This is a genomic window from Ramlibacter sp. AN1133, from assembly GCF_037890035.1.
In the GTDB taxonomy this organism is placed as follows: Bacteria; Pseudomonadota; Gammaproteobacteria; order Burkholderiales; family Burkholderiaceae_C; genus Ramlibacter.
The window spans coordinates 111,059-165,190 of record NZ_JBBKTQ010000006.1; the positions used below are offsets into that span (position 1 = coordinate 111,059).

At 71.1% G+C, this 54,132-nt stretch carries 57 protein-coding genes (2 of these 57 only partly in view); 33 read left to right on the forward strand and 24 right to left on the reverse strand.

Features of this window, described 5'->3' with window-relative positions:
• From WG923_RS10245 to WG923_RS10300, 12 genes are all read left to right on the forward strand, one after another.
• Positions 1–296, forward strand: the 3' end of a protein-coding gene (locus tag WG923_RS10245) for a cytochrome c biogenesis protein (RefSeq protein ID WP_340350852.1). The gene continues 439 nt to the left of window position 1, outside the view; 296 of the gene's 735 nt are visible here — the last part of the coding sequence; its start codon lies beyond the left edge, outside the window; it ends in the stop codon at positions 294–296.
• The gene (locus WG923_RS10250; RefSeq protein ID WP_340350853.1) at positions 293–2,275 is read left to right on the forward strand and encodes a heme lyase CcmF/NrfE family subunit; all 1,983 of its coding nucleotides are present in this window, start codon (positions 293–295) and stop codon (positions 2,273–2,275) included. The genes WG923_RS10245 and WG923_RS10250 overlap by 4 nt, the downstream gene beginning before the upstream one ends.
• Positions 2,272–2,763 carry a cytochrome c-type biogenesis protein gene (locus WG923_RS10255; RefSeq protein ID WP_340350854.1) on the forward strand — a complete coding sequence of 164 codons (492 nt, stop codon included), beginning with the start codon at positions 2,272–2,274 and terminating at the stop codon, positions 2,761–2,763. The genes WG923_RS10250 and WG923_RS10255 overlap by 4 nt, the downstream gene beginning before the upstream one ends.
• Complete coding sequence (ccmI, locus tag WG923_RS10260) at positions 2,760–4,031, forward strand: c-type cytochrome biogenesis protein CcmI (RefSeq protein WP_340350855.1); 1,272 nt, start codon at positions 2,760–2,762, stop codon at positions 4,029–4,031. The genes WG923_RS10255 and ccmI overlap by 4 nt, the downstream gene beginning before the upstream one ends.
• 98 nt (positions 4,032–4,129) lie before the next feature.
• Positions 4,130–4,531 carry a TlpA family protein disulfide reductase gene (locus WG923_RS10265; protein WP_340350856.1) on the forward strand — a complete coding sequence of 134 codons (402 nt, stop codon included), beginning with the start codon at positions 4,130–4,132 and terminating at the stop codon, positions 4,529–4,531.
• A complete protein-coding gene (locus WG923_RS10270; RefSeq protein WP_340350857.1) occupies positions 4,528–5,865 on the forward strand; it encodes a sensor histidine kinase in 1,338 nt (445 codons plus the stop codon). The genes WG923_RS10265 and WG923_RS10270 overlap by 4 nt, the downstream gene beginning before the upstream one ends.
• 30 nt (positions 5,866–5,895) lie before the next feature.
• Complete coding sequence (locus WG923_RS10275) at positions 5,896–7,290, forward strand: sigma-54-dependent transcriptional regulator (protein WP_340350858.1); 1,395 nt, start codon at positions 5,896–5,898, stop codon at positions 7,288–7,290.
• A 213-nt stretch (positions 7,291–7,503) separates the two neighbouring features.
• Entirely contained in the window at positions 7,504–8,028 is a 525-nt protein-coding gene (locus tag WG923_RS10280) for a tetratricopeptide repeat protein (RefSeq protein ID WP_340350859.1), read from the forward strand.
• Between the two features lie 44 nt (positions 8,029–8,072).
• On the forward strand, positions 8,073–8,363 hold the full coding sequence (locus tag WG923_RS10285) for a c-type cytochrome (RefSeq protein ID WP_340350860.1): 291 nt from the start codon (positions 8,073–8,075) through the stop codon (positions 8,361–8,363).
• Positions 8,363–9,448 (forward strand): ligand-binding sensor domain-containing protein, encoded by a 1,086-nt coding sequence (locus tag WG923_RS10290; protein WP_340350861.1) that lies wholly within the window; start codon positions 8,363–8,365, stop codon positions 9,446–9,448. Before WG923_RS10285 ends, WG923_RS10290 begins: the two co-directional genes overlap by 1 nt.
• Positions 9,449–9,486: 38 nt before the next feature.
• Positions 9,487–10,752 (forward strand): ligand-binding sensor domain-containing protein, encoded by a 1,266-nt coding sequence (locus WG923_RS10295; RefSeq protein ID WP_340350862.1) that lies wholly within the window; start codon positions 9,487–9,489, stop codon positions 10,750–10,752.
• A 159-nt stretch (positions 10,753–10,911) separates the two neighbouring features.
• Positions 10,912–12,270, forward strand: a complete 1,359-nt coding sequence (locus tag WG923_RS10300) for a hypothetical protein (RefSeq protein ID WP_340350863.1) — start codon at positions 10,912–10,914, stop codon at positions 12,268–12,270.
• Positions 12,271–12,481: 211 nt separating this feature from the next.
• Here WG923_RS10300 and WG923_RS10305 read toward each other — a convergent pair whose 3' ends face one another.
• Genes WG923_RS10305 through WG923_RS10315 form a run of 3 tightly spaced genes read right to left on the reverse strand, consistent with a single transcriptional unit; the run spans position 12,482 to position 13,934 of the window.
• The gene (locus WG923_RS10305; protein ID WP_340350864.1) at positions 12,482–13,132 is read right to left on the reverse strand and encodes a 3'-5' exonuclease; all 651 of its coding nucleotides are present in this window, start codon (positions 13,130–13,132) and stop codon (positions 12,482–12,484) included.
• Positions 13,129–13,455 carry a hypothetical protein gene (locus WG923_RS10310; RefSeq protein WP_340350865.1) on the reverse strand — a complete coding sequence of 109 codons (327 nt, stop codon included), beginning with the start codon at positions 13,453–13,455 and terminating at the stop codon, positions 13,129–13,131. The genes WG923_RS10305 and WG923_RS10310 overlap by 4 nt, the downstream gene beginning before the upstream one ends.
• A 56-nt stretch (positions 13,456–13,511) precedes the next feature.
• Entirely contained in the window at positions 13,512–13,934 is a 423-nt protein-coding gene (locus tag WG923_RS10315; RefSeq protein ID WP_340350866.1) for a VanZ family protein, read from the reverse strand.
• Between the two features lie 146 nt (positions 13,935–14,080).
• Between WG923_RS10315 and WG923_RS10320 the strand changes: the two genes are divergently transcribed.
• From WG923_RS10320 to WG923_RS10340, 5 genes are all read left to right on the forward strand, one after another.
• A complete protein-coding gene (locus tag WG923_RS10320) occupies positions 14,081–14,470 on the forward strand; it encodes a TfoX/Sxy family protein (protein WP_340350867.1) in 390 nt (129 codons plus the stop codon).
• A gap of 76 nt (positions 14,471–14,546) precedes the next feature.
• Positions 14,547–14,972, forward strand: coding sequence for a CopG family transcriptional regulator (locus tag WG923_RS10325; protein ID WP_340350868.1), 426 nt, complete (start codon positions 14,547–14,549; stop codon positions 14,970–14,972).
• 19 nt (positions 14,973–14,991) lie between these two features.
• Positions 14,992–16,104 (forward strand): extracellular catalytic domain type 1 short-chain-length polyhydroxyalkanoate depolymerase, encoded by a 1,113-nt coding sequence (locus WG923_RS10330; RefSeq protein ID WP_340350869.1) that lies wholly within the window; start codon positions 14,992–14,994, stop codon positions 16,102–16,104.
• A 103-nt stretch (positions 16,105–16,207) separates the two neighbouring features.
• Positions 16,208–17,494 carry a M24 family metallopeptidase gene (locus tag WG923_RS10335; protein WP_340350870.1) on the forward strand — a complete coding sequence of 429 codons (1,287 nt, stop codon included), beginning with the start codon at positions 16,208–16,210 and terminating at the stop codon, positions 17,492–17,494.
• Between the two features lie 62 nt (positions 17,495–17,556).
• Positions 17,557–18,270 carry an RNA pseudouridine synthase gene (locus WG923_RS10340; protein ID WP_340350871.1) on the forward strand — a complete coding sequence of 238 codons (714 nt, stop codon included), beginning with the start codon at positions 17,557–17,559 and terminating at the stop codon, positions 18,268–18,270.
• Between the two features lie 4 nt (positions 18,271–18,274).
• Here WG923_RS10340 and WG923_RS10345 read toward each other — a convergent pair whose 3' ends face one another.
• Positions 18,275–18,523, reverse strand: coding sequence for a hypothetical protein (locus WG923_RS10345; protein WP_340350872.1), 249 nt, complete (start codon positions 18,521–18,523; stop codon positions 18,275–18,277).
• Between the two features lie 144 nt (positions 18,524–18,667).
• On the opposite strand from WG923_RS10345, the gene WG923_RS10350 reads away from it, so the two are divergent.
• On the forward strand, positions 18,668–20,185 hold the full coding sequence (locus WG923_RS10350; protein ID WP_340350873.1) for a protein adenylyltransferase SelO: 1,518 nt from the start codon (positions 18,668–18,670) through the stop codon (positions 20,183–20,185).
• A gap of 131 nt (positions 20,186–20,316) precedes the next feature.
• A complete protein-coding gene (locus tag WG923_RS10355; RefSeq protein ID WP_340350874.1) occupies positions 20,317–21,105 on the forward strand; it encodes a L,D-transpeptidase in 789 nt (262 codons plus the stop codon).
• A gap of 19 nt (positions 21,106–21,124) precedes the next feature.
• On the opposite strand, the gene WG923_RS10360 is transcribed toward WG923_RS10355, so the two are convergent.
• The 3 genes from WG923_RS10360 to WG923_RS10370 are packed head-to-tail and all read right to left on the reverse strand — an operon-like array spanning position 21,125 to position 23,728.
• Positions 21,125–21,484, reverse strand: a complete 360-nt coding sequence (locus WG923_RS10360; protein ID WP_340350875.1) for a hypothetical protein — start codon at positions 21,482–21,484, stop codon at positions 21,125–21,127.
• Positions 21,485–21,500: 16 nt separating this feature from the next.
• A complete protein-coding gene (locus tag WG923_RS10365) occupies positions 21,501–22,070 on the reverse strand; it encodes a hypothetical protein (RefSeq protein ID WP_340350876.1) in 570 nt (189 codons plus the stop codon).
• Complete coding sequence (locus tag WG923_RS10370; RefSeq protein WP_340350877.1) at positions 22,070–23,728, reverse strand: hypothetical protein; 1,659 nt, start codon at positions 23,726–23,728, stop codon at positions 22,070–22,072. Before WG923_RS10370 ends, WG923_RS10365 begins: the two co-directional genes overlap by 1 nt.
• A gap of 201 nt (positions 23,729–23,929) precedes the next feature.
• Here WG923_RS10370 and WG923_RS10375 point away from each other — a divergent pair, with 201 nt between their 5' ends.
• On the forward strand, positions 23,930–24,934 hold the full coding sequence (locus WG923_RS10375; RefSeq protein ID WP_340350878.1) for a serine hydrolase domain-containing protein: 1,005 nt from the start codon (positions 23,930–23,932) through the stop codon (positions 24,932–24,934).
• Between the two features lie 107 nt (positions 24,935–25,041).
• Entirely contained in the window at positions 25,042–25,212 is a 171-nt protein-coding gene (locus WG923_RS10380; RefSeq protein WP_340350879.1) for a hypothetical protein, read from the forward strand.
• A 34-nt stretch (positions 25,213–25,246) separates the two neighbouring features.
• On the opposite strand, the gene WG923_RS10385 is transcribed toward WG923_RS10380, so the two are convergent.
• The 7 genes from WG923_RS10385 to WG923_RS10415 form a co-directional block, all read right to left on the reverse strand.
• Positions 25,247–25,960, reverse strand: a complete 714-nt coding sequence (locus WG923_RS10385) for an SOS response-associated peptidase (RefSeq protein WP_340350880.1) — start codon at positions 25,958–25,960, stop codon at positions 25,247–25,249.
• A gap of 112 nt (positions 25,961–26,072) precedes the next feature.
• Positions 26,073–27,536, reverse strand: a complete 1,464-nt coding sequence (locus WG923_RS10390; RefSeq protein ID WP_340350881.1) for a serine hydrolase domain-containing protein — start codon at positions 27,534–27,536, stop codon at positions 26,073–26,075.
• A 279-nt stretch (positions 27,537–27,815) separates the two neighbouring features.
• A complete protein-coding gene (locus WG923_RS10395; protein WP_340350882.1) occupies positions 27,816–28,739 on the reverse strand; it encodes an SMP-30/gluconolactonase/LRE family protein in 924 nt (307 codons plus the stop codon).
• 7 nt (positions 28,740–28,746) lie between these two features.
• Positions 28,747–29,724: a Bug family tripartite tricarboxylate transporter substrate binding protein gene (locus tag WG923_RS10400; RefSeq protein WP_340350883.1), complete on the reverse strand. Its 978-nt coding sequence runs from the start codon at positions 29,722–29,724 to the stop codon at positions 28,747–28,749.
• A 14-nt stretch (positions 29,725–29,738) separates the two neighbouring features.
• Positions 29,739–30,674 carry an NAD(P)-dependent oxidoreductase gene (locus tag WG923_RS10405; protein ID WP_340350884.1) on the reverse strand — a complete coding sequence of 312 codons (936 nt, stop codon included), beginning with the start codon at positions 30,672–30,674 and terminating at the stop codon, positions 29,739–29,741.
• On the reverse strand, positions 30,671–31,351 hold the full coding sequence (locus WG923_RS10410; RefSeq protein ID WP_340350885.1) for an RraA family protein: 681 nt from the start codon (positions 31,349–31,351) through the stop codon (positions 30,671–30,673). Before WG923_RS10410 ends, WG923_RS10405 begins: the two co-directional genes overlap by 4 nt.
• A gap of 103 nt (positions 31,352–31,454) precedes the next feature.
• Complete coding sequence (locus WG923_RS10415; protein WP_340350886.1) at positions 31,455–32,423, reverse strand: Bug family tripartite tricarboxylate transporter substrate binding protein; 969 nt, start codon at positions 32,421–32,423, stop codon at positions 31,455–31,457.
• 103 nt (positions 32,424–32,526) lie between these two features.
• Here WG923_RS10415 and WG923_RS10420 point away from each other — a divergent pair, with 103 nt between their 5' ends.
• Positions 32,527–33,288: an IclR family transcriptional regulator gene (locus tag WG923_RS10420; RefSeq protein ID WP_340350887.1), complete on the forward strand. Its 762-nt coding sequence runs from the start codon at positions 32,527–32,529 to the stop codon at positions 33,286–33,288.
• Between the two features lie 31 nt (positions 33,289–33,319).
• Here the strand turns inward: WG923_RS10420 and WG923_RS10425 are convergent, their stop codons facing one another.
• Genes WG923_RS10425 through WG923_RS10440 form a run of 4 tightly spaced genes read right to left on the reverse strand, consistent with a single transcriptional unit; the run spans position 33,320 to position 37,395 of the window.
• On the reverse strand, positions 33,320–33,589 hold the full coding sequence (locus WG923_RS10425) for a DUF2164 domain-containing protein (protein WP_340350888.1): 270 nt from the start codon (positions 33,587–33,589) through the stop codon (positions 33,320–33,322).
• Between the two features lie 15 nt (positions 33,590–33,604).
• The gene (locus tag WG923_RS10430; RefSeq protein ID WP_340350889.1) at positions 33,605–34,576 is read right to left on the reverse strand and encodes a Bug family tripartite tricarboxylate transporter substrate binding protein; all 972 of its coding nucleotides are present in this window, start codon (positions 34,574–34,576) and stop codon (positions 33,605–33,607) included.
• 32 nt (positions 34,577–34,608) lie between these two features.
• Positions 34,609–35,814, reverse strand: a complete 1,206-nt coding sequence (locus WG923_RS10435; RefSeq protein ID WP_340350890.1) for an acyl-CoA dehydrogenase family protein — start codon at positions 35,812–35,814, stop codon at positions 34,609–34,611.
• Positions 35,815–35,826: 12 nt separating this feature from the next.
• Positions 35,827–37,395, reverse strand: a complete 1,569-nt coding sequence (locus WG923_RS10440; RefSeq protein WP_340350891.1) for an AMP-binding protein — start codon at positions 37,393–37,395, stop codon at positions 35,827–35,829.
• A 129-nt stretch (positions 37,396–37,524) separates the two neighbouring features.
• Here WG923_RS10440 and WG923_RS10445 point away from each other — a divergent pair, with 129 nt between their 5' ends.
• A complete protein-coding gene (locus WG923_RS10445; protein ID WP_340350892.1) occupies positions 37,525–38,424 on the forward strand; it encodes a LysR family transcriptional regulator in 900 nt (299 codons plus the stop codon).
• A gap of 71 nt (positions 38,425–38,495) precedes the next feature.
• On the opposite strand, the gene WG923_RS10450 is transcribed toward WG923_RS10445, so the two are convergent.
• Complete coding sequence (locus WG923_RS10450) at positions 38,496–38,912, reverse strand: DUF4345 domain-containing protein (protein WP_340350893.1); 417 nt, start codon at positions 38,910–38,912, stop codon at positions 38,496–38,498.
• 183 nt (positions 38,913–39,095) lie between these two features.
• Between WG923_RS10450 and WG923_RS10455 the strand changes: the two genes are divergently transcribed.
• Positions 39,096–40,220, forward strand: a complete 1,125-nt coding sequence (locus WG923_RS10455) for a hypothetical protein (protein ID WP_340350894.1) — start codon at positions 39,096–39,098, stop codon at positions 40,218–40,220.
• Here WG923_RS10455 and WG923_RS10460 read toward each other — a convergent pair.
• From WG923_RS10460 to WG923_RS10470, 3 genes are read right to left on the reverse strand one after another with little or no spacing between them, the layout of a single operon-like run.
• Positions 40,217–40,627: a DUF3037 domain-containing protein gene (locus WG923_RS10460; RefSeq protein ID WP_340350895.1), complete on the reverse strand. Its 411-nt coding sequence runs from the start codon at positions 40,625–40,627 to the stop codon at positions 40,217–40,219. The two genes, WG923_RS10455 and WG923_RS10460, sit on opposite strands and share 4 nt — an antisense overlap.
• Positions 40,605–41,420: a HipA family kinase gene (locus WG923_RS10465; RefSeq protein ID WP_340350896.1), complete on the reverse strand. Its 816-nt coding sequence runs from the start codon at positions 41,418–41,420 to the stop codon at positions 40,605–40,607. Before WG923_RS10465 ends, WG923_RS10460 begins: the two co-directional genes overlap by 23 nt.
• A 15-nt stretch (positions 41,421–41,435) precedes the next feature.
• Entirely contained in the window at positions 41,436–42,215 is a 780-nt protein-coding gene (locus WG923_RS10470) for a FadR/GntR family transcriptional regulator (RefSeq protein WP_340350897.1), read from the reverse strand.
• A 185-nt stretch (positions 42,216–42,400) separates the two neighbouring features.
• On the opposite strand from WG923_RS10470, the gene WG923_RS10475 reads away from it, so the two are divergent.
• The 5 genes from WG923_RS10475 to WG923_RS10495 are packed head-to-tail and all read left to right on the forward strand — an operon-like array spanning position 42,401 to position 50,021.
• Positions 42,401–45,211: an FAD-binding and (Fe-S)-binding domain-containing protein gene (locus WG923_RS10475; RefSeq protein ID WP_340350898.1), complete on the forward strand. Its 2,811-nt coding sequence runs from the start codon at positions 42,401–42,403 to the stop codon at positions 45,209–45,211.
• Positions 45,212–45,248: 37 nt separating this feature from the next.
• On the forward strand, positions 45,249–47,009 hold the full coding sequence (gene lldP, locus WG923_RS10480) for an L-lactate permease (protein WP_340350899.1): 1,761 nt from the start codon (positions 45,249–45,251) through the stop codon (positions 47,007–47,009).
• 22 nt (positions 47,010–47,031) lie between these two features.
• Positions 47,032–47,823, forward strand: a complete 792-nt coding sequence (locus tag WG923_RS10485) for a (Fe-S)-binding protein (protein WP_340350900.1) — start codon at positions 47,032–47,034, stop codon at positions 47,821–47,823.
• Positions 47,824–47,835: 12 nt separating this feature from the next.
• Complete coding sequence (locus tag WG923_RS10490) at positions 47,836–48,552, forward strand: LutC/YkgG family protein (protein ID WP_340350901.1); 717 nt, start codon at positions 47,836–47,838, stop codon at positions 48,550–48,552.
• Positions 48,549–50,021 (forward strand): LutB/LldF family L-lactate oxidation iron-sulfur protein, encoded by a 1,473-nt coding sequence (locus WG923_RS10495; RefSeq protein ID WP_340350902.1) that lies wholly within the window; start codon positions 48,549–48,551, stop codon positions 50,019–50,021. Before WG923_RS10490 ends, WG923_RS10495 begins: the two co-directional genes overlap by 4 nt.
• Before the next feature lie 69 nt (positions 50,022–50,090).
• On the opposite strand, the gene WG923_RS10500 is transcribed toward WG923_RS10495, so the two are convergent.
• Positions 50,091–50,594: a hypothetical protein gene (locus WG923_RS10500; protein ID WP_340350903.1), complete on the reverse strand. Its 504-nt coding sequence runs from the start codon at positions 50,592–50,594 to the stop codon at positions 50,091–50,093.
• 105 nt (positions 50,595–50,699) lie between these two features.
• On the reverse strand, positions 50,700–51,317 hold the full coding sequence (locus tag WG923_RS10505; RefSeq protein ID WP_340350904.1) for a pyridoxamine 5'-phosphate oxidase family protein: 618 nt from the start codon (positions 51,315–51,317) through the stop codon (positions 50,700–50,702).
• A gap of 196 nt (positions 51,318–51,513) precedes the next feature.
• Between WG923_RS10505 and WG923_RS10510 the strand changes: the two genes are divergently transcribed.
• The 4 genes from WG923_RS10510 to WG923_RS10525 form a co-directional block, all read left to right on the forward strand.
• Complete coding sequence (locus WG923_RS10510) at positions 51,514–52,281, forward strand: YecA/YgfB family protein (RefSeq protein ID WP_340350905.1); 768 nt, start codon at positions 51,514–51,516, stop codon at positions 52,279–52,281.
• 109 nt (positions 52,282–52,390) lie between these two features.
• Positions 52,391–52,696, forward strand: coding sequence for a hypothetical protein (locus WG923_RS10515; RefSeq protein ID WP_340350906.1), 306 nt, complete (start codon positions 52,391–52,393; stop codon positions 52,694–52,696).
• 190 nt (positions 52,697–52,886) lie between these two features.
• On the forward strand, positions 52,887–53,099 hold the full coding sequence (locus tag WG923_RS10520; protein ID WP_340350907.1) for a hypothetical protein: 213 nt from the start codon (positions 52,887–52,889) through the stop codon (positions 53,097–53,099).
• A 314-nt stretch (positions 53,100–53,413) separates the two neighbouring features.
• On the forward strand, positions 53,414–54,132 hold the beginning of the coding sequence (locus WG923_RS10525; RefSeq protein WP_340350908.1) for a hypothetical protein. The gene runs 1,282 nt beyond the window's last position; the window shows 719 of its 2,001 coding nt (coding positions 1–719); it begins with the start codon at positions 53,414–53,416; the stop codon falls past the right edge of the window.

A 54,132-nucleotide genomic window follows, 5' to 3' on the forward strand; every position in this document is an offset into this window, starting at 1 on the left:
CGGACCGCGCGGGCGCGGTGCTCGTCCTGACCGGAGCCCTCAACATCCCCATCATCTATCTTTCGGTGGACTGGTGGCATACCCTGCACGAGCGCGCCGCCGCAACCGTCGGCCGCTCGCCTCTGGTCACCGGGGCCATGGCCCTGATGACGCTGGCGTCCTGCCTGTATGCGGGCGCCGTGGTGCTCGCGCGCCTGGAAGCCTTCATGCGAGAGCGTGAAGCGGGCACGCGGAATTTCGGATCGGCACGGGCCGAGGGCGGCAACGCCCGGACGCCGGCCAAGGAGCAACAATGATTGGTGAAATCGGCCACTTCTGCCTGATCGTCGCGCTGATGCTGGCGCTGGCGCAGGGCATCCTGCCCCTCATGGGCGCCGCCCGCGGGCGTTCCGCCTGGATGGCGGTGGCGCAACCGGCGGCGCAGGGGCAGTTCCTGTTCGTGGCCATCGCATTCGTGCTGCTGACCACGGCGTTCGTCAACAACGACTTCAGCATCCAGGTGGTGGCGCAGCACTCCAACACGCAGCTGCCCACGCCCTACCGCATCGCCGCGGTGTGGGGCGGCCACGAGGGCTCCATGCTGCTGTGGGTCTTCATGCTGGGCGTGTGGGGCGTCGCCGTCTCCGTCTTCAGCAACCGCCTGCCCACGGTGTTCGTCGCCCGCGTGCTCGGCGTGCTGGGGCTGATCGCCGCCGGCTTCCTCGGCTTCCTGCTGTTCACGTCCAACCCGTTCGAGCGGCTGCTGCCGGCCGCCGCGGAAGGCCGCGACCTCAACCCGCTGCTGCAGGACCCGGGCATGGTGATCCACCCGCCGATGCTGTACATGGGGTACGTCGGCTTCTCCGTGGCCTTCGCGTTCGCCATCTCGGCGCTGCTCTCGGGGCGGCTGGACGCCACCTGGGCGCGCTGGTCGCGCCCCTGGACCACGATCGCGTGGATGTTCCTCACGCTGGGCATCGCGATCGGCTCCGGCTGGGCCTACTACGAGCTGGGCTGGGGCGGCTGGTGGTTCTGGGACCCGGTGGAAAACGCCTCCTTCCTGCCGTGGCTGGTCGGCACCGCGCTGATCCACTCGCTGGCCGTGACCGAAAAGCGCGGCGTGTTCCGTTCGTGGACGGTGCTGCTGGCGATCTTCGCCTTCTCCTTCAGCCTGCTGGGCACCTTCCTGGTCCGCTCGGGCGTGCTGACCTCCGTGCACGCGTTCGCGACCGATCCCAAGCGCGGCATCTACATCCTGGGCTTCCTGGTGCTGGTGGTGGGCGGCTCGCTGTCGCTGTTCGCGGCGCGGGCGCCGAAGGTCGGCATGGGCGGCGGCTTCTCCGCCGTCTCGCGCGAATCCATGCTCCTGGTGAACAACGTGCTGCTCGCCGTGGCCGCCGCCAGCGTCATGCTGGGCACGCTCTATCCGCTGCTGCTCGACTCGCTGAACCTGGGCAAGATCTCCGTCGGCCCGCCCTACTTCGAAGCGGTGTTCGTGCCGCTGATGGCGCCCGCCGTCTTCCTCATGGGCATCGGTCCGCTGGCGCGCTGGCGCGAGGCCACGCTGCCGGATCTCGCCCGCCGCCTGCTGGGTGCGATCGTCGCCGCCGTCGTGGCCGCGGGCGTGTCGCTGGCTGCCGGCGGTTCGCTGCTCGCCTCCTTCGGCATCCTGCTGGCGGCCTGGGTGCTCGCCACCACCGTGACCCTGCTGCTGGAACGCACCCGCCATGCCGGCGGCAACGTGCTGCAGCGCCTGGCCCGCGCGCCGCGCCTGCTGCCGCGCGCCGAGTGGGGCATGCTCGTCGCCCACCTGGGCATCGGCGTGTTCATCTTCGGCGTGACCATGGTCAAGGCCTGGGAAGCCGAGAAGGACGTGAAGATGTCCCCCGGCACCAGCGCCACGCTGGGCGGCTACACCTTCAAGATGGAAAGCATGGGCGAGTACAACGGCCCCAACTACATCGCGCTGAAGGCCGTGATCAAGGTGACCAAGGGCGAGCGCGTGCTGGAAACGCTCTACCCCGAAAAGCGCCTGTACACCGCTTCGCAGATGCCGATGACCGAAGCCGCGATCGACCCCGGCCTCACGCGCGACCTCTATGTCTCCATCGGCGAGGCGATCGAGGACAACGCCTTCGCCGTGCGCCTGCAGGTCAAGCCCTTCATCGACTGGATCTGGGGCGGTGCGCTGCTGATGGCGCTGGGCGGCCTGCTCGCCGCGACCGATCGCCGCTACCGCATCGCCAAGGAAGAAAGCAAGCGCGCCGCCGCCGGACTCGCGGGAGCCAAGGCATGAAGTTCAAGCACCTGTTGCGCCTGGCCATCCTGCTGGTCGCCGCCGTCCTCGCCATCGCGTCCGCCCGGGCCGCCGATGCGCCCGAGGTCGCCGACGATCCGGCGCTGGAAAAGCGCGTCAACGACATCGGGCTGGAACTGCGCTGCCTCGTCTGCCAGAACCAGACCATCGCCGACTCGCACGCCGGCCTCGCCGTCGACCTGAAGAACCAGATCCGCGAACAGCTCAAGGCCGGCAAGACCGACCGCCAGATCCTCGACTTCATGGTGGAACGCTACGGCGACTTCGTGCTGTACAAGCCGCCGATGAAGGCGACCACCCTCCTGCTGTGGGTGGGCCCGTTCGCGCTGATGGCCATCGGCCTCGGCGTGGCGGCGCTGATCGTGCGCCGCCGCCGCTCGGCCGCGCACGCGACGCCCCACCTCACCGAAGACCAGCGCCGCCAGGCCACCCGCATGCTCGCCGACGAGCCGGAGATCCGTTCATGACCATCGCTTTCTGGGCCAGCGTCGCCCTGCTGCTCGGCGGCGCGCTGCTGTTCGTGCTGCCGCCGCTGCTGCGCCCCCCCACCACCCGCGCCGGCATGTCGCCGATGGCCGCCTACCGCGACCAGCGCGCGCAGATCGAGGCCGAATTCGCGCAGGGCACCCTCACCAAGGAGCAGCACGCGCAGGCGCTGGAGGAACTGCAGTCGCGCGTGATCGAGGAAGTCGGCGACGTCAGCGCCGACAAGGCCGTCACGCAGCAGCAGCCACAATCGAAGGCCTTCGTCGCCACCGTCGCCGCGCTGATCCCCGTCGGCGCGATCGCGCTCTATGCGGTGCTGGGCAGCCCCGCCGCCCTGCGCCCCGAGGCGGAGCAGGCGGCCTCGGCCAAGGACGCCCCGCACGCCATGTCGCAGGAGCAGATGGAGAGCATGGTCCAGGCCCTGGCCGACAAGCTGCAGAAGAACCCGAACGACGCCACCGGCTGGCACATGCTGGCGCGTTCGTACGTCGCGTTCCAGCGCCTGCCCGAGGCCGCGCAGGCCTACGACAAGGCCTACCAGCTCAATCGGCAGGACCCCAACCTGATGGCCGACTACGCCGACGTGCTGGCCATGGTCAACGGCCGCAGCCTCGAGGGCCGGCCGGAGCAACTCGTGAAGGAAGCGCTCAAGCTCGATCCGCAGCACCAGAAGTCGCTGTCGCTGGCCGGCACCGCCGCCTTCAACCGCGGCGACTTCAACGGCGCGGCCGACTACTGGAAGAAGCTGCTGGCCACGGTGCCCCCGGGCTCGCCGCCGGCCGCTTCCGTGCAGGCCAACATCGACCAGGCGCTGGCCGAAGCGGCCAAGGCCGGTGGCAAGCCGGTGCCCGCGACGGCCGCCGTCGCCGCCGCGCCGAGCGACAAGCCCGCCGCCGCCGCCTCCGGCGCGACGGTGGAAGGCAACGTGAGCCTCGCCGACGGCGTGAAGGCCAGCCTGCCGCCCGGCGCCACGCTGTTCGTCTACGCGCGTCCCGCCGACGGCAGCCGCATGCCGCTGGCGATCCTGCGCGCCTCGGCCGACAAGTTCCCCTTCCAGTTCAAGCTGGACGACTCGATGGCGATGTCGCCGGAGTCGCGCATCTCCCTGCGCGACCAGGTGCAGCTGGTCGCCCGCGTGTCGAAGAGCGGCAACGCCATGCCGCAGCCCGGCGACCTGACCGGCAGCTCCGGCCCGGTGAAGGTCGGCGCCCGCGACGTCAAGCTGGTGATCACCGAGGTCGTGAAGTGAATCGGCGGGCCGCGATCGCATCCGCGCTCGCTGCCTGCCTCAGCGGCTGCGGCCGCTCCCCCGTCGCCGACGCCCGGCCCCGCTGGCCGGAGCTGAGCGTGACGGAGCTGAGCGGCCAGGCCACCACCCTCCCCGCCGCCAGCGCCCAGGCCCGCATCGTGAACATGTGGGCCCTGTGGTGCGCGCCCTGCCGTGCCGAACTGCCCGCGCTCGAACGCCTGGGCGTCGCCCTGGCCGGTCGCGGCGTGCAGGTGTCCGCGATCGCGCTCGCGGACGACGTGTTCGCCGTGCGCGAGTACCTCGCCGAACGCGCCGCGCGCCTGCGCGGGGCCGTGCTCGGCCCGCACCAGCCCGTGGTGCGGCAACTGGGGCTCGATGCCCTGCCCCAGACCTTCGTCGTCGCCCGCGACGGCGGCGTGCTGGCCTGCTGGGTCGGCGCGCGCGACTGGGACGCGCCCGCGGTGCGCGCCGAGCTCGATCGCGTGCTGAAGAACGCATGAACGACCTGCCCACGGCTGCGCGCCTCCCGGAACTGGCGGGGGCGCTCCCCGCGCCGGCCGCGCAGCGCCAGCGCCGCATCTCGCTGCGCGCCACCGGCGTGCTGGCCATCCTGGCGCTGATCGCCCTGGCGACCGTCATGGTCGCCTCCGCCTTCCTGTTCCGCGGCGCGGTGCAGTCGCACCTGATGGACCTGGAAGCCGCGCACGGGCGCTACGAAGGCCTGCTGGAGCAGCGCCAGGAGGCCCTGCGCGCCGGCGCCGACCGCGCCCGCGTGGAAGCGGTGGACCTGCAGCTGCGCAGCGCCTTCGAGGAGCGGCTCGCGCTGCTGAACGCGACCCGCCACTACATCGACGGCAGCACCGTCACCATCGCCACGCTGGCCTGGATCGGCATCACCTCGATCGGCGCACTGGCGGTGCTCTTCTTCGCGCGCCTGGCCGGCGACATCAACACGGTGCGCGCGCGGGCCCTGGCCATCCTCACCGGCGACCGCAGCGCCGGCCGGCCGCTGGCGCGCAGCGACGAACTGCGCGAACTCGGCGACGCGGTCGACAGCCTCGCCGCCGCGCTCTCGAAACGGGAGCAGGCGCTGGCGGTGGAGCGCCGGCACGTGATGCACCAGGAGAAGCTGGCCACCATCGGCTCGATGGCGGCCGGCGTGATCCGCGAGATCGGCAACCCGATCGCCGCCATCGACGGCTATGCCCGCGCCCTGCTGGAGGCCCAGAAGGCCAGCCCCGCGCCGGCCCCGCAACCGGACGACGAAAGCAGCGGCGTGCGGCCCATCCTGCAGGAGACGGCGCGCCTGATCGCGATCACGCGCGAGATCAACCGGCTGGCGGCCGCGCCGGCGGCGCAGTGGCAGCTCGCCAGCCTGAACGAGGTCGTGACGCAGGGCCTCGCACTGCTGCGCTACGAGCCGCGGCTGGAAAACGTGAAGGTGCACACCGAGCTCGACCCCATGCTGCCGGCGCTGAACTGCTGTGCCGACCGGCTGGTGCAGCTGCTGCTCAACCTCGTCATCAATGCCGCCGACGCCACCTCGGGTCTGCCTGCCCACACCGCGCGCGTGGAGATCAACACCCGCGCGGCCGAAGGGGGCATCGAGCTGCGCGTGGACGACAACGGGTGCGGCCTGAGTCCCGAAGTGCAGCAGCACGCCTTCGAGCCGCTGTTCACCACCAAGCCGGCCGGCAAGGGCACCGGCCTGGGCCTGCCGCTGTGCCGCGCGATCGCGGAGGAGCACGGCGGCCGCATCAGCCTGCAGGCGCTGCCGCAGGGCGGCACGCGCGCCGCCGTCTGGCTCCCGCTGGACCACCAGCCCGCGCAGTAGGGAAACGGCCCTGCCGCTAAACTAGGCGGCATGAGTTCCTCGCTGCAGATCCTGGTCATCGACGACGAACCCGCGATCCGCCAGATCCTCGCCGCGAGCCTGACCCGCGCCGGCCACACGGTCGAGACGGCCGGCAGCGGGCGCGAAGGCCTGATGCGCCTGTCCAAGGGCGACGTCGAGGTCGCGCTGTGCGACATCAACATGCCGGACCTGACCGGCATCGAGGTGGTCCGCGAAGCGACGAAGGCGGGCTACGACACCACCTTCATCATGATGACGGCGTTCTCCTCGGTGGACACCGCCGTGGAGGCGATGAAGGCCGGCGCCACCGACTACATGATCAAGCCGCTGCGCTCCGAGGAGCTGCTGCAGCGCCTCGCGCAGATCGCGGACCTGCGCGGCCTGCGCGGCGAGAACGAGGCCCTGCGCAAGCTGGTGGTGGGCCGCAGCGACGACCGCTGCCCCTCGGTGTCGCCGGCGATGAAGCAGCTCGATCGCCTGATCGCCAAGGTGGCGCCCACCGACAGCACGGTGCTGATCACCGGCGAGAGCGGCACCGGCAAGGGCGTGACGGCCCGCTCGATCCACCAGCAGAGCCAGCGCGCGGGCGCGCCCTTCATCCCGGTCAACTGCGGCGCCATCCCCGAGAACCTGCTGGAAAGCGAATTCTTCGGCCACGTGCGCGGCGCCTTCACGGGGGCCGACCGCGCGCGCAAGGGCCTGTTCCTCGAGGCCGACCGCGGCACCATCTTCCTCGACGAGATCGGCGAACTGCCGCTGGAACTGCAGGTCAAGCTGCTGCACGTGCTGGAGGCGCGCGAGATCCGGCCGCTGGGCAGCGAGCAGGTGCGCAAGATCAACGTGCGGATCATCGCGGCCACCAACCGCGACCTGAAGCAGATGGTGGCCGAGGGACGTTTCCGCGAGGACCTGTACTTCCGCATCAGCGGCTTCCACATCACGGTGCCGCCGCTGCGCGAGCGGCGCGAGGACATCCCGGCGCTGATCCGCTACCTGCTGGCGCGCGGCGGCGAGCGCTTCGGCGTGGCCGGCAAGCTCACGCTGGACGCGGACGCCGAGGAGATCCTGGTGAGCAACGACTGGCCGGGCAACGTGCGCGAGCTGGAGAACGTGCTGCAGCGCGCCACCATCCTGGCCGAGGACGGCCGCATCACCCTGGCCGACCTGCCGCCGAACATCACGCCCGCCGCCCCGGCGGGCGCGAGCGCGCCGCTGTCGACCGGACGGGGGTCGCTGCGCGAGCAGGTGCGCGACTTCGAGCACGGCCTGATCGTGCGCGCCATCGACGAATGCGGCGGCGACCGCCGGGCGGCGGCGCAGCGGCTGGGCATCGGCCTGTCCAGCCTCTACCGCAAGCTGGAAGAACACGACCAGGCCCGCCTGGGCGCCGCGACGACCGAGTAGGGGGCGTCCGCTGGCAAGCGACGCGGAAATGACTTAGAAAACCAATGCCGGACGCAGAGGACGCGAAGGGTACGCAGAGGACGCAAAAGAAGAAAGAACCTTCCTGAAAGTTGTTCTTTGCGTCCTCTGCGTACCCTTTGCGTCCTCTGCGTCCTGCCTCCTGTCTTGTCGGCGCTCGCCACAGGCTGGTCTGGAAATTGCAGCGAAGGGGGTATGAACACGACCACCACCCGCCTCCTCACCCGGTGCACCCTGTGGATCGGTGCGCTGTTCGTGGCCACCAGCCTCCACGCCGGCCCCGCCGAAGACTACGCCAAGGCCGATGCGGCGCTGGCCAGCGGCGACCTGCCCACCGGCATGTCCCTGATGCGCAAGGCCGCCGACCAGAACCACGCCCGCGCGCAGGCGCGCCTGGGCGACCTGCTCCGTGCCGCCGATTCCGAGTCCGAAGCCGTTGCCCTGTACCGGAAATCGGCCGAACAGGGCGACGCCGCGGGCGAATTCGGCCTCGGCCGCGCCTATGCCGACGGCGCCGGCGTGAAGAAGGACACGGCCGCCGCCCTCGAGTGGTACCGCAAGGCGGAAAAGCAGAACTACGCCCCGGCGCTCGACGCCCTGGCGCGCGCCTACCGCACCGGCACGCTGGGGCTGCCCCGGGATCCGGAGCAGGCGAAGGCGTACGACGAGCGCGTGCGAGCCCTGAGCGCGCAGGCCACCGCGCAGGGAGCCGCGCGTTGATCTCGAATCTGGCGCTGCGCCGGCGGCCATTCCCGCGAACGGGAATGGCCGCGGCAGCCGCCTTCCTGGCCCTGTGCGCAGGGCCCGCGGTCGCCGCCGACATCCACCGCGGCGCCACGCTCTACACGACCCACTGCGCGATCTGCCACGGCGCCAACGGCAGCCCCGTGATGCCGGGCGCGCCCGATTTCCGCCGGATGGAGACGCTGATGCGGCCCGACATGCAGATCCTGCCGGCGATCAAGAACGGCAAGGGCAGCATGCCCGGCTTTTTCGGCATCCTCCGGGACCAGGAAATCCTGGATGTGGTGGCCTACCTGAGGACCTTGAGCTGATGACAAGAACGATCTCCCGGCGCGCGGCGCTGTCCCTCGCGCTGCTGGCCGGCACGGCCGCCTTCGCGCAGCAACCCGCCGACAACGGCAAGGCCGCCGGCAAGGGCTGGCGCGTGCTCGACTCCTTCGAGGTGGGCGAAGGCGTCTACGTGCGCGCGCTCAAGCTGGAGGAAAAGCGCAACGTGATGTGGGTCGGCACCTCCTCGGGCGTGCACGAAGTCGACCTCAAGACCCTGAAGCCGGTCAGCACCTTCACCCGCAAGGAAGGCCTGGCCAACGAATACGTGTTCTCGGTCGGCGTGGACCATGCGGGCAACAAGTGGTTCGGCACCAATGCCGGCGGCGTCTCGCGCTACAAGGACGGCCAGTGGAAGACCTTCTTCCCGATGCACGGCCTGGCCGACTACTGGGTCTACTGCTTCGCCAACCAGAAGGACGGCACGCTGTGGATCGGCACCTGGGCCGGCACGAGCAAGGTCGATCCCAAGACCGGCAAGTTCACGACCTACGTGCGCGAACTGATCAACGAATGGGTCTACGGCCTCGGCGTCGACGCCAAGGACCGCGTGTGGTTCGGCACCGAAGGCGGCGTGTCGATGTTCGACGGCAAGACCTGGAAAAGCTGGACCCACAAGGACGGCCTGGGCGCGCCCAACACCGACCAGCTGCCCTTCTCCACCAACACGGGCCTGGGTACGCGCTCGCGCCACGACCTCGCGACCATGAACGAGGGCAAGCCGACCTACAACCCGAACTACACGTTCTCGATCCACGTCGATCCGCAGGACAACGTGTGGGCCGGCACCTGGGGCGGCGGCGTCGCGAAGTTCGACGGCAAGAAGTGGACGAACATGAATTCGAAGGACGGCCTGGCGGGCAACATCGTCTATTCGATCGCGCAGACCAGGGACGGCACCATGTGGTTCGGCACGAACCGCGGCGTCTCGCGCTGGGATGGCAGGAACTGGCAGAACTTCGGCCGCAAGGAAGGCCTGCTGGAAGAGAACGTTTACGCGCTCGCCGTGACTCCGTCCGGCGAGGTCTGGGCCGGCACCCGCAAGGGCGTTGCCCGCATCGGCCGCTAGGCCCCGACCCACAGAACACAGACAGATCAGGAGCTCCCATGCAGTTCGGACACAAGACGATCGCGGTGCTGGTCATCGCCCTGGGCGGCGTGATCGCCGGCGCGTACACCCTCGGCCGCAGCGCCGGCAACCCGGGCACGGCCCAGACGGCCCCCGCCGGCGCCAAGGCCATGGGCGGTGCGCCGGAGGGCACGCCCGCCGGCAACATCCAGGCGCCCGCGGGCCATCCGCCGGTGGCCGAAGGCGGTGCCCCGCCGACGGAGGGCAAGGTCCAGATCGACCCGGCCGCGAAGTTCGTGCACTTCCGCGTCGGCAACCGCAACGTCAAGGACATCCTCACCGAGGACAACGTGGTGTGGGTCGGCACTTCCGGCGGCGTGATCCGCTACGACACCAAGACCGACCAGTACAAGCTGTTCGACACGCGCGCGGGCCTGCTGTCCAACGGCGTGTTCCACATCAGCCGCCTGGACGGCAAGCTGGCCGTGGGCACCTACGGCGGCGGCCTGTCGCTGCTGGACGAGAAGACCGGCAAGTGGGAGACCTTCAACATCCCCGACGGCCTGGGCGACGCCTTCGTCTACGACGTGCTCAAGGCCAAGAACGGCGACGTCTGGATCGCGACCTGGTCGGGCGTGAACCGCATCAAGGGGGGCAACCTGAAGGACCGCTCGAAGTGGGAACTGCACACCGTCGCCTCCACCAAGGGCGGCCTGCCCAACGACTGGGTGTACGGCCTGGCCGAAGGCAAGGACGGCATCGTGTGGCTGGCCACCGAAGGCGGCCTGGCGCGCTGGGTGGACGGCAAGTGGGACAACTGGAACCATGCCAAGGGCCAGGGCGCGCCCTACGAGCTGGTGAAGGACGACCTCGCCTTCAAGAACGATCCCTCCAAGGTCTCCAGCCACCACGCCCGCCAGAAGCAGGAAATGGGTCTGCAGGGCATCGACACCGCCTACAACCCGAACTACATCGTCTCGCTGGTGGCGGCCAAGGACGGCACGGTGTGGGCCGGCACCTGGGGCGGCGGCCTCGCCCACTTCGACGGCAAGCAGTTCCGCAACTACACGGTCAAGGACGGCTTGCCGGGCAACCACGTGTTCATGCTGCACCAGTCGAAGGACGGTGACCTGTACATCGGCACCAATGCCGGCGTGACCAAGTTCAAGGACGACAAGTTCAGCGCTCCCCTGACCACCGCCGACGGCCTGTTCTCCAACGCGGTGTTCTCGATGGACACCGGCGCGGACGGCAGCCTGTGGGTCGGCAGCTTCGGCGGCGTGGCGCACATCGGCAAGAAATAGGACGAGGAGAGGTCGTCGCGGGCAGCGCTCGAACGCTGCCCTTCAGAGTGGGAACGCCCGGCCTGTCCGGGCGTTTTCCATGGCGTTGCAGTCCGGCACGCGGCCGCCTGCTTGATGCGGCGCAAGGAGGGCGGCCGGGGCGGCCGGACAATCCTGCGCATGCCAGGACCCCGCGTCTTGCTGGCGTCGATGGCCGCGCTCGCGGTCCTGGCCGGGTGCGCCACGCCGCCCCGGCCCGGGACCGCGGTGCCGTTCGAGCCGGTCGGCGCCGCGCCTGCCGCCGACGCCGGCAGCGTGCTGGTGCTGCTGCGCCTGCACCAGACCCTGCATGGCGTGGCCGCCGCGCAGCCCAAGGCCCTTTCGACCTGGATCGCGAACGTCGACCGGGCGGAGGCCCTGCACCGCATCGACAGCGATCCCCTGGCCCCCGCGCTGGCCGCGCAAGGCTGGAGGGCCTGGCGCCTGGCACCGGGCGCGTACCACTTCGTGGTCGCGGGCTATGCGGGCCAGGGCGTGCCGCCGCGCATCCTCCTGGACCGCTACCGGTTCCAGGTGAACGCGTCCGCGCCGGCGCTCTCGCTCGGGTCCCTGTCCTATGCCTGCGAGCCGGCCTGGTGGTTCGAGGCGCTATGTCCCGAGGCGGCGACCGTGGCCGACGAACTGCCGGCGGCCGGACTCGTCCTGGCCGCATCGGGCGGGCACGGGATCGCGCGGGGCAGCCTCGCGAGAAGCCCGCCGCTTCCCCGGCTGGCCGCGTCGGAAACGCTGTTGATGGCGGGCGACGCGCCGGCGGTACGCAGCGTCCACGACTTCCTCGCCCAGGCGCGGGCCGAACGGGTGGTTCCCGTTGCGGTGGGAGCGCAGATGCTGGTCGCCCTGGCCCCCCTGGGACCCCTGGCGGTCGTCGTGGCGCTGCCCGCCACCGCCTTCGCCGGCGCCACGGTGGCGATCCATGGCAAGCACCTGGAGGACAAGGCGCAGTGCCTGCAGCGCATCTGGGACCAGCGCGCGGACACCGTCGCGCGCGACAGCCTGGCCGCCGCGCTGCGGCGCATGGCCGGTGGATCGGAGAGCGCACCGGCTGGCGCGCCGCAGCCACTCGTCGCGGCGGAGGCCGCCGTGCGTTATCGCCACCTCCTCGCCCTGGACGTGCAGCGCCTGGCCGTCGCTTCCTGCCACCCGTCGCAACCCTGGCTGCCGGATCCGCGCGGCAAGCGCTTCTGCCTGGAGGCCGCCGTGCGGGCCCGCGTCTACGCGACGCTCGCGCGGGAGCCGCTGGGCGACGAGGTCTTCGCGGTGGTCCCGGAGCATCGCGTCGGTTACGAGTTCGAGCCGAGCGGGTGGCCGATCCCGCCCGCGTATTCGTACGAAACGCTTCTGTCGAACCGGCGGGCGGTGGGGCGCAGCTACGACGACTATTGCGGCGCCGGCGGCTTCGAGCGCGTCGAGGCCGACCTGCGCGCCCTGTTCGATGCGATGGTGCCCGAGCTGCTGGCCCGGTACGGCATCGTTCGCTGACAGGGCCGAGGCGCAAAAAGTAAGGCCCCGGAGGTCCGGGGCCCGAAGCATCGAGAGATTCAAAATTGCAGGAGATTGAACCCGAGGAGTCGACGCGGAGCGAAGGTTAACTGTCGAAACCCGGCCAGGGGAGAGACAGTTCCAACTGCTTACAGCTGCGGCACCGGCGCGTCACCGGCTTCGGCACCTTGGTCGTACCCAGGCAGGCCGCTCAGTGTTGTTTCAACTCGACAGTATTGGCCGGCAAGCCATCGAACCAGCCCTGGATCGCCTTGGGCAGGGCCTTGCGCGGGCAGCGCTGCAGCTTCACCAGCAATTCGTGCGGCGCATCTTCCACGGCATAGTGCCGCTGCAGGTCGGTGCGGATGCGCGCCAGCAGCGCCGCGGCGACCTCGGCGTCGGCCAGCGCGCGGTGGGCCCGCCCTGCCGGCGGCAGCGCGTGAAAGGCCGCCAGCGCGCCGAGACGGTAGCTGCCGGCCTGCGGATACAGCCGGCGCGACAGCAGCATGGTGCACGCGAAGGGAGGATCGCTGCGCGCGTCCGCGCCCAGCCGGGCGAGCTCCGCGGCCCAGAAGCGCTGGTCGAAGGACGCGTTGTGGGCCACCAGAGGCAGGCCCTGCACGAAGCACGCCGCCTCCGCCATGACGTCCGCCGCCGGCGGCGCGGCGCGCACCATCTCGTTGCTGATCCCGGTGTACTGCTCGATGAAGGGCGGGATGCGCACGCCCGCGTTCATCAGCGACTGGAAGCGGCCGACGACCTCGGTCCCCTGCAGCAGCACGATGGCGATCTCCGTCGCCCGGTCGCCGAGCGCGGGGGACAGGCCGGTCGTCTCGAAGTCGATGACGGCGACGGGTTTCAACGCGCACCGCCCCGCGGCATGCCGCGCCTGGCGGCCTGCTCCGCCAGCACCGTCAGCGCCATGCCGGCCAGCACCAGCGCCGCGGCGATGGAATAGCCGACGGGCCCCTCCGGCACGATCCACGTGGGGTATTGCGGATACGCCTCGGCGAGGGTGCGCACGGCCGGCTGCCCGGCCGCGGCCCGTTCGGTATTGACGGCGACCAGCCCCGACCGCGCGAACACCGCGCCCACGATCAGGATGCTGCCGGCAAGGAAGATGGCCTTGCCCAGGATGAGGGCGAGCCGGGGATGGCGGTCGATGCGGGAACGCAGCCAGTGCATCGCGCGACTCTAGCGCACCGGGCCGTGTTCCCCGGCGCGACGCGGGCCGGCCACGGTCAATGGTCGGAGTTGCCGGCGTTCCACTGGGTGGAGGCCTGGTAGTCCTCCGGCAGGCTGCTGCTGCCCCACGCATAGGTCAGCACCCAGGCGATGCCGAAGCCCGCGAGACCGCCCAGCGACTCCAGGATGGCGTGGGACACGGCCGCTTGCCGGCCAGGCACCCAGATCTGCACGAATTCGACTACCACGGCGACCGTGACCACCGCGATCGCGACGTTGCGCGCGCGGGCCTTCGGCCAGCTGAAACGCGCCAGGAACCCGAGCGCACCGAAGGACAGCAGGTGGCTCACCTCCAGGCCCGGCGCCACCGTGTCGAGGAAGTCCACCGCGTTCCCGAGCCAGCCGAACCGCTTGAACAGGTCCTCCACGACCGCATAAGGCACGACGAGGGTGGCGATCACCATCGCCAACGCGGACAACAGGAGGATCCGAAGCGCGGACTTGCGACTCACAGGCATCACGCATCATAAGGCCAGCTCGACCGCAATCCCCCATTTGGAGGTCAGCCTGGACCAAGGATGGCGCGCCGGCGCGCTCCCGTGCGGCGCCGCACCTACACTGGCGCATGGCTGCCCAGGCGGGATTCGCGACTTACTGCGCCGAGTTGCTCGCGCCGCTGGGCGAGGTCCGCTGCCGGCGCATGTTCGGCGGCTGGGGCCTGTACGTGGACGACGTCTTCGTCGCGATCATTGCCGGCGAAACCCTGTACCTCAAGGTGGACGAGGAAACCCGGGCGAGCTTCCAGGCCGCCGGCTGCAGCCCCTTCGAATACACCGCGCGCGGCAGGCGGCAGGCCCTGGGCTTCCTTACCGTGCCGCCGGAAGCGATGGATTCGCCGCGCCTGATGCAGCCGTGGGCGAGGCTCGCGCTGGACGCAGCGCTGCGCGCGCGGGCCAGGACCGCGCCCTCGACCCGCCAGCGGACGCCGCCAGGCCGACGCTCCACGCAAGAGTGAGCGCGGGACCTGCGGCGCTCGGCGCGGCGACGCGATCCTCCAAGCACCATCCAAGTGGATGGTGTACGATGCACCCATGCCCCGCCCCAGCACGAAGTCCGCCACCCCGGCCGCCAAGCCGCAGGAAGAGAAGATCACCATCAACCTCGGCTGCGTCGACCTCGGCCAGATCGACCTGCTGGTGCAGGAAGGCTTCTACGCCAACCGCACCGATGTCATCCGCACCGCGATCCGCAACCAGCTCGCGCTGCACGGCGAAGCCGTGCGGCAGGCCGCCGCGCGCAAGACGCTGTCGCTCGGCGTGCTCCACCTGAGCAAGGCCGACCTCCAGGCCCTCGAGGCGGCGGGCAAGACGATCGAGGTGCGCGTGCTGGGCCTCGCGACCATCGATCCCGCCGTCACGCCCGAACTGGCGCTGGCGACCATCTCCTCCCTCCATGTCCTGGGTGCGCTGCACGCCAGCCCCGCCGTCAAGGCGGCCCTCGCCCGACGCAGCCACTGAGCTGCCCCAGAAGGAACGCATGCACCCCGAATTCGAACGCCTCATGAACGACGCCACCGCACTGGTGCGCTCGGGCGACCTGCGCGCCGCCACCGCGGCGATCCAGGCCGCCCTGAATGGAAAGACCGCAACGGCCGCAGCCGCACCGGGCATGCCGCCGGGCGCGGGCGACATCGTCATCGACGTGCAGGCGCGCGAGGTCGACGCTCCTGCGACGCCGCAGGAAAAGCTCGACGGACCCGGGTTCGAGCCGCAGCCGCAGCAGCAGTCGCAACCGCAACCGCAACCGCAGCCCGCCGATTCGTTCATCGCCGGCGAGTTCTCCGACGGCCGCATGCAGCGCCAGTACAAGCTCTATGTCCCGCCCCAGGCCGGTGACCGCCCCCTGCCGCTGGTGGTGATGCTGCATGGCTGCACGCAGGACCCCGACGACTTCGCCCGGGGCACGCGGATGAACGAGGCCGCGCGCGCGCAAGGCTTCTTCGTGCTCTATCCGGCGCAGTCGCAGCAGGCCAATCCGCAACGCTGCTGGAACTGGTTCAAGCACAGCCACCAGCAGCGCGGACGCGGCGAGCCGGCGCTGCTCGCGGCGATGACGCGCGACGTGATCGCACGCCATGGCATCGACCCGCGGCGCGTGTACGTGGCCGGCCTGTCCGCGGGGGGCGCCATGGCCGCGATCCTCGGCGAAACCTATCCGGACGTCTTCGCGGCCGTGGGCGTGCACTCCGGGCTGGCCGCGGGCTCGGCCAAGGACCTGCCTTCGGCGCTGGCCGCGATGCGCTCCGGCGCCGCTGCCGCGAACAGCACACCGGGCGCGCCCACGATCGTCTTCCACGGCGACGCCGACGCCACCGTGCACCCCGCCAACGGCGAGCACGTGATCACCGGCAGCGTCGGCGGTGCGCGCAGCGAACCGGAAGTGGACCGCCAGCGCGCCGGGAGCGGCCGGGGCTACACCCGGCGCGTGCACCGCTCGCCCGAGGGCCAGGCACTGGCCGAGCACTGGGTCGTGCACGGCAGCGGCCACGCCTGGTCGGGCGGCAGCCACCAGGGATCGTTCACGGATCCGGGCGGGCCGGACGCCACGGGACAAATGCTCCGCTTCTTCCTGCAGCATTCGCGCCGCTGAAGCGGGGCTGGAGCGGCGCTGACCCGAAAGGCTTACGCAAACAGCTCTTCCTTCCTCGGGCCGCGAGGCCTAGCATGGAGCCCGCAGCAAGGGGAGCAGAACAATGCATTCCATGTGGCCCGAGGAAGCCGGCGACGAGTTCGCGCGCCGGCGCGCCGCCGTGCAGCAAAGCCTGCATGCGCTGGGCGTGCGAAGGCTGGTCCTCACCTCGCAGGACGCGATCTACTACCTCACCGGCGCCACCTGCGAGCCCCTGGAGCGGCCGGTGTTCCTGTTCGTCGATGCCGAGTGGCCCGACTACCGGCTGCTGGTGCCGCTGCTGGAACGCACGCACCTGCACAAGGCCTGGGGCGTCAAGCCTGCCGGCATCCACGTGTACCGCGAATACCCCGCGCCCGCCGGCGAAGGCTGGGCGGACCGCGTGGCGCCCCTGCTCGATGCGCGCTTCCTGTTCGAGCCCGGCGCCCCGTTCGAGATCGCGGAACTGTTCGTGCGCTCGCGCGGCAAGGCCGCCGACGTGCTGGGGCCGATCCGCCGCGTCAAGACGCGCTGGGAAATCGAGCGCATCCGCTGCGCCGCCAAATATGCGGACTGGGCGCTGATGAAGCTGCTGGACGCCTGCTACTACGGTGCGACGGTGGCGGAAGCGTTCGCGGCCACCGGCGGGCTGCAGCGCAAGATGCTGCGGGAAGTGCCCGACCTCGACCCGCTGGCGACGAAATCGATCGTCGCGCCCTGGCCCGCGCCGCTGTCCTCCGAGCCGCATTCGGTGCCGGGCGCGCGCATGAAGCTCGAACGCGGGCCGCACGTGGCGCTGGCGCTCACGCGCGTGAACGGCTACGCGGCCGAATGCGAACGCACGTTCTTCACCGCCGCGCCGTCCTCCGAGGAACGCGAACGGTTCGAGCTGATGCGCTCGGCACGCGAGGTGGCGCTGCACCTCGCGCGCCCCGGCGCTTCCTGCCACGACATCGATGCCGCGGTGAACCACTTCCTCGCCGAGAAGGGCTGGGCGCCCGCCTTGCGCCTGCACCGCGCCGGGCACGGGTTCGGCCTGGGCAACCACGAGCCGCCGTGGATCGCCGAAGGCAGCACCGACGTGCTCGAAGCGGACATGGTGGTCTCCATCGAGCCGGGGCTGTACCAGACCGGCGTCGGCGGCTACCGGCACTCCGACACCTTCCTGGTCACGCCGCACGGCCTGCAGCGCCTGACGCACGCGCCGGACTCGCTCGCCGACCTCACCTTGTCCCGCCAGTCCCTCCGGCACCGCGTGCGGGCCGTGTTCGTCAGGAGGGCCCTGGGCATGCACGCGGGGCTCGTGCGCGGCGTGCACGTGGAGACGCGCGCCTCGGCGGCGCCGGCAGCCGACGCGCCCGCGCCAAGGTAAGGCGCTACGCCCCGCGGCTATGATGGGATTCCAGTGCAGCCCCTCGTAGCGCCCTCCCCCGCATGACCGAAGAACCGAAGCGCCTGTCCAAGGCGGTCGCGGCCCTCGTGCCCTGCTCGCGGCGCGAAGCGGAGCAGTACATCACCGAAGGCCGGGTCCGCGTCGACGGCAAGGTGGTCGAGGAGCCGCAGTTCCGCGTGGCCGACGAGAAGATCGAGATCGACGCGCGCGCGAACCTGCAGCCGCCCACGCCCGCCACGTTCCTGCTGCACAAGCCGGCCGGAATGGACGGCGCGCAAGCGCAGGCCTCGCTGGGCACCGCGACGCACTGGTCGGGCGACGCCTCGGGCGTGCGCCGCGCCAGGAGCCACGGCGTCGGCCTCGTCGTGCTGCTGCCGCTGCCCACGCCGGCCGAGGGCCTGTGCGTCTTCAGCCAGGACGGCAGGATCCAGCGCAAGCTGCGCGAGGACGCGCACCTCATCGAGCAGGAACTGGTGGCGGAAGTGAGCGGCGCGATCGCGCCGGGCGGCCTGCCGCGCCTGTGCCACGGCCTGGTGTTCGAAGGCCGCGCCCTGCCGCCGGCGCGCGTGAGCTGGCAGAGCGAGGCCCGCCTGCGCTTCGCGGTGAAGGGCATCTCGCCCGAGATCGTGCCGTGGATGTGCGCGCAGGTCGGCCTGAAGCTCACCGCGCTCAAGCGCATCCGCATCGGCCGGGTGCCGATGGCGGGCCTTCCGCCCGGCCAGTGGCGCTACCTCGCGCCCGGCGAGCGCTTCTGACGCCTCACTTCGAGGGCGTCCCCATCTTTCCCTGCAGCACCTTCACCAGGTGCTGCTTCGCCTCGGCGAGCTGCGCCTTGTCGGCGTCGTGCACCTTGCGGAAGAACGCCGCGCACTCCGGGGAGTTGGCGGCCTCGGCATCCTTGATGTACTGGTCGTAGGCCATCAGGGCCTGCGCCTTGTTCTGGACCAGGGTGATCCAGTCGTACGCGAGATCGCTCAGCGGATGCGTGTCGGAAGACTTTTCCTGCATGGCCTGCCTTTCCTTGAAGGGATGGAACAGGCAGGATAGGGCAAGGCGCCCGCGCGCGGTGGCAGCCGGGCATCGGCGCATGCCGCAGGGCGACCGTCGACTTTTGCTCACAATGCAGGACGCGCTTGTCGCCACACTCGCACCATGCACCCTTCCGGCTCCCCCCTGTTCCGCTTCGACAACAGCTACGCCCGCGACCTGCCGGGCCTCTACGTGCCGTGGAAGCCGGCCGAGGTTCCCTCGCCGCGCCTGCTGTTCCTGAACGCCCCGCTCGCCGAAGAGCTCGGACTCGACCCGGCTGCCTTGCGCAGCGACGCGGGCGCGGCCATCTTCGCCGGCAACACCGTGCCCGATGGCGCCGAGCCGCTGGCGCAGGCCTACGCGGGCCACCAGTTCGGCGGCTTCTCCCCGCAACTGGGCGATGGCCGTGCCTTGCTGCTGGGCGAAGTCGTCGACCGGCAGGGCCAGCGGCGCGACATCGCCTTCAAGGGCTCGGGCCGCACGCCGTTCTCGCGCGGCGGCGACGGCAAGGCGGCCGTGGGGCCCATGCTGCGCGAAGTGCTGATCGGCGAAGCCATGCATGCGCTGGGCATCCCGACCACGCGCGCGCTGGCCGTGGCGAGCACCGGCGAACCCGTGGTCCGCGAAAAGCTGCTGCCCGGCGCGGTACTCGCCCGCGTGGCGGCGAGCCACCTGCGCGTGGGCACCTTCCAGTTCTTCGCGGCGCGCGGCGAGCAGGCCAAGCTGCGGCAGCTGGCCGACTACGCGATCGCCCGCCACGACCCCGACCTGGCGGGGGCGCCGGGCCGCTACCTCGCCTTGCTGCAGCGGGTGGCGCAGCGCCAGGCGGCGCTGGTGGCGCAGTGGATGAACGTCGGCTTCATCCATGGCGTGATGAACACCGACAACATGACGATCTCCGGCGAGACCATCGACTACGGACCGTGCGCCTTCATGGAAGCCTACGACCCGCGGGCGGTCTTCAGCTCCATCGACCACCAGGGACGCTACGCCTACGGCAACCAGCCGCTGATCGCGCGCTGGAACCTGGCGCGGTTCGCGGAGACCTTGTTGCCGCTGGTGGTGGAAGACGAGGGCGAAGCCGCTGCCGAACGCGTGGTGGCCGAAGCCACCGCGGTGATCGACGCCTTCCCCGGGCTGTTCGAGGCCGCGCTGCTGCGCGGCCAGCGCGCCAAGCTCGGCCTGGCCGATGCGCCCGGCGAGGAGGACGCGGCCGATGCGGCTCTGGCGAACGACTGGCTGGTCCTGCTGCACGCGAACGGCGTGGACTTCACCCTGGGCTGGCGCCGGCTGGCCGACGCCGCCGCGGGCGACGAGCGCCCCCTGCAGGCGCTGATCGCGGACACGCCGGCGCTGCAACAGTGGCTGGCGCGCTGGCGGGCACGGTGCGCGAGCGAGGCGCCGCTGGCGCCGGAGCAGCGCGCGCAGCGCATGCGCGGCGTCAACCCGTGGATCATTCCGCGCAACCACCGCGTCGAGGAAGCGCTGGCCGCCGCCTCGGAAAGCGATGACCTCGCACCCTTCGAACGCCTGCTGTCCGCGCTCCGGGATCCGTACGAGGAGAAGCCGGAGCACGAGCCGTATGCGCAGCCCGCGCCGGCGGCGGTGACGGCCTGCTACCAGACCTTCTGCGGCACCTGAAGGCACGGGCCGGACGAGCCCGTGCGAGGCGCTGTCCTACCCCGAGGCACTGCACCCGGGAGGCCTGCGCGCGCGGCGCAGCGCCTAAGCTGCCACGGTCGGCCTGTTGCCGGGCCAGCCATGAAGAGAAGATGAACGTCCGTCCCCACCATCCCCCAGTCCTCCGCGCCGCGGTGGCCGCCGCGCTGGTCGCGCTCGCCGCATCGCCGCTGGCGGCGCTTCCCGCGCGGGCGCAGGCGTCGCACGAAACGCCTGTGCCGGCGAGCACGGCGCCGGCGGCGCAACCCGGTCGACTGCCGAATTTCGGCGGTCGCACCGTCTCCGACGGCGTGCGGGAGGTGGCCAACTGGGCCTTCTTCACCCGCGACAACCAGGGCCGCGCCGTCGTGGTCCTGGACAAGAAGGAAGCCACCGTCTATGCCTTCGACCCGCACGGCAAGCTCGTCGCAACCGCGCCGGCACTGCTGGGCCTGACCATCGGCGACGACACCCCGCCCGGCGTCGGCGAAAAGCCGCTGTCGGACATACCGGAGCACGAGCGGACCACCCCCGCCGGCCGCTTCGTCGCGCAACCGGGAGAAGACGACACCGGCGTGGACGTCGTCTGGCTCGACTACGGCGCGGCGGTCGCCATGCACCGCGTGATCACGACCTTTCCGGCGCAGCGCCGGCCGGAGCGGCTCGCCTCCCCCGACCCGAAGGTGCGGCGCATTTCCTACGGCTGCATCAACCTGCCGGTGAACTTCTACGAGCAGGTGCTGAGTCCGACGGTGCGCAAGATCGGGGCGGTGGTCTACGTCCTGCCCGAGACGCGCCCGCCACGCGAGGTGTTCGGCTCCTGGGACGTCACCGATCCCGCGGCGCGCCCGCCCGCCACCACGTCGGCGCGCGCCGGCACCATCGCCACGCCTTCACCCTGAGGCCGGGGCGCGCAAGCGCTCAGGCCGTCACCTTCTTCCAGGCGTCGGTCAACTGGATCACGGCCTCCAGGATGGCTTCCGCCCGCCTGGCCCGCGCGATCTTCCGGCCGAGGCGCGTGGCGAGGTCCAGCGACCTGTCCACCAGTTCCTGCGACGGAGGATTCACGCCCGGCTGGTAGCTGGCCTTGGCCACGGTGTGGGCGGCGTCCAGGTCCGCGATCTGCTCCGTCATCTGCAACAGGGCGAACTGCGCCCGGCTCTGTTCGGTTTCGTCGAGGCTCAGGTCGCCGCTCATGTCCTGCAGTCGCGCTTCCGCGTCCAGCAGGGCGCCGCGCGCCTGCAGGTAATTCGTGACGTAGTCGTCCGGGGCCGTCGCCATCAGCATGCTCCTGTCGTCAGGGATTGGCCTTTTCCGCGGCGGCAGCCGCGGCCTCGGCCTCGTCGATCTTCTTCCTGTTGGCTTCCACCGACTCCCTGATGGTCTTCACGAAAGCCCTGGTTTCGGCAAGGCGCTCGCCCGGCGAGAGTTCCACACCCATCTGCGCGACGGCCTTCTGCGCCGCGAGGAGCTTGTCGCTGCTGGAAGGCAGCGGCACGAGCAGCGCCTCGAGCTCGGTGTCGAGACGCCTGGCGGCGCCCGCCGTGTCCATGTCGACCTCCGCAGTGACGGTCGTCACGGCCACCAGCCGCGACTGCAGCTTCGCGACGCCCGTGTCGCCGTTCGCCGCCCGCGCGGCTTGCGCGATCCGGCCCTGGCCGGCAACCAGCTGGATGTTGGCTTCCTGGCGGGCGATGGAGCGCAAGCGCGCGTCGGCAGCAACGGCCTGCACGCGGTTGAACTCCTTCAGCTCCAGTTCCAGCTGGCCGGCCAGTCCTGCCGTGTGCCGGGCCTGCTCCAGCACCACCGACGGTGTGGCGCAGGCAGCCAGGAGCGGCGCCGCGCAAAGGGTGAGGACCAGTTTCATCAGTTCACTCCCGCCCCGATCCACAGGAGGGTCAGGCTGTTGATCAAGGCCGTGACCCGCTCTGCCCGGATCCCCGAGCTCCCGAAGTCGGCCAGCTGCCCGACACCGCTCGTGATGAGTGCCTGCCACTGCGCCACGTTGGCCTCTGCCGCGGCGAGGGCGCGTTCGTGCTCGAGGGCGCGCACGCGGGTGTCGGTCTTGCGGATCTCCGCGTGGATCCGGCTTTCCGCGTCCAGGTACAGCGCCGCGGCGCGCAGCAGCGTGTTCTGCCCGTTGCGCAGCGCGCGGTACTGCACCCGCGCGGCGAGTTCCTCGGGCTTGGGCGGCGTGCCGAGTTTGGGCTCCGCGACTTCGCCCAGTGCGGCGTCGAGGGTGAGCGGATGAAAGCGCTTGTCGCCGGCGTCGAAACCGCCCATCGCGTTCAGGAACTGGCTGGCCTGCCTGGCCTGCAGGGCCAGCTTCTCCTGCCGGTTCGCGGCCCTGGCTTCCAGTGCCGCCACCTCGCGCGAGGCGGCATCGAACTTGATCTTCTCCAGGTCCTTCTGCAGGACGAGCGCGGCGAGGCCGGGCGTCTTCGCGTTCGCCAGCGCCTGCCTGGTGCTGTCCACGAAATCCGCCAGCAGGAGGAGCGCCACGGCGGACTTGCTCGTTCCTTCCGGGGGCGCCTTGCCCGGCTCGCTCCCGGCCAGCGCCGCCAGGAAGCGATCGATGGAGTCCTGCCGCTGCTCGGAGAGGAACTTCTGCGAGAACGCGTCGCTGGCCTGGTTCAGCGCGTCGACGGCCTTCTTCGCATCTGCGACCGCATCGAGGAGTTTCTGTCGTGCCTCGGGCTGGCCGCTGCGCGCGATTTCGTCCGCTGCCTGCTGGTGGGCAGCGAGGGCGACCTTGTACGCATTGCGCGCATTCAGCGTCCTGCTGCGCTCGGACTCCAGCGCCGATGTCGTCGCGCGAAGCTCCAGGACCGTGCCCGCGATGTCGCCGCCGACCTGCACCTGGGAGGTGGCCGATCGATCGGCGCTGGCGCACACCGTGCGCGCGGCGCCCAGCGCCTGCCTGACCACGCTGCCGCGGTGGCCCCCGTTGTCGACCGCCTTCCTCAGGGGCTCCAGCGCGGCGCGGTCCTCGTCGACGATGTCGCTGCAAGGCGGCATCTCCAGGGCGACGTCCGAGAATTCCTGGGCGACGTCCTGCACCTTGCGCTGCGCGATCCGTTCCTTGCGCCATGCGTCGGTCCAGGCTTGCGCAAGCGCCGGGGAGCCAGCCAGCTTCGTGAGCGCCGTCTGCGTGGGTTGGACGAGGTCGGCCTCGACGGTGCCGCCCACCGCCATGCCGCGGGAGAGCACTTCGCGGCGGGCGGACGCGAGCTTGTCGACGACCTCCAGCTCGCGCTGGACGAGCACCGCCTGCCTGTCCCGCGCGGCCTGGATCTGGCCCTTGACGTCCACCTCGGACCAGGCCGCCCTGGCCGCCTGGCCCTGCCTGTCGCGGATCTCGCTGTGAAAGGGGATCGTGCCGCAGCCACCGAGCGCGGCCAGCAGCACCGCGGTCACGAGCGGCCGGACGCCCCTGCGCGCGGCCGCACTCGCGGTCGAAGATCGCGGGGCGAGGTCCGGCCGGGTGCGGATGGCGGCAGGACGGTCAGGAAGGTTGGAAGGCATCGCGTCGGTGCTTGTTGTCGGTTCGCCCGCAAGCGGGCATGCAGAGTTGGGCTTATAGGCTCGTGGCCGCGGGCCTTCATCCCCCAAGGAAGGGAGTGGGGTTCCCGGCAACCTTCCCGCGCCAGGTCCCGTCGCTGCGACGCCGATGCAGACTGCAGGCAAACTGGCGCATCCGTTTTCGCGAGCCGCCGAGCCCCGCCCATGCAAGCCCTGCAAGACATCCTGCGCGATCCGCTGGTCCTCGCGGGAATCCCCGGCCTGTCCCTGGCCGCCCTGCACCACGGCGAACTCGCCTGTGTGCATGCCATGGGCATCCGCGGCAGCCACGACAGCGCGCCGGTCGATGCCCACACGGTGTTCGAGGCGGCTTCGCTCACCAAGCCCGTGGTGTCGTTGATCGCCCTGCAACTCGTCGACGAGGAGCGCCTGGACCTCGATGCGCCCCTGCATACGATCGGCGGCGACTATGTGCACGGCGATGCGCGCGCGCAGGCGATCACCGCGCGGCATGTGCTCACGCACACCAGCGGCCTGCCGAACATCGTGAGCGACGAGACGCCCCTCAAGACCTACTTTCCGCCGGGAGCGCGGTTCAACTACGGCAGCAGCGCCTTCGCCTGGCTGCAGCGCGCGATGGAGATCCGGACCGGCCGGGCGCTGGAGGATCTCGCCTGCGAACGCGTCTTCACGGTCTTCGGCATGCCCGACTCCAGCCTCCGGTGGGAGCAGCGCTTCGAGACGAACCACGCGCAGGGGCACGACCTGGAGGGCCGGCCCCTGGCCAAGCGGCGTCCCGCCTGCGCGGCCGCTTCCTGGTCCTTGCTCACGACCGCAACGGACTACGCGCGCTTCGTGCAGGCCGTGCTGCAAGGCCAGGGCCTTTCGCCGGCAATGCACGCTTGCTGGCTCACCCCGGCGGTCCAGGCGCGCGAGGGCGTCGACGAGGTGCTGAACGCGGATGCGGCGCTGCAGGAAGACGTCGCCTGGGGACTCGGATGGGGGATCGAGCCCGCGCAGGACTGCTTCTTCCACTGGGGCAACATCCCCGGCTTCCGGTCGTTCGTGATGGCCGACCGCCGCACGGGCGACGCGGTGGTGTGGTTCGCCAATTCCGATCACGGGCTGCGGCTGGCGCACCGCATCCTGCCCGTCACCGTGCCAGGGCACCCTCGTTCGCTGGAGTGGCTGCAGGTCGGGCCGCCTTGAGTGCCGATTGCGCGCGTCGGCCGCCGAGAGTGGATACTCGGTGCATCACCGGCGCGTTCCAGGGAGCGCGCCTGCCGGCACGTTCCACCACGGAGAGTCGAGACCGCATGAAGCGCCCATGGGAGAAGCACCTGAGCCTGGCCATCGTGCTGTCGGCCGTCGCGTTCGCGCTGTGGCAGTTCTGGAACGTGATGGCCGGTGCCGCCGTCGCGGCCGTGGCCGTGTTCGTGGCACTGCGCCCGCTGTTCCGCAAGGACCGCAACCTGCCCAACGAGTAGGCAGGAACCGTGAGCCCGCGGGGAGCGCACCAGGCTAGAAGAGCCCGCCCTGCTCCGGTGGGCGCGGGCGCGTCGTGCGCACGCTGCTCGCCGGCGGCGCGCGGGGCGGCAGGGGCGCCGCTTCCGCCTGCAGTTCTCCCGTCCAGGCCTGGAAGAACCTGGGGGCCTCCTTCACCGGACAGGCCAGCCACGCGTCGTAATCCTCGGGCGCCAGGATGATCGGCATGCGCTTCTCGTCGCCCGGGCGGTGGAAGCGCCGGTAGAACGGATGCTCGTCGGCGTTGACGGTGAGCATCGCGAACGAGAACAGCTCGTGGCCCGCGGGATGCCTCCACTTCGTGTAGATGCCGGCGATGCCCATGGGCACGGCCCCGGGCTGGTAGATCGCCCAGCGCTGCCCCTTGGCCGCGTCGTGCGCGTAGAAGGGCTCGTAGATGACTTCCGCCGGGACGATGCAGCGCCAGCCGTTGCGCCAGCTGTCCCGGAAGCTCGGCAACTGGTGCACCGTTTCGCTGCGCGCGTTGTACGTGCGGCGCCCGAAGGCCAGCTCCTTCGCGAAGGCGGGCAGCAGGCCGAAGACGCCGTCCTGCACGATGCGGCGGTGGCCCGAGCCCTCCTCCGCCAGCCGGATGAACGGCGCCAGCCCCGTGGGCCAGGTGTCCACCGACGCGTCGTCCCGCTCGCGCTCCACGCCGAAGAAGCTCAGGAGCCGGTCCTTGCGCGTGACCGGTTGGTAATTGCTGCACACGGGGGGATTATCCCGGGCGCCTGCTGTCTCGGGGGCCGGACGCGGCATCGCGTGCCGGGCTCGGGCATCGACAGCCGGAGTCGCAGCGTTCCGCTGCGCGGGGAGCGAAGCTCTACTCGGCCGCCGCCCGCCGCGCCTTCACCACGCTGCGCACGCCGCGCTCATTGGTGCGCGCGATTTCCAGGTCGTCGCCGTCGAACTTCAGCACGTAGCGAACGGAGGTCCCCTCCTCGGGCCAGCGCTGTTCCACGTGCAGCGTGCGGGCGTCCTGCCAAGCCGCGCGCGTGAAGATCGGCGTGCCGCCGTCGTCCCCCTCCGCGAATTCGCCGGCGAGGCCCACCGGGGCGACGAGGTCGCGCGAACGCATCAGCATGCGGTACATCGGCGGCGCCACGGTGAAGTCGAAGCCGATCTCACGCACGCCCATCGGGTTGTCGTCGAGACGGTAGGCGGCCCGCAGGGCGCTCGCCTTGGTGTCGCCAGCGATGCCCGGGGGCGGCGCCACCGCGGCGAGCCGGATCTTCTCCCGCAGCGCGGCCTGTGCCAGCGGGTCCTCCGGCAGGGCCTCGGCGGAGCGCGCGGCGCGCCGGACGTGCGCGATCATGTCCTCCAGCGGATAGTTGGCGCGGCCGGTCATCGCGGCCACGACCTGCAGGTCCGGCAGCACCAGCACCACCTGGCGGTTGAAGCCCACCATCATGGTGGCGCCCCGCTGCGGAACGCTCCACCAGAAATCGGCGTAGCGCAGGCCCGGAATGCGCATGTCGACGCCGGCGGCGAACGCGCGGTCCGTCCATGCGCGCGGGACGACCTGGCGGCCGTTCCAGGCGCCGTGCTGCAAGTACAGCTGCCCGAGGCGTGCCATGTCCCGCGTCTGCAGGTACAGGCCGTACCCGCCGATCGCCACGCCCTGCGGATCCTTGCGCCAGCGCAAGTCGGTGATGCCCAGGGGTTCGAACAGCACCTTGCGCGCATAGGCCTCCGTCGGCATGCCGGTGCGCCGCGCCAACGCGATGGACAGCAGGTGCGGATTGCCGCTGTTGTAGTCGAACGAGGCGCCCGGGCTTTGCGCGATCGCCCGCGCAAGGATGAAATCCTCCCAGTTGCGGCTGCGCTCCATTTCCACCGCGGTCAGCGGGATGGCATCGGAGAGCGGTTCGGTCCAGGCGATGCCCGACGTCATGTCCAGCAGGTGCTGCAGCGTGATCTCTTTCCATCGCGGGTCGGTGGCGTTCGCTGCGCGCGGAAACAGCTCCGCGAGCGATGCGCTCGGCGGCGGCATCTCGCCGCGCGCGATGGCGATGCCGGTGAGCATCCCGATCACTGCCTTGGTCGCCGAGTTGACCCGGTGCTTCATCGGCGCTCGATACGGCGCGTAGTAGGCCTCGGCGACCAGCCGCCCGTTGCGCACGACGACCAGGCTGTCCATGCTCACCTTGCCGCCGTAGTCCACCAGCGCCGCGAGAGCCGCCGAGTCCATCCCCTGCGATTCGGGGGTCGCCAGCGGCCAGTCCTGGGCGCGAGCGGCGGTGAACCCTGCGATCAGCAGGAGCAGAACGAGTACGCGTCGGTGCATCCGGGTCTCCTCGAGTGGCCCCCATGGTACTGGCGAGGGCCCGAAAGGAAAGGTTCCTCACCGGTGGACGTCGCGCCGCCCGGGCCGGACCAGCCCGTGTCTGTGTCCGTCACAGCGACTGTCCCCCGGCGCGGATGAGGACCGTGGCTCGTGCGGGCGCCGCGCCCGCGCCTCCTCCTTGATGTCGCTGAGCCGGACACAGACACGGACTGGTCCTGCAGCGTGCCGACCGCAACGGAGTGGCTTCGGTCGGCACGGTCGCCGACGCTCGATGCGAGCTCACTGAGGGACGGTGCGCAGCGCCTGGCCCGCCACTTCCATGCGGGCCACGAGGATGGTCCCGTGGGTCGAATCGGTGCAATACAGCGTCCTGCGGTCCGCGCCGCCGAAGGCGAGATTCGTCACCGAGGCACCCCGCGGGCCGCGCAGCACCACCTCGGGCTCGGCGAAACGGTTCAACACCCACACGTAGCCGAGGCCCGGATTGGCGACGAGCAAGTTGCCGGCTTCGTCCATCGCCAGCCCGTCCGGGCCGCTGGGCCCGTAGGACGTGAAGAACTGGCCGGCCTTGGACACGCTTCCGTCGGGCAGCAATGGCATGCGCCAGACGCAGTTGCCCCGCGTCGCGGCCACGAACAGGAAGCGCTCGTCGTTGGCCAGCACGATCCCGTTGGGGCTCGGCACGTTGGACAGCAGCAGGTCCAGCCGGCCATCGGGCGCGAGGCGGTAGACGCGGCCGGTCGGGTCGTGCAGCCCGGTCTGGCCCTGGTCGGTGAAGAACAGGTTGCCGCGCGAATCGAAGACGAGGTCGTTCACGCCCTTGAAGCGCTCGCTGTTGCGCCGCTCCAGGAACGGACGCACCGCGCCGCTGCGGATGTCCACCGCCACCAGGCCGTTCTTGTAGTCCGTCACCAGCAGTTCGGTGGCGGACAGGAACTTCATTCCGTTGGGCTCGCCGCCCCACTGCGCCACCAGCGTCCACTGGCCGGCAGGGTCGATGCGGAAGATGCGGCCGAAGGGGATGTCGGTGACGTACAGGTTGCCGGCGGCATCGAACACCGGCCCCTCCAGGAAGGAGTCCGCCAGGCGGCCGCCCTGGTTCACGTCGGCCCAGTGGCTGCGCACGCCCGTCCGGCGAAACTCCGCCGGCATGGCCGTGAACACCTCGAGCTCGCGGACGACGGGCGGCTGCAGCAGGATCATGGCGGGCTTACTGGCGTTCGAAACCGGTGTGGGATGCCACTTTGCCCCAGGCCTCGGTGCTCTCCTTGAGCATCTTCCCGAAGGCCTCGGCGCCGACCTGGCGCGGCTCCGCACCCATGCCTTCGGCGAACGCCTTCATGTCGGGCGTGGCCATCGCCGCGGCGATCTCCTTCTGCAGGCGCCCGGTGACGGCCGCGGGCGTGCCCTTGGGCGCCCACAGGCCCGTCCAGTTCAGCACGCCGCCCCAGGGCACACCGGCTTCGCGGAAGGTCGGAACCTCGGGCAGGGCCTGCAGGCGCTTGTCGCCGCTGACGGCGAGCAGCCGCATCTTGCCGCCCCGCACGTTGCCCATCAGGCCGGTCGTGGAGGCGATCTGGAAATCGATGGTGCTGGACAGCACCGCCTGCGTCGCCTCCGCCGCGCCCTTGAAGGGCACGTGCATGAGATTGACGCCCGCGGCGATGCCCAGCGCCTCGCTGGCGAAATGCGGCGTCGTGCCGGGCCCGCCGGAGCCGTAGGTGACCCGGTTCGGCTGCGCCTTCGCATCGGCCACCAGGTCCTTGAGCGACTTGAAGCGGGACTGCGCATTCACGGCGAGCGCCATCGGCGCGAACACGTAGGCCGCCACGGGGACCAGGTCCTTGTCGTGGTCGAAGGGCAGCTTCCTGAAGATGTGCGGCAGCAGCGAGTAGGTCGTGTCGTTGGCCATCAGCGTGTAGCCGTCGGCTTCGGCCTTGGCCACCTGCTGCGCGCCGATGGTGCCGGTGGCCCCGGCGCGGTTCTCGACGAAGAAGGTCTGGCCGGTCTGCTCGGTCAGCTTCTGCGCCATCTTGCGCGTCACCACGTCCACCGCGCCGCCGGGCGCGTAGGGCACGATGATGCGCACCGGGTGCGAAGGGTAGGTGTCGGCGGCGAGTGCCGCCAGCGGCGCGCAGGCGCCGGCCAGGCAAAGGAGCGCCACGCGGCGCGTGAGGATTCGGTTCATGTCGGTCTCCGGTGTCAGGCGGCCTGGGCGGCGGCGTGCAGCACGGCCAGCACGTTCTTCGCTGCACCCACGCCCATGTTCACGTACGCATCGCCGGTCACGCCGCCGATGTGCGGGCTCAGGATGAAGTTGGGCTGGCCTTGGAACGGGTGCGGGGCCGTCATCGGCTCCACCGCGAAGCTGTCCAGGCCGGCGCACGCCACCTGGCCCGAACGCACGGCCTCCAGCAGCGCGGCTTCGTCGACCAGCCCGCCGCGGGCGGTGTTCACCACGATCACGCCGCGCTTGCAGGCCGCCAGCGTCGGCGCGTCGAGCATCGCGCGGTTCTCCGGCGTGAGCGGGCAGTGCAGCGAAATCGCGTCCGACTCGCGCCAGAGCGTCGCCAGGTCCACGCGGCGGATGAAGTCGGGCAGGTCCCGCGCGAACGGATCGAAGCCGATCACCTTCATCCCCATCGCATCGCACATGCGCGCGAAGCGCTGGCCGATGGCACCGAGGCCGACGAGGCCGATCGTGCGGCCGTGCAGCTCCACGCTCTTGTGGGTGGCCTTGTCCCAGTGGCCGGCGTGCATGCGGCCATCGAGCTGGACGACGGACTTGGCACAGGCGAGCAGCAGCGCCAGCGCCTGTTCGGCGACCGCCGCGGCATTGGCGCCCACGGCGGCGCGCACCTCGATGCCGCGGGCCTTGGCGGCGTCCTTGTCGATGGTGTCGGTGCCGCTGCCGTGCTTGGAGATCACGCGCAGCGAAGGCGCAGCGTCCATCACGCCAGCGCCGACCTTGCCGTAGCGCACGATGATGGCCACGGGGTCGTGCCGGCGGCACAGCGCGACGAGGTCCGGCTCGGTCGGCGTCTTGCCGGCGTAGACGACGTCGAAGTCCTCCAGCAGCGCGAGCGCCTGGGGCGCGAGGTCCGCGCCCGTGACCAGGATGGCGCGACGCTGGCTCACAGCGACTCCCCCTCCTTCAGGACGCCGGCGGCGCGCAGCGCCGGCAGCAGCCAGGAAGCGCTGGTGTTGCCCTTCCTGATCTGCGCGATGCGCGTGGATTCGTCCTCCACCTTCCTGCGCGCCAGGGGCAGCAGGGCTTCGACGCGCTCGCGCTCGCCGATGAAGACGCCGTCCGCATCCGCCAGCACGAGGTCGCCCGAGCGCACCGTCACGCCGCCGCAGGTGATGGCATGGCCGATGCGGCCCGGCACGTTCTTGGTGGGGCCGTTCGGGTTGGTGCCGACGGAGAACACGGGGAAATCCATCTCGTCGATCTCGAGGCTGTCGCGCACCGCACCGTCGATGACCACGCCGGCGATGCCCAGCTGCTTGCAGGCCGTCATCATGATGGTGCCCATCAGGGCAGCCGTCTGGTCGCCCTTGCCGTCGATGACCAGCACGTCGCCGGGTTTGGCGAGCGCCATCGCCGCATGGATCATCAGGTTGTCGCCCGGGCGCACTTCCACCGTCAACGCGGGGCCGGCCAGCTTCATGCGCGGACGCAGCGCGGCGATGCGGCCGTGCAGCGCGCCGCGGCGGCCGTTCACGTCGGCCAGGATGGCGGCCTGGAATTCGGCAGCCTGGCGCACCAGGTCGGAGGAGACGCGCTCGAAGTCGCGCAGGATGTCGGTGGTCATGCAGATCTTTCGGGTGAAGGGGCTCCCCACCCGCGCGCTGCGCGGGCCTGAGCCTGGAGGGTGGTGGGTGCCCGCGATGCCGCGGGCCGCGCGCTGGCGCCGCTCAGTCGATCCTGGCGCCGGATTCCTTGACGATCTTTCCCCAGCGGGCGATGTCGTCGCGGATCAGCCGGGCGAACTGGTCGGGCGTGCTGCCGGCGACGTCGGCGCCCTGGTCGCCCAGCTTCTTCGCGAGCTCGGGGTCCTGGATCGCCTTGTTGATGTCGGCGTTGAGCTTCGCGACGACCTCCTTCGGGAGGTTGGCCGGGCCCAGCACGCCGAACCAGGTGACCGCCTCGAAGCCCTTGTAGCCGGACTCGGCGATCGTGGGCACCTGCGGCAGGTCGTCCACCCGCCTGGCCGACGTCACGGCGATCGGGCGCATCTTGCCGCTCTTGATGTGGCCGATCAGCGTGGGGATCGAGGAGACATACAGCTGCACCTGGCCGCTGATCACGTCCGTGACGCCCTGCGAAGCGCCCTTGTACGGGATGTGCGTGAGCTTGATGCCGGCGACCTTCTGGAAGGATTCGGCCGCGAGGTGGGCGACGGTGCCGTTGCCGGAGCTGGCGTAGTTGATGCTGCCCGGATTCGCGCGCGAGGCGGCCACCACGTCGGCCAGCGTCTTGTAGGGCGACTGCGCGCTCGCCACGATCACCAGCGGCGCGCTGGCCACCAGGCTGATCGGCGTCAGGTCCTTCAGCGGATCGTACGGAAGCTTGGAGTACAGCGTGGGGTTGATGGCCAGGTTGCTCGTCTGGCCCATCACCAGGGTGTAGCCGTCGGCCGGCGCCTTCGCCGCGGCATCCACGCCGAGGTTGCCGCCGGAGCCCGGCTTGTTGTCCACCACGAAGGTGTAGCCCGCGTGGCCGACCTTGTTGGCCAGCTCGCGCGTGATGATGTCCGTGCCGCCGCCGGCGGGGAAGGGAACGACCAGGCGGACCGGCCGCGCGGGCCAGCCCTGCGCGAAGGCCGCGACGGTGACGAGGGAGGCGGCCGCGATCAAGAGGGCCGCGCGACGGGAAGCATGCATCGATTTGTCTCCGGGAATGAGGGGCTCCAGGGCCCGTGGGAGAACTGTAGATTCGAGTTGCACCACGTACAATACCGTTTCACACAGTGGACCATGGTGCGGCATGCGCAACGCGAAGGACAAGGTACAAGCCGAGGCGGATTCCGAAGGCGGGGTCGTCGCCGTCACGCGCGCGCTCTCCCTGATGGAGGCGTTCGGTGTCGGGGAGGCATCGCTGTCGCTGGCGGAACTGAGCCGCCGTGCCGGCGTGCACAAGACGACCGCCCTGCGGCTGGCCCGCACCCTCGCGCTGTCGCAGTACATGGTGCAGACCGAAGACGGCCAGTGGCGCCTGGGGCCGGCCGCCGGCTGGCTGGGTGCGCGCTACCAGGCCGGCTTCGACGTCAACAACGTGGTCGAGCCCGCGCTGCACCAGCTGGTGAAGGAGACCGGCGAGAGTGCCTCGTTCTACGTGCGCGAAGGGGACATCCGCTCGTGCGTCGCGCGCGTGGAAGGCCCGCAGTCGGTGCGGCACAACGTGCGCATCGGCGAGCGCCTGCCCCTGGACCGGGGCGCGCCGGGGCGCGTCATCCTGGCGTTCAGCGGCGCTGCGGGCGCGCCCTACGAAACCATCCGCGAGCGCGGCTTCCACATCTCGCTGGGCGAGCGCGAGCCGGAGGTCGCCAGCGTGGCGGCGCCGGTGTTCGGCCTGAACTGGCGGCTGCTCGGATCCATGTGCATCTCGGGGCCGAGCTCGCGGCTGACCAGGACCAAGCTGGAGAAGCACGCCAAGGCCGTGATCCGTGCGGCCAACCAACTGTCGTACGCGCTCGCGGGCAGCCGGTCACCGGCGACGCCGGCGGCCGTGTCGCGCTGGCATCCCTGACGTTCGCCTCCCCCGACCGGGCCCCGCCCGGTCAGCGGCGCTTGCCGCCCTTGTCGAACTTCTTCCAGTACGCGAATTCGTCCTCGTGCACCTCGAGGTCGATTTCCTCCACGCGCAGCCGCAGGCGCTCCTGCACATCGCGCACCGCCTGGTTGTAGATCGCCGGAGCTATCTCCTCCAGGAAGAAGCCCAGCAGCCCGCCAGCCGCGACGTTGCCGATCTTCTCCTCCATGTTCTGGAGGAAGTAGCGCTCGATGGAGGCGACGGCCTGCTGCCGCACGTCCTTGGGAAGTTCGATCATTCCGCCATTCTCGGCTCACTGGGGGTCGAGCTTCACCACCTTCATCATCCTTTCGGTGAGCGCGATTTCCGCCTGCAGGTCGTGGGCGAATTCCTCGCCGGTGCTCGGCACCACCAGGCTGCCGCTGGCCTCGAGCTTGGCGCGCACCTGCGGCTGCGCCAGCGCCTTGCGCAAGGCGCCGCCGATCCTGGCGGTGATCGCCGGTGGGGTGCCGGCGGGGACGGACAGGCCGCCGAAGGAGACCAGCTGCACGTTCGGCACGCCCGCTTCCGCGAGCGTCGGTACCTTCGGCAGCTTCGGATTGCGCCGCGGTCCCGTGACTGCCAGCGCGGTCAGCTTGCCGGCCTGGATCTGCGGGAGCGCGACCGAGGCGAGGGCCAGCGCGAAGTCCACCTGCTTGCCCAGCACCGCGTTGACGGACTCCGAGGCGCCCTTGTACGGCACGTGCAGCGCCCGCGCACCGGAGGAATTGAGCATCAGTTCCGCGCCCAGGTGCGCCGGCGTGCCGACGCCGCCCGAGGCATACGACAGCTTGCCGGGGTTGCTGCGCGCGCGCTCGATCAGGTCCCTGGTGGAAGCGATCCCCGCGTCCGGGTGCACCACCAGCAGCACGTCCGACTGCGAGATGCGGCCGACGTGCGTGAAGTCCTTCATCACGTCGTAGCCCGGCTTGCGGTACATGCGCATGCTGGCGGACATGGTCGTCGCCGAGTACACCCAGGTGTAGCCGTCGGGCGCCGAGCGCGCGGCGATCTGGGCGCCGAGGTTGCCGGCCGCGCCGCCCTTGTTGTCGACCACGACCGGCTGGCCGAGGATCTCCGACATCGCTTCGGCGACCACGCGCACCGTCGTGTCCGGGCCGGTGCCTGCCAGGTAGGGCACGATCCACTTGATGGGCCGGCTGGGGAACTCCTGCGCCTGGGCGCCGGCCGTGGCGACCGCGCACGCGGCCAGCGCGAGGGCTGCACGGAGGATCTGCGTCTTCATGTCTTGTCTCCTGGATCTTGTCGTGAGGGGGTTCAGCGCACGGCGGCGCCGAGCAGTTCGCGCGCGATGGTGTTGCGCTGGATCTCGCTGGTGCCGGTGAGCACGCGGTACATGCGCAGCAGCCGGAACAGGAATTCCACCCGGCTGCCCTGCACGATGCCTTCGCCGCCGTGCACCTGCACGGCGCGGTCGGCCACGCGGAAGGCGGTCTCGGAACAGAACAGCTTGGCCATCGACGCTTCGGCGCGGGCCTCGACGCCGGCATCCAGCGTGCGCGCCACACCCAGCATGAGTGCGCGCGCGGCGGCGAGTTCCGTCGCCATGTCGGCGATCATGTGCTGCACGGCCTGGAAGGCGCCGATCGGCTGGCCGAACTGGCGCCGCCGCGTCGCATGCGCGATGGAATCCTCCAGCGCCAGCCGGGCCAGCCCCAGCATCGCCGGGCAATGCAGCAGCCGGTTGACGGTGATGCGGCCCAGCGCCAGCGCGAGTCCGCGGCCGCGCTCGCCGATCTGGTTGGCCGCGGGAATGCGGCAATCCTGCAGCACGATGTTGCCGGTATGGGACTGGCCGGCCAGCGTCCTGTAGCCGCCCTCCACCCTGAAGCCCGGGCGCTCGCGCTCGACGAAGAACGCCGTGGTCTCGCGCGCCGCGGGATCGTCGCTCGTCGAGCAGATGATCACCGCGAAGTCGCAGAAGGGCGCACCCGAGATGAAGCGCTTGGTGCCGTTCAGGACGAAGGCGTCGCCGTCGCGCACCGCGCGCGTCTGCAGGGCCCCGGCGTCGGAGCCGGCTTCCGGTTCGGTGATGGCGAAGCAGATCGCCTTCTCGGCCCGCGCCACCGGCAGGATGAAGCGCTCCATCTGGTCGGGCGTGGCCTGCTTGGCCAGCGCGCCGACGCGCGGGGGCCCGGTCAGCTCGCCCAGCACGTGCGGCGCGAAGGGCGAGCCGCTGGCATAGATCGCCTCCTTGATCAGGACGTGGTCCACCAGGCTGAAGCCGGCGCCGCCCAGCGGCTTGGGCAGCGTGACGCCGTAGAAGCCCAGGTCGCGCGAGCGCTTCCACACCTGCTCCAGCAGCGCGCGGGGCGCGCCCGACTCGCTGGTGATGCCGTGGGCGGCCGCCAGCGGATGCAGCTCGTCGCGGATGAAGGCCTGCACGCGGGCGATGAATTCGCGCGCCGGCTCGCTGCCCTCGAAGGGCGCGCCGCTGCGCGGGGGGGTGACGGATGCGTCCATGGCATGGGCCTTTCAGTTCACGCGCCGCTCGCGGCCGCGCCAGTAATGCTCGCGCACGTCCTTGCGCGAGAGCTTGCCGTTGCCGTTCTTCGGCAGGTGCGGCACGAAATCCACCGAGCGCGGGCGCTTGAAGTCCGCCAGCCGGCCGCGGCAGAAGTCCATGAGGTCGCCGCCGCTCGCGGCCGCGCCCTCGCGCAGCACCACGACGGCCTTGACCGTCTCGCCCCAGTGGTCGTCGGGCACGCCCACCACGCAGACCTCGTACACCGCGGGATGCTGCGCCAGCACGGATTCCACTTCGCTCGGATACACGTTGAAGCCGCCGGAAACGAGCATTTCCTTCTTGCGGTCGACGATGAAGATGTAGCCCTCGTCGTCCACCCGCGCGAGGTCGCCGGTGCGCAGCCAGCCGTCGGCGCCGAGGGCGGCGGCGGTCTGCTCCGGCTCGCGCCAGAAGCCGGCGAACACGTCGGGGCCGCGCACGCAGATCTCGCCGATGGCGTCGCCGCTCACCGGCTGGCCGTCGTCGCCGAGCACCTGCACGTCGGATTCGCCGAAGGGCCGGCCGCAGGCGGCGAGCAGTTCGGGCCGGCCGCCTTCGATCGCGCGCCGGTGGTCGGCGATGGTGAGGCCGACGACGCCGCCGGTGGTCTCGCCCGCGCCGTAGCCTTGCGCCAGCACCGGGCCGAAGGCGGCCCAGGCCTCGCGGATGCGCGCCGGCGACATCGGCGCCGCACCGTAGCTCACCAGCCGCAGGCTGGACAGGTCGCGCGTGCGGATGCCCGGCTCCGCGAGCAGGGCGTGGATCATGGCCGGCACCAGGAAGGCCATCGTGACGCGGTGGCGCTCGATGGCGGCCAGGTAGTCCGCCGGCTTGAAGCCCTCCAGCAGCAGGATGGTCGCGCCCTGGAACAGCATCGGCTGGATGAACATGCCGCTGGCATGGGTGATCGGCCCGGACAGGGCCAGCACGTCGCCGGGGCCCGCGTGCATGCGGCCCATCACGTTCTTGCGCAGCGATGCCATGCGGTTGCCCACGGTCTGCATCGCGGCCTTCAGCTTGCCCGTGGAGCCGGAGGTGAAGTGCAGCACCGCGAGCTCCTCCTCGCGCATCTCGGCGTGGACGTGCGCATCGCTGGCCGCGGCCAGCAGGGGCTCGTACGCGAGCCAGTGCGCGGCGTCCGCCGGGGCCGGATCGAGCGCGATGCGGTGCCGCAGCGCGGGGACGGCGGCCGCGGCTTCGTCGACCATGGCGCGGTGCTCGGGACCCGCGAGGCAGGCCGCGGGTTCCGCGTTCTGCAGCGCATCGGCGAGTTCCTGCGGCGCGAGCCGGGCGTTCAGCGCCACCTTCACCAGGCCGGCCTTGTACAGCGCGCATTCGAGTTCGACGATCTCGGGCCGGTTGGGCGAGACCACGGCGACGCGGTCGCCGCGCCGCAGGCCCAGCGCCAGCAAGGCGTGCGCGAGCCGGTTGGAGCGCAGCTCCAGCTCGCGGTAGCTGAGGGCGCGGTCGCGGAACAGGATGGCGGGGCGGTCGCCCCATTGGCGCGCACTGCGTGCGAGATACAGGCCCAGGTTCATGGCGGAAGGTCTCCTCGGGGAATGGCTGCAGTCTAGGAACGGGACGCGCCGGCGGGGATAATCCGGCGCACGCGAGCGATAACGCGCGGTTATCGCAGCGCCCAGCAACCTCATCCGGGAGCATCCGCGATGGCCGTGCGGCTCGACGACATCGACTACTTCCTCGCCGTGGCGCAGCACGGGCAGGTGCGGCGCACCGCGGCGGCGCTGGGCCTGTCGCAGCCGGCGCTGACCAAGGGGCTGCAGCGGCTCGAAAGGGAACTCGGGTTTCCGCTCTTCGAGCGCGGCGCCCGCGGCATGACGCTCACGGCGGTGGCCGAGCCGTTCCGCCAGCGCACCCAGGCACTGCGGGCGAGCCTCGGCGACGCGATCAAGGAAGCGGCCGACCTGCACCTCGGCGCCATGGGCGTGCTGCGCGTCGGCGTGTCGCCGCTCTACGCGCAGCGCCTGTTCGTGCCCGCCTGCCTGCAGTTGCACCGGCAGCGGCCCGCGGCCCGCGTGCGGGTGATGATCAACCTCAACGACACGCTGCTGGCCGCGCTGCGCCTCGGCGACCTCGACCTCACCGTCAATGCGCTGCCGGGCGTGGTGCCGGAGGATCTCGAGGCCGTGGCGCTGATGAACGACGACCTGTGCATGGTCGTGCGTGAAGGGCATCCCCTGCTGTCACGGCGGCGCCTGCGGCTGGCCGACCTGGTCGATGCGCAGTGGATGCTGCCCGGCCCGGGCGTGGCAGCCCGGCGCGGCGTGGAGGGACGGCTGGCCGAGGCGGGCCTGCCGGCGCCGCGGGTGGCCGTCGAAGTGAGCACGACGGCCGCCTCGCTGAGCCGGCTGCTGGTGCACAGCGACCTCGTCTCGATCATGAGCGAGACGATGCTGGGCGCACCGGAGGGACAGGGGCTGGTGCCGCTGCCCTTCGCCGAGGCGCGCTTTCGCCGCGCGATCGGCGCGCTGACCCGGCGGCACGGCCCGCTGCCGCCGCTGGCGCAGCGCTTCCTGCAGGTGCTCAAGGAGGGCGTGCGGGATTGAAGCGTCGCCGTTCCGCGCCGGCGGGGAGCACCGGCAGCGCAGTGCGGCGCCCCACGCGGCTCCTGCAGCCCTTACCGCGCGATGCCTGGCTGCAGCGCCGGCCGGCGGCTCGCCGTGTGCGCCCACGCCACCACCAGGGGCAGCACCAGTTCCGGAACCATGTACCCGAGCCAGACCACCGCGGGCTCCGGCAGGCCCACCTGGCTGATGGACAGGAGCCTGCCGCAACCCGCGAGGAAGACCCCGAGCGCCAGCAGGTACACCAACGTGCCCTGCTGCCGGATGGTGAAGGCCGCCCAGAGGCAGATGAAGCCCGTGGACAGGTAGATGCCCGCCATGAAGCGGTGCACGTTGTCCAGGCGCGGCGTCGTGTCCGGCTGCCCCAGCACCAGCTGCAACGCTCCACCGCCGATGGCGATCGCCGCGAAGACGAACAGGCAGGCCTGGACCACGCGCTGGCCGGGCGTGACGGGCAAGGATACGGACATCGGGGGCTCCTCGCGGCGCGAAGGAAACTGGAGCGTACGGAGGCAGCGCCGGTGCCACGCGGGCGCGGTTGGCGCGCATGATGCGCCTGTCGGCGCAGCCGTACAAGGAGCGGCGTCCCGCGCGGAGGCACGCACCCCGCCGGCCTGCCCCACGAGCACGGCGTTTGCTGCCAACATCCTGCGATGCCCATCACGCTCGCGCGCTCGCTCCTCGACGCCGTGCTGGCCTCCGAACTCGGATCCAGCGAACCGGACGCCGGCAACCGTTTCTCGCTCGACGGCCTCACCCTGGGCCCTGCGACGGAGGGCGGGCGCGAGATCGGCATCCGGCGTTTCGAGGCGACTTCGCTGCGGCTGGCAGCGGGAGCGCTCGCGCTGGAGGTCGGCCGCCTCGCCTTGTACAAGCTCGTGGGGCAGGTACGCACCGACGCCGGCCGACCGCGCCTGTCCGGTTTGCGGGCGGCCAACGCCGAGCTTTCGGGCGTGAAGGCCCAGGGACTCTTGATGCTTCCGACGCCGGCCACGGGCGGGTTGCACGCACCGCCCGCGCCTGCCGGCGCACAGGCGGCAACCGCCACGCCCACGACCGAAATTGCCGGCAGCCCATGGAGCCTCGGCCCGCTCGCAGGGGCCGAAGGCAGCCTCCAAGCGAAGATCGTCGATGCGCAGCTGCTGTTCGACGCCGACGTCACGGTGCCCATGCGCCAGGGGCAGATCGACTTCAACGACGCGAGCGTCGAGCATGTCGGACCGGATTCGCGCATGGGCGTCAGCCGCATGGGGCTGTATGTCGACGCGCCCAACGGGCGCAGCTATCTCTACCAGTTCCCCGCCACGCCCGTGGGCGGTGTCGAGTACGAGCGGCGCGGGGCCCTGCTGGGACCCTTCGTCTCGGATCGCGGCAAGCTGCGGCTGCGGGAATTCGCCGAGGGGCTGCTGCGCCAGTCCCGGGCCGGCCTGGCCCTGGGTTTCACCGAGCAGGCGCGCCTGCTGTTCGGCCGCACGGCACTGCGCGGTGATCTGCAATTGGGCGACGGCACGTTCTGCGCGCCTGGCGTGCGAGCCGAGATGGCGGGCCGCGCCGAGGGTCGCAACGCCGTGCGCGTCCACTCGGAAGCGGTGGGGCGCGGGCTCACCCTCGAGATTCCTTCCCTGTCGCTCCGTCACGCTGTCTTGACGGGGCGCGGCACGCACCTGGAGTGCGACGAGGTCACGGGCTCGCTGACGCTACGGCTTTTCATCGACAACGCGCAGCCGCGTTTTGCGTTCGAGCTCGCGAACGCGCAGGTCACCGGCCTGCGGCTCTAGCCAGCCGGCGGACGCAGCGGCGGCCGGCGCACCATCCGCTCCAGCAAGTGTTCCATCGCGAGTTCGAGATCGGAACAGCGCCCCGAATGCACCGGCGAGGTCTGGATCACGGTGCTGCGCGGCGCGACCAGCCAGTCGAAGCGGGCGCGCAGCGGCAGCTCCCCGATCGGCCCGGCCCGCGAACCGCCCTCGCAGATACGCACGAAGGCCTCCAGCGCCGCCGCCACGGTGGCAAGGTCCGCCGCGGGGTCGAGGGCGAGCAGCCGCGCCTCGTCGAGCTCGATGCGGGCCTTGAGGAATGCGCGCGCGGTGCTGCAGACCAGCACGCCCGCATTGATGCACTCGCCGCGCTCGACGTGCGGGATCACGCGGATCAGGGCGTAGTCATACGCGCAGGGATCGTGCACGGACGGCCTCCTCCACGAACGATTGCGACGCCCGCACGCGGGCCGTGAGGAAACTGCGGTACGCCTCGCGCTGGCCGGCGGGCTCGGCGAAGGCTTCGGTGTCGCACAACCAGGCATCGGGAATCAGGCTCACGACGCGGGCGATGACCTCGTCCGACAGCCGGAGGCGACCCTCCTGGTCCGCGTCCCCCAGCGCTGCGGCCAGCGGCAGCAGCACGTGATCCTTGACCGATGCGAACGGCGACGTGCTGCGCGCCATGTAGTCGTCCCACTGGTGCTGGAAGTACAGCGACGCGCCATGGTCGATCAGCCACAGGCGCCGGTGCCACAGCAGCATGTTGGTGTTGCGCGCCGTGCGGTCGACGTTCATCACGAAGGCGTCGAACCAGACGATGCGCGAAGCGAGCGCCGCGTCGGGCTGCCACACCAGCGGGTCGTACGCCAGGGCGCTCGGCAGGAAGTCGAGGGCCACGTTGAGGCCCACGCTGGCGCGGATCAGGTCCTGGATTTCCGGATCCGCCTCGGTGCGCGCCAGGTCCCCGTCGAGGTTCATGAACACGATCTCCGGCACCAGCAGACCCAGGGCGCGTGCCAGCTCGCCGGCCACGAGTTCGGCGATGAGCGCCTTGGGCCCCTGCCCCGCGCCGCGGAACTTCAGGACATAGAGGCCGTCGTCGTCGCCCTCGACCACCGCGGGCAGCGAGCCGCCCTCGCGCAGGGGCGTGACGTAGCGCGCCGCGGCGACGGTGCGCAGGGGTGGGGGAGGAACTTGCTCCGTGCCGGGTGGAACCATGCGGGCATTGTGCATTCACGCCCGCGCCGGCGGGGTCGCCTGGGCGCTGCGCCGCAGCGCCACCGCGCGCCGCTCCCCGGCCAGCGCGTTCTCCTCCATCGACTGGCGCACGAAGTCGATGTGGGCGCGCGTCGCGCGGGCGGCATCCTCCGGCCGGCGCTCGCGGATGGCCAGCCAGATGTCGCGGTGCTGCCCCCGCAGCTGGTCCCAGCGGTGCGGCCGCGGGTGCAGGGCCCGCAGGTTGTCCGAGATGTGGCCGTGGGTCACCTTCATGAGGCTCGCGCACAGGTGGCTCACCAGCACGTTGTGCGAAGCCTCGGCGATCACCTGGTGGAAGCGCAGGTCGGCGTCGACGCAGTCGTCGAGCGGCGCCTCGTCGTACTGCGCCTGCAGCGCCGCGTGCGCCTCGTCCAGCAGCTTGATGTCGACGTCGGTGCAGCGGTCCGCCGCCCAGTAGGCCGCCTGCGACTCCAGCAGCGCGCGGAATTCGAGCATGTCGCGATGCACGTCGGGATGGCCGGCCAGCATCTGCTCCCACGCATCGGTGAAGTGGGCATCCAGCCGGTCGGTCACCTGCGTGCCGCCGCGCTCGCGAGTGTGCAGCAGGCCCTTGGCCACCAGCTTCTGGATCGCTTCGCGCAGCGACGGGCGCGAGACGCCGAGTTCCGCGGCGAGGTCGCGCTCCGAAGGCAGCCGGTCGCCCGGCTTGAGGGTGCCTTCGAGGATGCGCTGCTCGATCTTCGTCGCGATCGTTTCGGAAAGGCGCGGGGTGCGGTCGCCGGGGTTCGCGGTCATGGGGAAGCCTCCTGGTCCGACCAGTTTAGCGCAATCGGCGCGCCATGCAACCCTGGCCTGACCAGATGGTCTCTATCGTCCATGTCCAACTGTAATTCTGGTCTTACCAACATTGAAAGTTTCGAGTAAAGATTTCTATCGACGATAGATAACACATTGGTCTTACCAGAAGACAGGAGACAAGGATGAGCGCCGCAGCAAGCATCCCGGACAGCCAGATCGCCTCGGCCCTGAGGGCCGTGCTGCCGGCGCGGCAGGTCGTGGCCGATCCCTTGCGGCGCCTGGCCTATGGCACCGACGCGAGCTTCTACCGCCTCACTCCCCAGGTGGTGGCGGTCGTCGAATCCGAGGCGGACGTGCAGGCGGTCCTGCGGACCGCGCGCGCGCACGGCCTTCCCGTGACCTTCCGCGCCGCCGGCACCAGCCTGTCCGGCCAGGCCGTCACCGACGGCGTGCTCGCGCTGGTCGGCGAGAGCTTCGCCACCTGCGAGATCGCGCCCGATGCGGCCAGCGTGCGCCTCGGCCCCGGCATGGTGGGCGGCGACGTGAACGCCCGCCTGGCGCCGCACGGCCGCAAGATCGGGCCCGACCCGGCCTCGATCGCCACCTGCAAGATCGGCGGCATCGCCGCCAACAACGCCTCGGGCATGTGCTGCGGCACGGCGCAGAACAGCTACCAGACCGTGCAGGCGATGCGCGTGGTCCTCGCGGACGGCACGGTGCTGGACACCGAGGACGCCGGCAGCCTGGCCGCCTTCCGGCAAAGCCATGGCGCCCTGCTGCAGGCACTGGCGCGCATGGCCGCCGAGACCCAGGCGGACACCGCGCTCGCCGATCGCATCCGCCACAAGTACCGCATCAAGAACACCACCGGCTACAGCCTCAACGCGCTGGTCGATTTCGTGGACCCGGTCGACATCCTCGCGCACCTGATGATCGGCTCGGAAGGCACGCTCGGCTTCATCTCGCGCATCACGTACCGCACCGTGGCGGACGATCCGTGCAAGGCGAGCGCGCTGGTGTTCTTCCCGACGCTGCAGGATGCGTGCGACGCCGTGCTCGGCCTGCGCCAGCTGCAGGTCAGCGCGGTGGAACTGCTCGATCGCCCGTCGCTGCGATCGGTGCAGGACAAGCCCGGCATGCCGCCGGTGATGCGCGCGCTGGGCGACGACGCGGCGGCGCTGCTGGTCGAGGTGCGCGCGCAGACCGCTGCGGTGCTGCAGCTGCGCATGGGCGCGGCCCTGGGCGTGCTCGCGCCGCTGCCCACCGTGGAGCCCGCAGCCTTCTCCACCGACCCCGCCACCTGCGACAGCTACTGGAAGGTGCGCAAGGGCACCTTCCCCTCCGTGGGCGCCATGCGCCGCACCGGCACCACGGTGATCATCGAGGACGTCGCCTTCCCCGTGGAGTCGCTCGCCGCCGCGACGCTCGACCTGCAGGCCGCGATGCGCCACCACGGGTACGACGAGGGGATCATCTTCGGCCACGCGCTGGAGGGCAACCTGCACTTCGTCTTCACGCAGGATTTCTCCGATGCCGCCGAGATCCAGCGTTACGCCCGCTTCATGGAAGACGTGTGCACGCTGGTCGTCGACAAGTACGACGGCTCGCTGAAGGCCGAACACGGCACCGGCCGCAACATGGCGCCCTTCGTCGAGCGCGAGTGGGGCCCGCAGGCCACGCAGCTGATGCGCCGCATCAAGGCGCTGTTCGATCCCGGAACGCTGCTGAACCCCGGCGTCATCCTCGACGACGACCCGCACGCACACCTGAAGCACCTCAAGCCGATGCCGGCCGCAGAGGCGATCGTCGACCGCTGCATCGAGTGCGGCTTCTGCGAGCCGCTGTGCCCGTCGCACGGGCTCACCCTGTCGCCGCGCCAGCGCATCACGAGCTGGCGCGAACGCTCGCGCCTGCAGGCGGCGGGCGAGTCGACCGCGGAGATCGACACCGCGTTCGGTCCCCTCGGGATCGACACCTGCGCGGGCTGCAGCCTGTGTTCCACCGCCTGCCCCGTCGGCATCGACACCGGCGAACTGGTCCGCCTGCTGCGCCACCGCGGCGCCAGCCCGGTCCAGCGCACCGTGGCCCGCTGGTCGGCGAACCACTTCGGCACCTTCGCCAGCGTCTCGCGCACGGGGCTTCGCCTCGGCCACGCCGCCGCGCGCGTCGTGGGCGACGGCATGGTCTCGCGCCTGACGGGCGGCGCGTGGAAGAAGCAGATGCCGCAGGCGAGCCGGCGCGTCGTCGCACCGCGTCCGCATGGCGGCGACCCGGTGGTCTATTACCCGACCTGCGGCGGCCGCATCTTCGGCGACGGCACGCCCGGGCAGCCCGCGCTGCACGAGGTGATCACCACGCTGCTCACGCGCGCCGGCTACGCGGTGCGCCTGCCGCAGGGCGTCGAGCGCCTGTGCTGCGGCCAGATGCTTTCCAGCAAGGGCCGCGCGCAGGAGGCCGACACGATGGCCGAGGCGCTGGCCGAGGCCCTGCTCGGCGCCGCATCCGACGGCCGGGGCGGCTTCCACCCCGTGGTGATGGATGCGAGCACCTGTTCGCTGCGCATGAAGAAGCACCTGGCCGGCCGGCTGCAGGTGCTGGACTTCCACGAATTCGCCCACGACGCGCTGCTGCCGCGGCTGCGCATCCGGCGCGGCGCCGAGCCGGTGGCGCTGCACATCAACTGCAGCGTGCGCCGCTCGGCCTCCGACGAGAAGCTGCGCAGCGTGCTGCGCGCCTGCACCGGGCAGGTCGTGGAGCCCCACGGCGTCAACTGCTGCGGCTTCGGCGGCGACCTCGGATTCACCGCCCCCGAGCTGAACGCCCACGCGCTGCGCCACGTCCCCGCGCAACTGCCCGAGGCCTGCTGCTCCGGCGTCTCCACCAACCGAACGTGCGAGATCGGCCTGACCGACCGCACCGGCCGTCCCTATCGCTCGATCGCCTACCTCCTGGAGGAATGCAGCCGTCCCGACGCCGTCGACGCCGCCTGCTGACCTCCGCCCCTTTTCCACCTCCGAGGAGACTCTTCCCATGCAGACCTGGCAACAGATCTACGACCCGTTCGGCAACCTCTGGTTGTCGGCGCTCGTCGCCGCCATCCCGATCATCTTCTTCTTCGTGGCGCTGGCGATCCTGCGCATGAAGGGCCACATCGCGGGCACCATCACCGTCGCGCTCTCGCTGGGGGTGGCGGTGTTCGCCTACGGCATGCCCGTCGACATGGCGCTGGCCTCGGCCGGCTACGGCTTCTTCTACGGCCTGTGGCCGATCGCGTGGATCATCGTGACCGCGGTGTTCCTCTACAAGGTCACCGTCAAGACCGGGCAGTTCGACATCATCCGCGCCTCGGTCGTTTCGCTGACGGAAGACCAGCGGCTGCAGATGCTGCTCGTGGGCTTCTCGTTCGGCGCCTTCCTGGAAGGCGCGGCCGGGTTCGGCGCGCCGGTGGCGATCACCGCCGCCCTGCTCGTGGGCCTGGGCTTCAACCCGCTGTACGCCGCGGGCCTGTGCCTTATCACCAACACCGCGCCGGTGGCCTTCGGCGCGATGGGCATCCCGATCATCGTGGCCGGCCAGGTCACCGGCCTCGATCCGTTCCACATCGGGCAGATGGCCGGGCGCCAGCTGCCGCTGCTCTCGATGATCGTGCCGCTGTGGGTCATCGCGATGATGGACGGCTGGCGCGGCATCCGCGAGACGTATCCCGCGATCCTGGTGTGCGGCGTGTCGTTCGCCGTCACCCAGTTCCTCACGGCCAACTACATCGGCCCGGAACTGCCGGACATCACCTCGGCGCTGGTCAGCCTGATCTCGCTCGCCGTGTTCCTGCGCTTCTGGAAGCCCCGCCGCATCTTCCGCTTCGAGGGCCAGGAGATCGTGGTCAAGGCGCAGAAGCATTCGCTGGGCGCGATCCTGAAGGCGTGGTCGCCGTTCGCCATCCTGACGCTGGTCGTGACGATCTGGTCGCTCAAGCCGTTCAAGGCGCTGTTCGCCAAGGGTGGCATGCTGGCCTGGACCGTGATCAACATGCCGGTGCCCTTCCTCGACAAGCTCGCCGTCAAGATGCCGCCCATCGTGAAGGCGGCCAGCCCCTACGCGGCTTCGTATTCCTTCAACTGGCTGTCGGCCACCGGCACCGCGATCCTGATCGCCGCGATCATCAGCCTGGTGCTGCTTCGCATGCGCCCGACCGAAGCGGTGCGCGAATTCGCCGGCACCTTCCGCGAACTGGCGCGCCCGATCTACTCGATCGGCATGGTGCTGGGCTTCGCCTTCATCGCCAACTACTCGGGCCTGTCGGCCACGCTCGCCCTGCTGCTGGCCGGCACCGGCGTCGCGTTCACCTTCTTCTCGCCCCTGCTCGGGTGGCTGGGCGTGTTCCTGACCGGCTCGGACACTTCGGCCAACGCCCTGTTCTGCAACCTGCAGGCCACGACCGCGCAGCAGATCGGCGTGCCCGACACGCTGCTGGTGGCAGCCAACACCACCGGCGGCGTGACCGGCAAGATGATCTCGCCGCAATCGATCGCCGTGGCCACGGCGGCCGTGGGCCTGGTCGGCAGGGAATCGGACCTGTTCCGCTTCACCGTCAAGCACAGCCTGCTGCTGGCGACGCTGGTGGGCATCATCACGACGCTGCAGGCCTACGTCTTCCCGTGGATGATCCCGGGCTACACGGGCCAGGGCGCGGCGCTGCCGGCGGCCCACTCGTCGACGCCGATGTGGCTCGGGGCCGCTGGCCTGGTGGGCACGGCTCTGCTGATCATGGTCTTGCGCCGCCGGCGCGCCTGATGCCAGCGACAATCCGCTGCATATGAACGCGCATCCTTCGACGGTGTACTTCTACTCGACCTGCGTGGTCGACCTGATGGCCCCGCAGGCGGGCGTCGACGCGATCCGCCTCCTGCAGGAGGCGGGGATCGAAGTGGTGTTCCCGCAGGCGCAGAGCTGCTGCGGCCAGCCCGCGTACAGCTCCGGCTTCTTCGACGAGGCGCGCAGCGTCGCGCAGTCGCAGCTGGGGATCTTTCCCGAACCGTGGCCCATCGTGGTGCCCTCGGGGTCCTGCGCGGGGATGATGAAGCATCACTGGCCGAAGCTGTTCGCCGGCGATGCAGCACTCGCAGCGCAGGCCCGGGACATCGCGGACCGCATCGTCGAATGGAGTGCGCTCGCCCACGTGCTGGGCGTGGCGCAGCCGGGACCGGCCGGGCGCCCCGCGACGCCGGTGAAGGTCGCGCTGCACACCTCGTGCAGCGCCCGCCGCGAAATGGGCACGCACGTGCCCAGCGAGGCGCTGCTGCGCGCGCTGCCGCAGGTGGAGGTCGTGCAGCAGGCGCGCGTCGCCGAATGCTGCGGCTTCGGCGGCACGTTCTCGGCGCGCCACCCCGACATCTCCGGCGCGATGGTGAGCGACAAGCTCGACGCCTTGCGCGAAACGGGCGCCGACGTGGTGGTGAGCGCCGATTGCGGCTGCCTGCTGAACCTGCACCACGCGGCGGAAAAGCGCCGGGCCGCGGGCGAGGCGCTGCCGCGGCTGGTGCACCTGGCGAGCTTCCTGCGCGAACGGCAAGGCGCCGGCGACGCGGCGCAGCGCGTCACCGACTGAGCACCGACTGCCATGCCCCTGCCCGACACCCGCCCCGCCCGCCAGGCCATCTTCGCCGCGCTGCGCGGCGTGGTCACCCCGCCGCTGCCGGCGCCCGATCTCGCGCCCTACCACGCGAGCCCTTTCGGCCGGGGCAGCGTCGGTGCGCGCATCGCTGCGGAGCCGCTGCGCGCGGAATTCGAAAAGGCCGCGCGCGGCTGGCGCGCCGACGTGCTCCACGCGCGGCCCGACAACTGGCCCGGCGCGGTGCGCCAGGCGCTAGCCCAGCGTGGCCTGCGCAGCATCGCCATCGGCGCGGCATCGCCCTTGCAGCCGGGCCTGGACGAGGCCTTGCGGGGCCTCGCCGTGCGGCGCTTCGAGCAGCCCCTGGAAACCTGGAAAGGCGAGCTGTTCGACACGGTGGACGCCGCCGTGACGGCCACCGTGGCCGGCATCGCCGACACCGGCACGCTGGTGCTGTGCCCCGGCGCGCACGAGCCGCGCACGCTTTCGCTGGTGCCGCCGGTGCACGTCGCGGTGCTGATGGCGAGCCGACTGCATGCCAGCCTGCCCGCGGCGATGCGCGCTCTGTATCCCGGGGACGGCCCGCCCGCGCTGCCGACCAACCTGCTGCTGGTGACCGGGCCCTCCAAGACGGCCGACATCCAGCAGGTGCTGGCCTATGGCGCGCACGGGCCGAAGGAGCTCGTGATCGTGCTGGTCGACGACCTGGCTGAGGCGACGCAATGAATCCAGCAACCCCTGCGGACGCGCACGGCCGCGCCGCGCCGCTGCACTTCGTCGACCCGCGCCGCTTCAAGGAGAACGCGCGCGAGGCCGTGAACGACGCCCACCTGCGCGCGAGCTTCCGCAGCGCGATGGACTTCCTGCAGGCCAAGCGCGCCGCGCACTTCGGCGAGGCCGAGACCTTCGAGCCGCTGCGGCACGTGGGCGAAGCGATCCGGCGCTACAGCCTGTCGCGGCTGCCGGACCTGCTCGAGCAGCTGGAGCGCAACCTGCTCGCCCGCGGCGTGCAGGTGCACTGGGCGTCCACCACCGAGGAGGCGAACGCGATCTTCCTGGCCATCGCGCGCGACGCGGGCGCGCGGCGCATGGTGAAGGGCAAGTCGATGGTCAGCGAGGAGATCGAGCTGAACCACCGCATGGCCGAACACGGCGTCGACTGCCTCGAGTCCGACATGGGCGAGTACATCGTGCAGCTCGCCGGCGAGCGCCCCAGCCACATCATCATGCCGGCGATCCACAAGACCAAGCAGCAGATCGCCGCGCTGTTCGCCGAACGCATCCCGGACACGCCGTACACGGAAGACGTCGACGCGCTGATCGCCATCGGCCGGCGCGTGCTGCGCAACGAGTTCCGCGATGCCGCGATCGGCGTATCGGGCGTCAACTTCATGGTGGCCGAGACCGGCACGCTGTGCCTGGTCGAGAACGAGGGCAACGGGCGCATGTGCACCACCGTGCCGGACGTGCACATCGCGATCACCGGCATCGAGAAGGTGGTGGAGCGCTTCGAGCACGTGCTGCCGCTGTTCAACCTGCTCACGCGCTCGGCCACCGGCCAGGCGGTCACGACCTACTTCAACGCGATCACGGGGCCGCGCCGCGACGGCGAGCTCGATGGGCCGCGCGCGGTGCATCTCGTGCTGCTGGACAACGGCCGCACGCAGGCGTGGCGCGACGCCGATTTCCGCCCGACGCTGCAGTGCATCCGCTGCGGCGCCTGCATGAACCACTGCCCCGTGTACGCGCGCATCGGCGGGCTGGCCTACGGCACGACGTACCCGGGTCCCATCGGCTCCATCATCTCGCCCCACCTGCTGGGCCTGGAGCCCACGCAGTCGCTGCCCACCGCGAGCAGCCTGTGCGGCGCCTGCGCCGAGGTGTGCCCGGTCGGCATCCCGATCCCCGACCTGCTGATGCAACTGCGGCACGCCGCCCGGCACGACCCGCTCCCGGGCCACGCACCGCTGGCGGGCCAGGGGAGCGCGAAGGACTGGAAGGAGGCGCTGGCGTGGAAGGCGTGGGCCTGGTTCAACCAGCGGCCGACGTGGTACGCGCTCGCGGTGCGCCTGGCACGCGCCCTGCGCGGGTTGACCCCTTCGCGCCAGGCGGGGTGGACGGCGCATCGCACGCCGATGAAGCTGGCCGGCCGCGGGCTGCGGGAACGCCTGCCGCCAGGCGTGCGCCGCGGGTGAAGGCGGCAGCCGCGCGCCAACCCTCGTGAAAACGGCGCCTCGCGGCGCCGTTGTCCATCGCGTCGACCTTCAGCGGCCGTCGCCGTCCGAGTCGCCGGGAATGGCGCGCTCGACCGCATTGCCCGCGCGATGCCATGCATCGCGGGTGGCATGCTTGGCGTGTTCCCACTCGAGCGAGGAAGTCCCGCGGGCCGTGCGCCAGTCGCGGCTCAGCTCGGGTTCCACCTCGTCGAAGGAACGATCCGGATAGCGCGAGTACGCGTCGGCACCATAGCGGTAGGCCGGGCCGTAGTCGTCGTAGCTCGCGCCGCCGGTGACGTACGGGCGGCTCGCGTAGTTGTCGCGCCAATACGCTTCTTCGACCACCGGATCCACCTTCCTGCGTCCCGCGATGGCCCCGACAGCGGCGCCGACGGCCGCACCGACGGCCGCACCGACGGGACCCGTCATGCCGCCGACGACCGCACCCGCGGCTGCTCCGCCGGCGACGCCGCCGACCACTCCCCCGGCGACGGCGCCCTTGGCCGTCGGATGCGATTCCTTGTCGGAAGCAATGGGCTTGCGTTCATTCATGGGCTCTTCCTTGTATGGTTGGGAGCCCCAACGGTAAGACCTCGCCGCAGGCGCAAGGCCGGGGCTTTGGCGCACGCTGGTGTCAGCCGATTCGCACAGGACCGGTCAGTACAGCGTCGTGCGCTGGCGGGCCGGCAGCTCCGCGTCGTAGGCCGCACCGTCGATGGCACCCTCCGTCAGGGCCTGCAGGATCTCGCCCGCCGTCGGAACGCCGGCCGGGCGCGCCGCGGGTTGCTCCCAGAGCCGCGAGCGCTGCAGGGCGCGGGCGCACTGGAAGAAGACGGTGTCGACCGCGATGCGCAGGACGCATTGGGGTCGCTTGCCCTCCATGGCCAGCCGCTCCAGCAGCGCTGGATCCGTGCTGATCGAAGCGCGGCCATTCACGCGCAGGGTCTCGCCGACGCCGGGAATGAAGAACAGCAAGGCCACGCGCGGGTCCGCCAGGATGTTGCGCAGGCCGTCGATGCGGTTGTTGCCGCGCCGCTCCGGCAGCAGCAGGGAGTTCTCGTTCTCGACGATCACGAAACCGGCCGGGTCGCCGCGCGGCGATGCATCCAGCCCCGCGGGCCCGCTGGTCGCCAGCACCGCGAACGGCGACGCCTCGATCCAGCGGCGGTAGACCGGGGCAATGAAGGCGACCTCCTTGCGCAACGAGGCTTCACCGACGGGGCCGAACAACTGCTGCAGCTGGTCGAGCGTCGTGATGGTGTGGGACGGGGCCATCGCCGCACCCTAGCCTGCCGCGCCGTGGCGCGTCAAGCACACGCGGCTCACCAGCCGGCGCTCGGGAGCGCCGCAGCGAGCGAATCGAGACTCTTCATCATGGAAACCTGGAGTCCCGCCGCGGCCGGCGGGTTCGCGGCCCCGGTGCGGATGCGCGACGGATAATTCCGTTCCGACACCGAACCTGCCTGCCCCCTTGACGAACACGACTGCCGCCGATCCCGGCCCGCTCACCCCCGAAGACTTCGACGCGCTCGACGACACGCTGGACCTGCTGCGCCAGGACGACGAGGACGTTCCCGGGTGGGAATTCTGCGAGGGCTTCCTCGTCGCGCTGGTGTGCATGCGCCGCGCCGTGCCGCCCGAGGAGTACTGGCCCGTGCTGCTCGGGCCGAACTTCCGCCCCATGGAACACATGGAGTTCGTCTGGCGCTGGCGCCGCCGCTGGGAGGAAATCGCCTTCGCGCTGGACCAGCCGGTGGATGAGATCGATGACGAACGCACCTACCACCCCGAGGCGCTCGACATGCGCGGCGCGATCCTCGCCCTGCCCCCGCAAGAGCGGGCGGAGGGCGACCTCGACAACCTGCCTGCCTATGCGCAGGTCTGGGCGATCGGTTTCCTGTCCGCCGTGGAGAGCTGGCCCGAAGACTGGCAGCCGCCGCGCGACGCCGAGGCGGCGCAGGTGATCGAGGCCGCCCTGGAGGACATCGCCGCGCTCGTCGAAGGCGATGCGGGCGAGCCGGCCTTCTCGATGTACAGCGACGACGGTCCGCCCAGCGTGAGCGACGAGCGCCTGGCGGCGGTCGCCGCTGCCATCTGGGCGGCCTACGACCTGCGCCAGGTGTGGCGCAGCCTCGGCCCGCGCATCGAGCCCTTGCGCAAGACCCCGGAGCCGGGCCGCAACGATCCGTGCCCCTGCGGCAGCGGCAGGAAATACAAGAAGTGCCACGGGGCCGGATGACGGCGCAGGCCGCGGCCACGTCGGCGCGGTCCGACGCGGGCAGCGCCGGCCTTCCTGCGCCATGGAAGTGCTTGGCGTGCAACGCTGGGCCACATCCAAGGGGAACACCATGGGCTCTCATCGCAACGCCGCATCCCGCATCTCCGCCAGCGAGGGCCGCGCCTGCGCAGACGCGCTGCCGCTCGAGGAAGGGCAGGCCGACAAGGACAAGATCACCGGCGACGGCAAGGCGCCGCGCGCGGGCCGCACGGGCAACCTGGGGGCCAGGGCGGAGCGTCCGGCGGAAAACCGCGCGCACAAGAGCAACAGCGGCGGTGCGGAGCCGACGCGGCGGGACAAGCCTCCTTCGCCGGCCGCGGACGAGGGCCCGCCAGGCCGGGACGAGCCGCCGCGGCCCAGGGACTCGGCGGGCTGAAACCGGGCACCCCCTCGGCCGGGCCGACGGACGGAGGGTTTCATTGACGCGCGCGCCCGCGAGGCGCAGACTGGTGCACGCAGGGTGGCGTTCGCCTCCCGTGATCGTGGATCTCTGCGTCCTTACGCGAGGCCTCCATGAACGCATACCCTCCGCTCACCTTCCCCTCCACGGCGCAGGCGCCGAGGCGATGACCGCCCCCACCCACGGCAGGCGGGCCGAGCGCATCCGGCGCACGGCGACCACCGTCGGCATCGGCAACCTGTTGGCCCAGTCCTGGCTTTCACCCGCGCCGAGGGTCGAGCCCGTGCCGGACGCGCCGGCCCCCTCGAGCCGCGAGGCGGAGGGCGCCGACGCAAGGACCGGCGCGCCACAACGCCCGAGCATCTCGCGCGCGATCTGACTGTTGCCGGGCGATGTACCGCCCACCCTCGAACGCGCCCTCCTGAAGTACCGCTGGCGGACCGTCGCGATCTGAGGATCGCGGCCACGCGCCGACCCGCCGGGTGCCACGACCCCGCGGGCGCATCGCCATGCCTGGTGCCGCAGCCGCGCGGTTGACAGATGTGTATCGCCGCAGCGGGGGGTGTGCACCCGCGCTGTAGCACCGCTTGCCAACCCCTGCCGCGCTTGCGCTGGAAACGCCCGCCGAATCAGGCCCTTGCCGCGTGGCACGGGCCTTGCGGCGCTCGTGGGTCACGCCACGAGGAGTCGCCCATGCTGACGATCGCGCCCGGTGCTGCCCCGAGGACACGCGCCTTCGCGGCCGGCGTGCCGCGCATGACGCCGCTGCACGACCCTCTCGACAAACGACACAGCGACCTGAGCTTCAGCGTCGACACCGGCGGCCGCCCGCGCTTTCGCGTGCTGGTCGCCCGTGATCGCGCGCTGTTCGCTGCCGACCAGGCCGGTGCGCGCAATGCCTCCAACTTCTACGACAGCCAGGGCGAAGGCCTGCTGCCCTTCGACGGCCCGCCCTGCTTCTACCTCGTGCCGCGCAGCGCGCTGCACGCGATGCTGCCGGCACCGCGCCTGTACTACACGCTGATCGCGTATGCCGGCGACGACGGCACCGGCGCCGTGTACGCGCAGGCCCCGGAATCGCTGGCCCGCGAAGCGCCCTCGGTGGCCGTCGATTCGGCGCTGACGGGCACGCTGGGCCTGATGTTCGGCACGCCGGTGGGGCGGCTGCTGCGCGTGGAGGCCGCCGCCCAGGCCTGGGAACAGGCGTTCGACGACACGGGCGAGGACTTCGGTGGCAGCGTCCCCGAGGCGGTCGGCCTCGAGGCCGACGACGGCGAGTTGCCCACGCCCTCGGCCGACGAGGTGGCCGCCGCCTACGACGACGGCTCCGACAGCGAGGAAGCCGACCAGGCGTACGCCGCGAGCGACGACCGCGACGAGGACTACGACGACGGCTACGCCCATCCCGCATC

Excerpts from the sequence above, each read along its gene's own strand:
- WG923_RS10250 (WP_340350853.1), top strand. The coding sequence starts at position 293 with ATGATTGGTGAAATCGGCCACTTCTGCCTGATCGTCGCGCTGATGCTG.
- WG923_RS10255 (WP_340350854.1), top strand. The coding sequence starts at position 2,272 with ATGAAGTTCAAGCACCTGTTGCGCCTGGCCATCCTGCTGGTCGCCGCC.
- ccmI (WP_340350855.1), top strand. The coding sequence starts at position 2,760 with ATGACCATCGCTTTCTGGGCCAGCGTCGCCCTGCTGCTCGGCGGCGCG.
- WG923_RS10270 (WP_340350857.1), top strand. The coding sequence starts at position 4,528 with ATGAACGACCTGCCCACGGCTGCGCGCCTCCCGGAACTGGCGGGGGCG.
- WG923_RS10275 (WP_340350858.1), top strand. The coding sequence starts at position 5,896 with ATGAGTTCCTCGCTGCAGATCCTGGTCATCGACGACGAACCCGCGATC.
- WG923_RS10280 (WP_340350859.1), top strand. The coding sequence starts at position 7,504 with ATGAACACGACCACCACCCGCCTCCTCACCCGGTGCACCCTGTGGATC.
- WG923_RS10285 (WP_340350860.1), top strand. The coding sequence starts at position 8,073 with ATGGCCGCGGCAGCCGCCTTCCTGGCCCTGTGCGCAGGGCCCGCGGTC.
- WG923_RS10290 (WP_340350861.1), top strand. The coding sequence starts at position 8,363 with ATGACAAGAACGATCTCCCGGCGCGCGGCGCTGTCCCTCGCGCTGCTG.
- WG923_RS10295 (WP_340350862.1), top strand. The coding sequence starts at position 9,487 with ATGCAGTTCGGACACAAGACGATCGCGGTGCTGGTCATCGCCCTGGGC.
- WG923_RS10300 (WP_340350863.1), top strand. The coding sequence starts at position 10,912 with ATGCCAGGACCCCGCGTCTTGCTGGCGTCGATGGCCGCGCTCGCGGTC.
- WG923_RS10310 (WP_340350865.1), bottom strand. The coding sequence starts at position 13,455 with ATGCACTGGCTGCGTTCCCGCATCGACCGCCATCCCCGGCTCGCCCTC.
- WG923_RS10320 (WP_340350867.1), top strand. The coding sequence starts at position 14,081 with ATGGCTGCCCAGGCGGGATTCGCGACTTACTGCGCCGAGTTGCTCGCG.
- WG923_RS10325 (WP_340350868.1), top strand. The coding sequence starts at position 14,547 with ATGCCCCGCCCCAGCACGAAGTCCGCCACCCCGGCCGCCAAGCCGCAG.
- WG923_RS10330 (WP_340350869.1), top strand. The coding sequence starts at position 14,992 with ATGCACCCCGAATTCGAACGCCTCATGAACGACGCCACCGCACTGGTG.
- WG923_RS10335 (WP_340350870.1), top strand. The coding sequence starts at position 16,208 with ATGCATTCCATGTGGCCCGAGGAAGCCGGCGACGAGTTCGCGCGCCGG.
- WG923_RS10340 (WP_340350871.1), top strand. The coding sequence starts at position 17,557 with ATGACCGAAGAACCGAAGCGCCTGTCCAAGGCGGTCGCGGCCCTCGTG.
- WG923_RS10345 (WP_340350872.1), bottom strand. The coding sequence starts at position 18,523 with ATGCAGGAAAAGTCTTCCGACACGCATCCGCTGAGCGATCTCGCGTAC.
- WG923_RS10350 (WP_340350873.1), top strand. The coding sequence starts at position 18,668 with ATGCACCCTTCCGGCTCCCCCCTGTTCCGCTTCGACAACAGCTACGCC.
- WG923_RS10355 (WP_340350874.1), top strand. The coding sequence starts at position 20,317 with ATGAACGTCCGTCCCCACCATCCCCCAGTCCTCCGCGCCGCGGTGGCC.
- WG923_RS10360 (WP_340350875.1), bottom strand. The coding sequence starts at position 21,484 with ATGGCGACGGCCCCGGACGACTACGTCACGAATTACCTGCAGGCGCGC.
- WG923_RS10365 (WP_340350876.1), bottom strand. The coding sequence starts at position 22,070 with ATGAAACTGGTCCTCACCCTTTGCGCGGCGCCGCTCCTGGCTGCCTGC.
- WG923_RS10370 (WP_340350877.1), bottom strand. The coding sequence starts at position 23,728 with ATGCCTTCCAACCTTCCTGACCGTCCTGCCGCCATCCGCACCCGGCCG.
- WG923_RS10375 (WP_340350878.1), top strand. The coding sequence starts at position 23,930 with ATGCAAGCCCTGCAAGACATCCTGCGCGATCCGCTGGTCCTCGCGGGA.
- WG923_RS10380 (WP_340350879.1), top strand. The coding sequence starts at position 25,042 with ATGAAGCGCCCATGGGAGAAGCACCTGAGCCTGGCCATCGTGCTGTCG.
- WG923_RS10390 (WP_340350881.1), bottom strand. The coding sequence starts at position 27,536 with ATGCACCGACGCGTACTCGTTCTGCTCCTGCTGATCGCAGGGTTCACC.
- WG923_RS10395 (WP_340350882.1), bottom strand. The coding sequence starts at position 28,739 with ATGATCCTGCTGCAGCCGCCCGTCGTCCGCGAGCTCGAGGTGTTCACG.
- WG923_RS10400 (WP_340350883.1), bottom strand. The coding sequence starts at position 29,724 with ATGAACCGAATCCTCACGCGCCGCGTGGCGCTCCTTTGCCTGGCCGGC.
- WG923_RS10410 (WP_340350885.1), bottom strand. The coding sequence starts at position 31,351 with ATGACCACCGACATCCTGCGCGACTTCGAGCGCGTCTCCTCCGACCTG.
- WG923_RS10415 (WP_340350886.1), bottom strand. The coding sequence starts at position 32,423 with ATGCATGCTTCCCGTCGCGCGGCCCTCTTGATCGCGGCCGCCTCCCTC.
- WG923_RS10420 (WP_340350887.1), top strand. The coding sequence starts at position 32,527 with ATGCGCAACGCGAAGGACAAGGTACAAGCCGAGGCGGATTCCGAAGGC.
- WG923_RS10425 (WP_340350888.1), bottom strand. The coding sequence starts at position 33,589 with ATGATCGAACTTCCCAAGGACGTGCGGCAGCAGGCCGTCGCCTCCATC.
- WG923_RS10430 (WP_340350889.1), bottom strand. The coding sequence starts at position 34,576 with ATGAAGACGCAGATCCTCCGTGCAGCCCTCGCGCTGGCCGCGTGCGCG.
- WG923_RS10435 (WP_340350890.1), bottom strand. The coding sequence starts at position 35,814 with ATGGACGCATCCGTCACCCCCCCGCGCAGCGGCGCGCCCTTCGAGGGC.
- WG923_RS10440 (WP_340350891.1), bottom strand. The coding sequence starts at position 37,395 with ATGAACCTGGGCCTGTATCTCGCACGCAGTGCGCGCCAATGGGGCGAC.
- WG923_RS10445 (WP_340350892.1), top strand. The coding sequence starts at position 37,525 with ATGGCCGTGCGGCTCGACGACATCGACTACTTCCTCGCCGTGGCGCAG.
- WG923_RS10450 (WP_340350893.1), bottom strand. The coding sequence starts at position 38,912 with ATGTCCGTATCCTTGCCCGTCACGCCCGGCCAGCGCGTGGTCCAGGCC.
- WG923_RS10455 (WP_340350894.1), top strand. The coding sequence starts at position 39,096 with ATGCCCATCACGCTCGCGCGCTCGCTCCTCGACGCCGTGCTGGCCTCC.
- WG923_RS10465 (WP_340350896.1), bottom strand. The coding sequence starts at position 41,420 with ATGGTTCCACCCGGCACGGAGCAAGTTCCTCCCCCACCCCTGCGCACC.
- WG923_RS10470 (WP_340350897.1), bottom strand. The coding sequence starts at position 42,215 with ATGACCGCGAACCCCGGCGACCGCACCCCGCGCCTTTCCGAAACGATC.
- WG923_RS10475 (WP_340350898.1), top strand. The coding sequence starts at position 42,401 with ATGAGCGCCGCAGCAAGCATCCCGGACAGCCAGATCGCCTCGGCCCTG.
- lldP (WP_340350899.1), top strand. The coding sequence starts at position 45,249 with ATGCAGACCTGGCAACAGATCTACGACCCGTTCGGCAACCTCTGGTTG.
- WG923_RS10485 (WP_340350900.1), top strand. The coding sequence starts at position 47,032 with ATGAACGCGCATCCTTCGACGGTGTACTTCTACTCGACCTGCGTGGTC.
- WG923_RS10490 (WP_340350901.1), top strand. The coding sequence starts at position 47,836 with ATGCCCCTGCCCGACACCCGCCCCGCCCGCCAGGCCATCTTCGCCGCG.
- WG923_RS10495 (WP_340350902.1), top strand. The coding sequence starts at position 48,549 with ATGAATCCAGCAACCCCTGCGGACGCGCACGGCCGCGCCGCGCCGCTG.
- WG923_RS10500 (WP_340350903.1), bottom strand. The coding sequence starts at position 50,594 with ATGAATGAACGCAAGCCCATTGCTTCCGACAAGGAATCGCATCCGACG.
- WG923_RS10505 (WP_340350904.1), bottom strand. The coding sequence starts at position 51,317 with ATGGCCCCGTCCCACACCATCACGACGCTCGACCAGCTGCAGCAGTTG.
- WG923_RS10515 (WP_340350906.1), top strand. The coding sequence starts at position 52,391 with ATGGGCTCTCATCGCAACGCCGCATCCCGCATCTCCGCCAGCGAGGGC.
- WG923_RS10520 (WP_340350907.1), top strand. The coding sequence starts at position 52,887 with ATGACCGCCCCCACCCACGGCAGGCGGGCCGAGCGCATCCGGCGCACG.